At 58.9% G+C, this 50,426-nt stretch carries 53 protein-coding genes and 3 pseudogenes; 40 read left to right on the top strand and 16 right to left on the bottom strand.

Features of this window, described 5'->3' with window-relative positions:
• Positions 1 to 244 precede the first annotated feature (244 nt).
• The 3 genes from guaB (at position 245) to AAAB35_RS27365 (ending at position 2,737) form a co-directional block, all read left to right on the top strand.
• Positions 245 to 1,747 (top strand): IMP dehydrogenase, encoded by a 1,503-nt coding sequence (guaB, locus tag AAAB35_RS27355; RefSeq protein WP_340671489.1) that lies wholly within the window; start codon positions 245 to 247, stop codon positions 1,745 to 1,747.
• 17 nt (positions 1,748 to 1,764) lie between these two features.
• Positions 1,765 to 2,304 (top strand): DinB family protein, encoded by a 540-nt coding sequence (locus AAAB35_RS27360; protein WP_340671490.1) that lies wholly within the window; start codon positions 1,765 to 1,767, stop codon positions 2,302 to 2,304.
• Between the two features lie 70 nt (positions 2,305 to 2,374).
• Entirely contained in the window at positions 2,375 to 2,737 is a 363-nt protein-coding gene (locus AAAB35_RS27365; RefSeq protein WP_340671491.1) for a type II toxin-antitoxin system VapC family toxin, read from the top strand.
• A 22-nt stretch (positions 2,738 to 2,759) separates the two neighbouring features.
• Here AAAB35_RS27365 and AAAB35_RS27370 read toward each other — a convergent pair whose 3' ends face one another.
• Positions 2,760 to 3,818: an SDR family oxidoreductase gene (locus tag AAAB35_RS27370; RefSeq protein ID WP_340671492.1), complete on the bottom strand. Its 1,059-nt coding sequence runs from the start codon at positions 3,816 to 3,818 to the stop codon at positions 2,760 to 2,762.
• A 108-nt stretch (positions 3,819 to 3,926) separates the two neighbouring features.
• On the opposite strand from AAAB35_RS27370, the gene AAAB35_RS27375 reads away from it, so the two are divergent.
• Positions 3,927 to 4,844 (top strand): LysR family transcriptional regulator, encoded by a 918-nt coding sequence (locus tag AAAB35_RS27375; RefSeq protein WP_340671494.1) that lies wholly within the window; start codon positions 3,927 to 3,929, stop codon positions 4,842 to 4,844.
• A gap of 26 nt (positions 4,845 to 4,870) precedes the next feature.
• Positions 4,871 to 5,296 carry an MAPEG family protein gene (locus AAAB35_RS27380; protein ID WP_340671495.1) on the top strand — a complete coding sequence of 142 codons (426 nt, stop codon included), beginning with the start codon at positions 4,871 to 4,873 and terminating at the stop codon, positions 5,294 to 5,296.
• Here AAAB35_RS27380 and AAAB35_RS27385 read toward each other — a convergent pair.
• Positions 5,293 to 6,222 (bottom strand): LysR substrate-binding domain-containing protein, encoded by a 930-nt coding sequence (locus AAAB35_RS27385; protein WP_340671496.1) that lies wholly within the window; start codon positions 6,220 to 6,222, stop codon positions 5,293 to 5,295. The genes AAAB35_RS27380 and AAAB35_RS27385 overlap by 4 nt on opposite strands.
• A gap of 137 nt (positions 6,223 to 6,359) precedes the next feature.
• Between AAAB35_RS27385 and katA the strand changes: the two genes are divergently transcribed.
• The 5 genes from katA (at position 6,360) to guaA (ending at position 12,123) form a co-directional block, all read left to right on the top strand.
• A complete protein-coding gene (katA, locus tag AAAB35_RS27390) occupies positions 6,360 to 7,856 on the top strand; it encodes a catalase KatA (RefSeq protein WP_340671497.1) in 1,497 nt (498 codons plus the stop codon).
• A 105-nt stretch (positions 7,857 to 7,961) separates the two neighbouring features.
• A complete protein-coding gene (locus AAAB35_RS27395) occupies positions 7,962 to 9,251 on the top strand; it encodes an RsmB/NOP family class I SAM-dependent RNA methyltransferase (RefSeq protein ID WP_340671540.1) in 1,290 nt (429 codons plus the stop codon).
• A gap of 45 nt (positions 9,252 to 9,296) precedes the next feature.
• Complete coding sequence (locus AAAB35_RS27400) at positions 9,297 to 9,755, top strand: TspO/MBR family protein (protein WP_340671498.1); 459 nt, start codon at positions 9,297 to 9,299, stop codon at positions 9,753 to 9,755.
• 1 nt (position 9,756) lies between these two features.
• Positions 9,757 to 10,395 (top strand): 5'-methylthioadenosine/S-adenosylhomocysteine nucleosidase, encoded by a 639-nt coding sequence (locus AAAB35_RS27405; protein ID WP_340671541.1) that lies wholly within the window; start codon positions 9,757 to 9,759, stop codon positions 10,393 to 10,395.
• 165 nt (positions 10,396 to 10,560) lie between these two features.
• Positions 10,561 to 12,123 (top strand): glutamine-hydrolyzing GMP synthase, encoded by a 1,563-nt coding sequence (guaA, locus tag AAAB35_RS27410; protein ID WP_340671499.1) that lies wholly within the window; start codon positions 10,561 to 10,563, stop codon positions 12,121 to 12,123.
• Between the two features lie 12 nt (positions 12,124 to 12,135).
• On the opposite strand, the gene AAAB35_RS27415 is transcribed toward guaA, so the two are convergent.
• Positions 12,136 to 13,032, bottom strand: a complete 897-nt coding sequence (locus AAAB35_RS27415; RefSeq protein ID WP_340671500.1) for an SDR family oxidoreductase — start codon at positions 13,030 to 13,032, stop codon at positions 12,136 to 12,138.
• A 128-nt stretch (positions 13,033 to 13,160) separates the two neighbouring features.
• Between AAAB35_RS27415 and AAAB35_RS27420 the strand changes: the two genes are divergently transcribed.
• Genes AAAB35_RS27420 through AAAB35_RS27435 form a run of 4 tightly spaced genes read left to right on the top strand, consistent with a single transcriptional unit; the run spans position 13,161 to position 15,385 of the window.
• Positions 13,161 to 14,093 (top strand): AraC family transcriptional regulator, encoded by a 933-nt coding sequence (locus AAAB35_RS27420; RefSeq protein ID WP_340671501.1) that lies wholly within the window; start codon positions 13,161 to 13,163, stop codon positions 14,091 to 14,093.
• Between the two features lie 42 nt (positions 14,094 to 14,135).
• A complete protein-coding gene (locus AAAB35_RS27425) occupies positions 14,136 to 14,465 on the top strand; it encodes a metalloregulator ArsR/SmtB family transcription factor (RefSeq protein WP_340671502.1) in 330 nt (109 codons plus the stop codon).
• A complete protein-coding gene (locus AAAB35_RS27430; RefSeq protein WP_340671503.1) occupies positions 14,462 to 14,926 on the top strand; it encodes an SRPBCC domain-containing protein in 465 nt (154 codons plus the stop codon). The genes AAAB35_RS27425 and AAAB35_RS27430 overlap by 4 nt, the downstream gene beginning before the upstream one ends.
• A gap of 42 nt (positions 14,927 to 14,968) precedes the next feature.
• Complete coding sequence (locus tag AAAB35_RS27435; protein ID WP_340671504.1) at positions 14,969 to 15,385, top strand: GFA family protein; 417 nt, start codon at positions 14,969 to 14,971, stop codon at positions 15,383 to 15,385.
• A 9-nt stretch (positions 15,386 to 15,394) separates the two neighbouring features.
• Here the strand turns inward: AAAB35_RS27435 and AAAB35_RS27440 are convergent.
• Positions 15,395 to 16,824 (bottom strand): annotated as a pseudogene (locus AAAB35_RS27440) (MFS transporter).
• Positions 16,825 to 16,956: 132 nt separating this feature from the next.
• Here AAAB35_RS27440 and AAAB35_RS27445 point away from each other — a divergent pair.
• From AAAB35_RS27445 to AAAB35_RS27460, 4 genes and pseudogenes are all read left to right on the top strand, one after another.
• Complete coding sequence (locus tag AAAB35_RS27445; RefSeq protein ID WP_340671505.1) at positions 16,957 to 17,862, top strand: LysR family transcriptional regulator; 906 nt, start codon at positions 16,957 to 16,959, stop codon at positions 17,860 to 17,862.
• A 45-nt stretch (positions 17,863 to 17,907) separates the two neighbouring features.
• Complete coding sequence (locus AAAB35_RS27450) at positions 17,908 to 18,219, top strand: metalloregulator ArsR/SmtB family transcription factor (protein WP_340671506.1); 312 nt, start codon at positions 17,908 to 17,910, stop codon at positions 18,217 to 18,219.
• Positions 18,216 to 18,548, top strand: a complete 333-nt coding sequence (locus tag AAAB35_RS27455) for a hypothetical protein (protein ID WP_340671507.1) — start codon at positions 18,216 to 18,218, stop codon at positions 18,546 to 18,548. Before AAAB35_RS27450 ends, AAAB35_RS27455 begins: the two co-directional genes overlap by 4 nt.
• Positions 18,549 to 18,584: 36 nt before the next feature.
• Positions 18,585 to 19,199 (top strand): annotated as a pseudogene (locus tag AAAB35_RS27460) (ATP-dependent Clp protease proteolytic subunit).
• Between the two features lie 14 nt (positions 19,200 to 19,213).
• Here the strand turns inward: AAAB35_RS27460 and AAAB35_RS27465 are convergent.
• Complete coding sequence (locus AAAB35_RS27465; protein ID WP_340671508.1) at positions 19,214 to 19,642, bottom strand: GNAT family N-acetyltransferase; 429 nt, start codon at positions 19,640 to 19,642, stop codon at positions 19,214 to 19,216.
• Positions 19,643 to 19,898: 256 nt separating this feature from the next.
• On the opposite strand from AAAB35_RS27465, the gene AAAB35_RS27470 reads away from it, so the two are divergent.
• A complete protein-coding gene (locus AAAB35_RS27470) occupies positions 19,899 to 20,735 on the top strand; it encodes a bifunctional allantoicase/(S)-ureidoglycine aminohydrolase (protein WP_340671509.1) in 837 nt (278 codons plus the stop codon).
• 9 nt (positions 20,736 to 20,744) lie between these two features.
• Here the strand turns inward: AAAB35_RS27470 and AAAB35_RS27475 are convergent, their stop codons facing one another.
• The 3 genes from AAAB35_RS27475 to AAAB35_RS27485 are packed head-to-tail and all read right to left on the bottom strand — an operon-like array spanning position 20,745 to position 21,914.
• Positions 20,745 to 21,266 carry a histidine phosphatase family protein gene (locus AAAB35_RS27475; RefSeq protein ID WP_340671510.1) on the bottom strand — a complete coding sequence of 174 codons (522 nt, stop codon included), beginning with the start codon at positions 21,264 to 21,266 and terminating at the stop codon, positions 20,745 to 20,747.
• Positions 21,267 to 21,280: 14 nt separating this feature from the next.
• Complete coding sequence (locus tag AAAB35_RS27480; RefSeq protein ID WP_340671511.1) at positions 21,281 to 21,565, bottom strand: acylphosphatase; 285 nt, start codon at positions 21,563 to 21,565, stop codon at positions 21,281 to 21,283.
• 16 nt (positions 21,566 to 21,581) lie between these two features.
• On the bottom strand, positions 21,582 to 21,914 hold the full coding sequence (locus tag AAAB35_RS27485) for a hypothetical protein (protein ID WP_340671512.1): 333 nt from the start codon (positions 21,912 to 21,914) through the stop codon (positions 21,582 to 21,584).
• 149 nt (positions 21,915 to 22,063) lie between these two features.
• Between AAAB35_RS27485 and AAAB35_RS27490 the strand changes: the two genes are divergently transcribed.
• The 8 genes from AAAB35_RS27490 (at position 22,064) to AAAB35_RS27525 (ending at position 31,914) form a co-directional block, all read left to right on the top strand.
• A complete protein-coding gene (locus tag AAAB35_RS27490) occupies positions 22,064 to 22,783 on the top strand; it encodes a GntR family transcriptional regulator (RefSeq protein WP_340671513.1) in 720 nt (239 codons plus the stop codon).
• 52 nt (positions 22,784 to 22,835) lie between these two features.
• Complete coding sequence (locus AAAB35_RS27495; protein WP_340671514.1) at positions 22,836 to 23,942, top strand: mandelate racemase/muconate lactonizing enzyme family protein; 1,107 nt, start codon at positions 22,836 to 22,838, stop codon at positions 23,940 to 23,942.
• 1 nt (position 23,943) lies between these two features.
• Positions 23,944 to 25,128 (top strand): mandelate racemase/muconate lactonizing enzyme family protein, encoded by a 1,185-nt coding sequence (locus tag AAAB35_RS27500; RefSeq protein ID WP_340671515.1) that lies wholly within the window; start codon positions 23,944 to 23,946, stop codon positions 25,126 to 25,128.
• 174 nt (positions 25,129 to 25,302) lie between these two features.
• Entirely contained in the window at positions 25,303 to 26,964 is a 1,662-nt protein-coding gene (locus tag AAAB35_RS27505; protein WP_340671516.1) for an ABC transporter substrate-binding protein, read from the top strand.
• A 55-nt stretch (positions 26,965 to 27,019) separates the two neighbouring features.
• Entirely contained in the window at positions 27,020 to 27,988 is a 969-nt protein-coding gene (locus tag AAAB35_RS27510; protein ID WP_340671517.1) for an ABC transporter permease, read from the top strand.
• Positions 27,985 to 28,866 carry an ABC transporter permease gene (locus AAAB35_RS27515; protein ID WP_340671518.1) on the top strand — a complete coding sequence of 294 codons (882 nt, stop codon included), beginning with the start codon at positions 27,985 to 27,987 and terminating at the stop codon, positions 28,864 to 28,866. Before AAAB35_RS27510 ends, AAAB35_RS27515 begins: the two co-directional genes overlap by 4 nt.
• Positions 28,859 to 30,889, top strand: coding sequence for an ABC transporter ATP-binding protein (locus AAAB35_RS27520; protein WP_340671519.1), 2,031 nt, complete (start codon positions 28,859 to 28,861; stop codon positions 30,887 to 30,889). The genes AAAB35_RS27515 and AAAB35_RS27520 overlap by 8 nt, the downstream gene beginning before the upstream one ends.
• Positions 30,886 to 31,914 (top strand): Ldh family oxidoreductase, encoded by a 1,029-nt coding sequence (locus AAAB35_RS27525; protein WP_340671520.1) that lies wholly within the window; start codon positions 30,886 to 30,888, stop codon positions 31,912 to 31,914. The genes AAAB35_RS27520 and AAAB35_RS27525 overlap by 4 nt, the downstream gene beginning before the upstream one ends.
• A 6-nt stretch (positions 31,915 to 31,920) precedes the next feature.
• Here AAAB35_RS27525 and AAAB35_RS27530 read toward each other — a convergent pair whose 3' ends face one another.
• On the bottom strand, positions 31,921 to 32,400 hold the full coding sequence (locus tag AAAB35_RS27530; RefSeq protein WP_340671521.1) for an SRPBCC family protein: 480 nt from the start codon (positions 32,398 to 32,400) through the stop codon (positions 31,921 to 31,923).
• On the bottom strand, positions 32,397 to 32,756 hold the full coding sequence (locus AAAB35_RS27535) for a metalloregulator ArsR/SmtB family transcription factor (RefSeq protein ID WP_340671522.1): 360 nt from the start codon (positions 32,754 to 32,756) through the stop codon (positions 32,397 to 32,399). Before AAAB35_RS27535 ends, AAAB35_RS27530 begins: the two co-directional genes overlap by 4 nt.
• A 137-nt stretch (positions 32,757 to 32,893) precedes the next feature.
• Between AAAB35_RS27535 and AAAB35_RS27540 the strand changes: the two genes are divergently transcribed.
• Positions 32,894 to 34,060: a YbfB/YjiJ family MFS transporter gene (locus AAAB35_RS27540; RefSeq protein WP_340671523.1), complete on the top strand. Its 1,167-nt coding sequence runs from the start codon at positions 32,894 to 32,896 to the stop codon at positions 34,058 to 34,060.
• Between the two features lie 2 nt (positions 34,061 to 34,062).
• On the opposite strand, the gene AAAB35_RS27545 is transcribed toward AAAB35_RS27540, so the two are convergent.
• Entirely contained in the window at positions 34,063 to 34,476 is a 414-nt protein-coding gene (locus tag AAAB35_RS27545) for an ACT domain-containing protein (RefSeq protein ID WP_340671542.1), read from the bottom strand.
• A 169-nt stretch (positions 34,477 to 34,645) separates the two neighbouring features.
• Between AAAB35_RS27545 and sbmA (AAAB35_RS27550) the strand changes: the two are divergent.
• Positions 34,646 to 35,900, top strand: a pseudogene (sbmA, locus tag AAAB35_RS27550) (peptide antibiotic transporter SbmA).
• A 182-nt stretch (positions 35,901 to 36,082) separates the two neighbouring features.
• Positions 36,083 to 37,336 carry a peptide antibiotic transporter SbmA gene (gene sbmA, locus AAAB35_RS27555; protein WP_340671524.1) on the top strand — a complete coding sequence of 418 codons (1,254 nt, stop codon included), beginning with the start codon at positions 36,083 to 36,085 and terminating at the stop codon, positions 37,334 to 37,336.
• Positions 37,337 to 37,359: 23 nt separating this feature from the next.
• Here sbmA (AAAB35_RS27555) and AAAB35_RS27560 read toward each other — a convergent pair whose 3' ends face one another.
• Entirely contained in the window at positions 37,360 to 38,406 is a 1,047-nt protein-coding gene (locus tag AAAB35_RS27560) for a polysaccharide deacetylase (RefSeq protein WP_340671525.1), read from the bottom strand.
• Positions 38,407 to 38,554: 148 nt separating this feature from the next.
• Between AAAB35_RS27560 and AAAB35_RS27565 the strand changes: the two genes are divergently transcribed.
• The 9 genes from AAAB35_RS27565 (at position 38,555) to AAAB35_RS27605 (ending at position 46,127) form a co-directional block, all read left to right on the top strand.
• On the top strand, positions 38,555 to 39,139 hold the full coding sequence (locus AAAB35_RS27565; RefSeq protein WP_340671526.1) for an NnrU family protein: 585 nt from the start codon (positions 38,555 to 38,557) through the stop codon (positions 39,137 to 39,139).
• A gap of 144 nt (positions 39,140 to 39,283) precedes the next feature.
• On the top strand, positions 39,284 to 39,964 hold the full coding sequence (locus tag AAAB35_RS27570) for a tetratricopeptide repeat protein (RefSeq protein WP_340671527.1): 681 nt from the start codon (positions 39,284 to 39,286) through the stop codon (positions 39,962 to 39,964).
• A gap of 16 nt (positions 39,965 to 39,980) precedes the next feature.
• Positions 39,981 to 41,450: a ribosome biogenesis GTPase Der gene (gene der / locus AAAB35_RS27575; RefSeq protein ID WP_340671528.1), complete on the top strand. Its 1,470-nt coding sequence runs from the start codon at positions 39,981 to 39,983 to the stop codon at positions 41,448 to 41,450.
• A 190-nt stretch (positions 41,451 to 41,640) separates the two neighbouring features.
• A complete protein-coding gene (locus AAAB35_RS27580; protein ID WP_340671529.1) occupies positions 41,641 to 42,765 on the top strand; it encodes a cell wall hydrolase in 1,125 nt (374 codons plus the stop codon).
• Between the two features lie 592 nt (positions 42,766 to 43,357).
• Positions 43,358 to 43,774: an AtpZ/AtpI family protein gene (locus AAAB35_RS27585; RefSeq protein WP_340671530.1), complete on the top strand. Its 417-nt coding sequence runs from the start codon at positions 43,358 to 43,360 to the stop codon at positions 43,772 to 43,774.
• Between the two features lie 60 nt (positions 43,775 to 43,834).
• Positions 43,835 to 44,587: a F0F1 ATP synthase subunit A gene (locus AAAB35_RS27590; RefSeq protein WP_340671531.1), complete on the top strand. Its 753-nt coding sequence runs from the start codon at positions 43,835 to 43,837 to the stop codon at positions 44,585 to 44,587.
• A 69-nt stretch (positions 44,588 to 44,656) separates the two neighbouring features.
• Positions 44,657 to 44,884, top strand: coding sequence for a F0F1 ATP synthase subunit C (locus AAAB35_RS27595; protein WP_008125314.1), 228 nt, complete (start codon positions 44,657 to 44,659; stop codon positions 44,882 to 44,884).
• A 107-nt stretch (positions 44,885 to 44,991) separates the two neighbouring features.
• Positions 44,992 to 45,630, top strand: coding sequence for a F0F1 ATP synthase subunit B (locus AAAB35_RS27600; protein WP_340671533.1), 639 nt, complete (start codon positions 44,992 to 44,994; stop codon positions 45,628 to 45,630).
• Positions 45,631 to 45,641: 11 nt separating this feature from the next.
• Positions 45,642 to 46,127, top strand: a complete 486-nt coding sequence (locus AAAB35_RS27605) for a F0F1 ATP synthase subunit B (RefSeq protein WP_340671534.1) — start codon at positions 45,642 to 45,644, stop codon at positions 46,125 to 46,127.
• Positions 46,128 to 46,256: 129 nt separating this feature from the next.
• Here AAAB35_RS27605 and AAAB35_RS27610 read toward each other — a convergent pair whose 3' ends face one another.
• Positions 46,257 to 46,916, bottom strand: coding sequence for a ribonuclease HII (locus AAAB35_RS27610; RefSeq protein ID WP_340671535.1), 660 nt, complete (start codon positions 46,914 to 46,916; stop codon positions 46,257 to 46,259).
• Positions 46,917 to 47,032: 116 nt separating this feature from the next.
• Positions 47,033 to 48,184, bottom strand: coding sequence for a PA0069 family radical SAM protein (locus AAAB35_RS27615; RefSeq protein ID WP_340671536.1), 1,152 nt, complete (start codon positions 48,182 to 48,184; stop codon positions 47,033 to 47,035).
• A gap of 162 nt (positions 48,185 to 48,346) precedes the next feature.
• Here AAAB35_RS27615 and AAAB35_RS27620 point away from each other — a divergent pair, with 162 nt between their 5' ends.
• Positions 48,347 to 48,856, top strand: coding sequence for a glycosyl transferase family 2 (locus tag AAAB35_RS27620; protein ID WP_340671537.1), 510 nt, complete (start codon positions 48,347 to 48,349; stop codon positions 48,854 to 48,856).
• A gap of 18 nt (positions 48,857 to 48,874) precedes the next feature.
• Here the strand turns inward: AAAB35_RS27620 and moaB are convergent, their stop codons facing one another.
• Positions 48,875 to 49,426 carry a molybdenum cofactor biosynthesis protein B gene (moaB, locus tag AAAB35_RS27625; protein WP_340671538.1) on the bottom strand — a complete coding sequence of 184 codons (552 nt, stop codon included), beginning with the start codon at positions 49,424 to 49,426 and terminating at the stop codon, positions 48,875 to 48,877.
• A 2-nt stretch (positions 49,427 to 49,428) separates the two neighbouring features.
• The gene (locus AAAB35_RS27630; protein ID WP_340671539.1) at positions 49,429 to 50,313 is read right to left on the bottom strand and encodes a 4-(cytidine 5'-diphospho)-2-C-methyl-D-erythritol kinase; all 885 of its coding nucleotides are present in this window, start codon (positions 50,311 to 50,313) and stop codon (positions 49,429 to 49,431) included.
• Positions 50,314 to 50,426: the final 113 nt, after the last annotated feature.

The following is a 50,426-nucleotide window of genomic DNA, read 5'->3' on the forward strand; positions in this document are numbered from 1 at the left end:
TGGACCGCCGGCCGGGCATTGCGCCCGGCGGCGTGGATTTGCCTCAATATCGTGCGCCCGCAGCGCCACGATGGACCACCTGTAGATCCGATGGCGATAAGTTGATCGTATTGGAATTGCGTTTGAGCCTTTTCAAACGGACATATCCGTGTTACCAGCCCGTGCCAATTCATCTGAACTGAACTTGATTGGCGCTCCATCATCGTGGTGCGCCCTTTAGTCTTTTACCGCAAGGAATTGGTCCATGGCAAAAATCGTTGAATCCGCAACAGGCGCATTGGCACTGACATTTGACGATGTCCTGCTGCAACCCGGTCATTCGGAAGTCATGCCCGGTCAGACCGACATTCGCACGCGTATCGCGCCGGATATCGAGCTAAACCTTCCGTTGCTTTCTGCTGCCATGGACACGGTAACCGAGTCGCGGCTCGCCATCGCCATGGCTCAGGCGGGCGGCATGGGTGTCATCCATCGCAACCTGTCGCCGGAACTGCAGGCGGAAGAAGTTCGCCAGGTCAAGAAGTTCGAATCGGGCATGGTGGTCAATCCTGTTACGATCGGCCCCGATGCCACGCTTGCCGACGCCCAGGCGCTCATGCGATCTCACGGCATTTCCGGGATTCCGGTCGTGGAGAGTGCGGGCGACGGCAGCCGCAAGCCCGGTCGCCTCGTTGGCATTCTTACCAATCGCGATGTGCGCTTTGCGTCGAACCCGGCGCAAAAGATCCACGAACTTATGACCCGCGACAACCTCATCACCGTGCGTGAAAACGTTCAGCAGGACGAGGCAAAGCGGCTATTGCACCAGCACCGCATCGAAAAACTGCTGGTGGTGGACGATCGCGGACATTGCGTCGGACTGGTAACGGTCAAGGATATCGAAAAGTCGCAGCTCAATCCGAACGCGGCAAAGGATGCCCAAGGCCGCCTTCGCGTTGCAGCAGCGTCGAGCGTAGGCGAGGATGGCTTTGAACGGGCCGAACGGCTGATCGCCGCCGGCGTGGACGTCCTCGTCATCGATACGGCGCACGGGCATTCGCAGCGGGTACTCGATGCAGTCACCCGTGCCAAGAAAATGTCGAATGCGGTGCGCATCATCGCTGGCAACGTGGCGACCGCAGCGGGAACGCAAGCTCTGATCGATGCAGGCGCCGATGCGGTCAAGGTCGGCATCGGACCGGGCTCGATCTGCACCACCCGCATCGTTGCTGGCGTCGGCGTGCCGCAGCTTTCGGCCATCATGTCGGCCGTCGAGGCCGCGCACAAGGCGGGCGTTCCGGTCATCGCCGACGGCGGCATCAAATATTCCGGTGATTTCGCCAAGGCGTTGGCCGCTGGCGCAGCGGCAGCCATGGCCGGGTCAGCTCTGGCCGGGACGGAAGAGAGCCCTGGCGAGGTCTATCTCTACCAGGGGCGCTCCTTCAAGGCCTATCGCGGCATGGGCTCTGTTGGCGCAATGGCCCGCGGTTCGGCCGATCGCTACTTCCAGGCAGAAGTGCGCGATGAGCTCAAGCTGGTGCCCGAAGGCATCGAAGGACAGGTCGCCTACAAGGGTCCCGTTGCAGGTGTCCTGCACCAATTGGCAGGAGGCCTGCGTGCATCCATGGGTTATGTGGGTGCCAAGAACTTGGAAGAATTCCGCGAAAAGGCTACATTCGTTCGCATCACCAATGCTGGTCTGCGCGAAAGCCATACCCATGATGTTACAATCACACGCGAAAGCCCGAACTATCCGGGCGGGAACTGATAGCTGAGCGGAAGGCGATGTCCGACAGCGCCCTCCGCGACCACTTCTCGGCCATGGCGCGCAATAGCGCATGGTCCAATCATCGCTTGCTTACCGCTTGCGCAGAATTGACGGATGAAGAATTTGCGCGGGAGCGCACCAGCTTCTTTCCTTCTATCCAACTCACCTTGAATCACAACCTGATCGTCGACCACATCTACATGGCCGATATGATCGGCAAGGGCAGGCAGAATGTGGGGCTTGAAGGGGATTTGCCGTTCCCGAAGGCGCGTGATCTCAAGCGCGCCCAGGAGGAATTCGACATAAGCCTGATCGAATTTTGCGATGGCATGACCCCAGAAGACCTCGACCGCATCATTTCGATCACGTGGCGTGCGGGAGACACCTCGCAGGAGCCGATCCATCTGGTGCTGTCACATCTGTTCGTTCACCAGATCCATCATCGCGGCCAGGCCCACGCGATGCTTGCGGGGACGCGCGTGCCGCCGCCGCAGCTTGATGAATTTTTCCTCAATTACGACATTCCTCGCCGCAAGGGGGAACCGTTTACTCACTAGGCGACAAAATCCGTTGCGATTTGGCGGTATATTTACTGTTCTATATTCATGATATCCTCGGGAGGATATAATGCCGGTTTATATCAAGGATTATGAGGAGCTTGCCCGTCGCTACCAGGTGGCAATCAAAGACCGAGGCTGTGCGCCGGGCCTTGCAACATGCGCTGGATGGATCAATGTAGCGCGGATTCTCGGGATTCCACTCCCTGCTGCGACAGCCGCGGTCCTCGACTTTCTGGCTTTGATGGAAATCGAACTGGTACAAATCCCTCCGCAAGCTGCTTTCCTTGCAATCGAAGCCTTCGACCGCTTCGGCAAGAATCGTCATCCAGCCGATCTCAATTTCGGAGATTGTTTCGCCTATGCTTGCGCGCGCCATTATGGTGTACCGATGCTTTTACAAAGGCAACGACTTTACGCAGACCGACATTGAAGCCGCCTGACCTGGCTTGGCTTCATGGAATAATCCTTCGCTCGCGAAGATCACGGAACACGCGCATGAACATTTCCTCCGTATCGACAAATTCATGGAAGCCGGCACGCCGCAATTTCGTCCCGTCGGCAAAGAAGTCATAGTTCCAGCCAAAGACGGCGTCGCCGAAACCCCACGACGACACATCCTTGTAGGGCGTGTCAGCAAGGTTGTTCTTGTCGATCATCTTTTTCCAGAGTTCTTCCTTGTTTGCCATCACGACGTCGAGCGACATGGGAAGCGGTGGCGCGACTTCGAGATCGAAGAACCTGGCTATTTTCGGCCACATCTCGCTCCAGCGGAAAAGGTCGCCATTGTTGATGTTGAAAGCCTGATTGCCGCATTGCGGATTTGTCGCGATGAAGACGGTCGCCCGCGCCAGAAGGTCGGCGTCGGTCATTTCGATGAGACTGTCATAGGCGCCGGGCTTGCCCGGGAAGCGCAGGGGAATCCGCAACTCCTTGGACATCGACGCATAAACGGCGATAACCGACGCAAGATTCATCGGGTTGCGCAGCGCGAAGCCGATAACGACGGATGGGCGAAGCGCCGACCAGGTCCAGCTTTTGCCCTTCTGCGAGGCCTCAAGGAAATCCTGCTGATCGATGTTGAATTCGGGCGGCATGTGATTGGCATCCGTCTCGCGCGCTGGCGTCTTGAACGGGCCAAGATGGGCACCGTAGACCTTGTAGCCCTGCATCAGGCTGATGTGCTCGAGACGTTGCGCCACCGGTTCGATGGCATTGACCACATTCACCAGCATGGCAAGGTTCGGTGGAACAAGTTCGGCCCATGTCGACCGGTCCTGGTAAGCTGCGTAGAAAATATGCGTCGCATCGGTCAGATGGGTGAGTTTTTGCCTTGTGTCGTCAATGTCGAGCAGATCGACGGCGATGTGGCTGACTTTGCCTTGCGCTACGCCGCCGCGCCGCGAAAGCCCCACAATGTCCCAGTCACCAAGTTCAACAAGATGCGCGATGAGATTGCCACCAATGATTCCGTTTGCGCCAACGACAACCGCCTTTTTCCATTTCAATGCCATATCTGCCGCCTCCTTGAACCGCATAGGAGGCAGATTTAATTTATCTATTTCCATTTATGTAGGTCGGAATTATTGATATTATTTATAAGTAGGACTTTGAGGCAAGCCATGGACCGCTTTGCGGCGATGAAGACATTTGTTCGGGTCGCCGAGCGCGGCACCCTGTCTGCGGCGGCGCGAGAACTTGGTCTCACTCAGCCGGCCGTAAGCCAGCAGGTTGCGACACTGGAGCGACACCTGAACGCGCGGTTGCTTCATCGATCAACGCGAAGACTCGCTTTGACCGAAGCCGGCGAGGCCTACTATCGACAGGCGCGCGCGATCCTTCAGTCGGTCGAGGAAGCGGAGGAGAGTGCGGGCGCAACCGCAAGCGGGCTGCGCGGCAGTCTGCGACTGCATGGTCCGGTTGGCTTTGGCCAGATGCACCTTACCCCAGCCGTTATCGAGTTCCAGCGCCTGCATCCCGAACTCGTCACTGAACTCGTCCTGGATGACCGAATCGCCGATGTCATTGCCGAGGGTGTCGATATTGCCATTCGCCTTGGCGACCTGAAATCCTCCGGGCTGATCGCGCGCAAACTTGCCACCTTCGAGCGCATCCTTGTGGCTTCGCCCGGCTATCTTGCCGACTGCGGCGCGCCGCAAGCTCCAGATGACCTTCTCCAGCATCGACATGTTCGCTTTGTCTGGGCGCCGCAGGGCGAGGCGGTCCCGCTGACCGGACCGAACGGGCCAATCATGGTGCCAGTTCGCTCGACCTTCCTCGCCAATAATGCCTTTGTGCTCAACGAGGCACTTTGTGCCGGCCTCGGCATTGGAGGCGCCCAAGTGCCGCTTGTCCAGCCTCTTCTCGATGCGGGCAGGTTGATCCGGGTTCTTCCCGACTATGCCTACGCGCCCCTCGACATCCACGCTGTCTATGCAACATCGCGCTTCGTCCCACGCAAGGTCGGCGCCTTTATCGATCATCTTTCCACGCATATGAAGGATATTGCGGGCTTGCGCTTGATCCGTAAGCTTGAATAGAACGTATGCACCGTAGGAGGGCATGAATGTCACAGACCGCAATTTTCTGGCCGATGATCGCGCTGACGTTTCTGATCTGCTGCGTCTATGCAGTGGTATTCCTGCGGCGGCGCGAGGCCGTGAGCAGCGGTCAGGCCAGGCCTTCAGACTTCAGGCTGCCGCTAAACGAGCCCGAAGCCAGTGTTACGGCGATCCGCAATCTGATCAATCTCTACGAATTGCCGGTCCTCTTCTACGTCGTCTGCCTGTCGCTATACGTGGTCAATGGCGCCAACATATTTGCCTTGATTCTCGCCTGGCTCTTCGTCGCCGCTCGCGTCGCCCATACGATCGTGCACATCACATCCAATCGGCTGCGCCTGCGCCAACCGCTCTTTGTGGTAGGATTTATCTTGAATGGAGCCCTCTGGATCTTGCTCGCGGTGCATCTCGCACTGCCGCCTGTTGCTTAAGCAGCAAAGGCGTTGAGTTCATCCGCCGAGATTGCGAGTTCCTTACTGCATTCAACGATCGTTACGGCCAGCGCTTCAAAATCGTCACGTCGCTCGCTCTGCTTGCGCCAGATGAGCCCGATCTCACGCGAAGGTTCGGGATCGGCGAAAGCCACAATCCGCACATTGTTACGTGTCGCCTCGGTGCGGACGGCGATTTCGGGGATCAGCGTCAGCCCCATGCCATGGCTGACCATCTGCAACAGCGTCGCCATGCTGGTCGCTCCGTAATTGACCAATTGCCGCCGCTTGACGTTGGTGCACACCGCAAGCGCCTGATCGCGCAGGCAATGTCCTTCCTCAAGCAGGAGCAGGCGCTCGACGGCCACATCTTGCTGGGTCATGGGTGACGTCAGGACGTCGATATCGTTGGTCGACGTCGCAACGAGAAAGCGATCGCGAAAAAGTGGCCGGGTGATGGTGCCCTCAGTATCGATCGGCACCGCGGCAATCAGTGCGTCAAGATCTCCAAGCCGCAAATCCTCGATGAGCTTGGAGGTAACCGCCTCGCGCAGTTCGATCTCAAGGTCCGGATAGGCTTCGTGCAGTGCCGGGACGAGGAGCGGCAACAGATAGGGCGCGATCGTTGGAATGATGCCGAGCCGCAGTTGGCCTTTGAGGATGCCGCGCTTTTGCGCCGCGAGTTCTTCAAGCGAGCGGATCTCATCAAGAATGGTACGAATGCGCGGCAGAAGGCGCTTGCCCATATCGGTCAAAACCACTGACCTGCGGGTCCGCTCGAACAGGGAAGCCCCGAGACGCATTTCCATTTCCGCGATCTGCGCTGAGAGTGCGGGTTGTGAAATGCGAGCCATTTCCGCCGCCTTGCGGAAGTGCAGGGTGGTCGCGAGAATTTCGAAATAACGCATCTGCCGGACGGAAAACATGATAGGCAAATCCTATCAATAATTATTCTAAATACAATTGGAAACTATAATTAGAAAGGTTCTATGGTACGCGCGGATGCGGCGAACTCCGCTCCGTGGGATTCTTTTTTCAACTTGAAGTTTTTAGGGAGAGGGCAATGGCTGATCGTCCGACATTGACAACAACTGCCGGTGCGCCGGTTTCCGACAACCAGAACAGTATAACGGCAGGCGAACGCGGCCCCGTACTGATGCAGGATTACCAGCTTCTTGAAAAGCTTTCGCATCAGAACCGCGAACGCATCCCCGAGCGCGTCGTACACGCCAAGGGCTGGGGTGCGTTCGGGACGCTGAAGATCACGGGCGACATTTCCCGTTACACCAAGGCAAAGGCGCTGCAGCCTGGCGCGGAAACCCCAATGCTTCTGCGTTTCTCAACCGTTGCCGGTGAACTCGGCGCAGCCGATGCAGAGCGCGACGTTCGCGGCTTTGCCATCAAATTCTACACCAATGAGGGCAACTGGGACCTCGTCGGCAACAACACGCCGGTGTTTTTCGTCCGCGACCCGCTGAAGTTCCCCGACTTCATTCATACGCAGAAGCGTCATCCGCGCACGAACATGCGCTCGACGACCGCCATGTGGGACTTCTGGTCGCTTTCGCCTGAAAGCCTGCATCAGGTGACGATCCTCATGTCGGATCGCGGCTTGCCCGTCGCACCGATGTACATGAACGGGTATGGTTCTCACACCTACTCGTTCTGGAATGATCAGGGCGAACGATTCTGGGTGAAGTTCCACTTCAAAACCCAGCAGGGCCACAAGTTCTACACCAATGCGGAAGCTGAAAACCTCATCGGCAAGACGCGCGAATCCTATCAGGAAGAGTTGTTCGGCGGCATTGAACGCGGCCAGTTCCCGAAATGGACCGTGCAGGTCCAGGTCATGACCGAAGCGCAAGCCGAGAAGACCTCATACAACCCGTTCGACCTGACCAAGGTCTGGCCGCACGGCGAGTTCCCGCCCATCGAGATCGGCGTCATGGAACTCAACCGCAACGCCGACAATTATTTTGCCGAGATCGAACAGGCAGCATTCTCGCCATCGAATATCGTGCCCGGCATCGGTCATTCGCCCGACAAGATGCTGCAGGCACGCGTCTTCTCCTATGCGGATGCTCATCGCTACCGCTTGGGCACGCATTATGAGGCATTGCCGGTCAATGCTCCGAAGTGCCCGGTCCATCACTACCACAAGGATGGGCAGATGAATTTCTTTGGCCAGAAGACCGGCAATGTCGATGCCTACTACGAGCCGAACAGCTTCTCGGGTGCGGTCGAGCAGCCTTCTGCAAAAGAGCCGCCGCTGCCGCTGTCGGGCGCAGCCGACCGCTACAATCATCGCATCGGCAACGACGATTATGGCCAGGTGACGGCATTGTTCAACCTGTTCGACGCCGGGCAGAAATCACGCCTTTTCTCCAACATCGCCGCAGCGATGGATGGCGTTCCGGGCGCGATCGTCGAGCGTCAGCTGGCGCATTTTAAGCGCGTGCATCCGGACTACGAGGCTGGCGTCCGCGCTGCGTTGAAGGAAGCGCACGGCTACGAGGCAAGCGCGATCTCGCAGGAAGAAAAGTCCGAAGCGGCCGAATAGTAGCCGTTCCACCGGTCTGAACATACGAGCCGGGGCTATACGCTCCGGCTTTTCTTTATTGCCGTGGCCATGTATGCGACAGGTGCAACGAGAAAAGGAATGCACATGCGACTTGGTGGACGCCTGCAGGCGGCAATCGAAGTTTTGGATGATATCGAGAACCGCAAGCGGCCGGCTTCCGATGCCCTGAAGGATTGGGGCCTTTCGCACCGCTTCGCTGGTGCCGGCGACCGCGCGGTCATCGGCAATATCGTCTATGATGCCCTGCGGCGTAAGCTGTCGCTGGCTTGGCGCATGGATAGTGATGCCGCTCGCCACATTGCCTTTGGTGTACTGCTTTCCGATGCTGAACTCGATATCGACGACATCAATTCGGCGCTTGCCGGCGACAAGTTTGCTCCAGCGCCGCTTGAAGCGGAGCGCCTTTCAATCTGGGAAGCACGCGACATGGCTTCCGCACCCGACAACGTCCGCGCCGATGTCCCGGAGTGGTGCGTGCCGCATTTCGAGGCGATTTTCGGCGACACATGGGTCGGGGAGGCGGCTGCGCTCAGCGATCGCCCGCCGGTCGATCTGCGCGTGAACACGCTGAAAGCCGACCGTGACAAGGTGCTCAAAGAATTGGCTCGGGCAGGTGCTGCCCCTGCACCCCTGCTGGAAACGGCCGTGCGCATTCCACCCTTGCGTGCCATGGGACGCCACCCCAATGTTCAGACGGAGCCTGCCTTCCAGCGCGGGCTATTCGAGGTGCAGGATTTGGGCTCGCAGATCGCGGCCAAGCTGAGCGACGCAAAGTCGGGCGAGCAGGTGCTCGATTATTGCGCTGGAGCCGGCGGCAAGACCTTGGCGCTCGCCGCCGAGATGGGCAACAAGGGCCAGATCCATGCCTATGATGCGGAGCGGGCCAGGCTCGCGCCGATCTTCGACCGGCTGAAGCGGGCAGGCGTGCGCAATGCACAGGCCCATGCCAATGTCGAAGATCTTGCTGTCCTCGAGGGCCAGATGGATCTGGTGCTTGTCGACGCGCCGTGCACCGGTTCGGGCACGTGGCGGCGCAGGCCGGATGCGAAGTGGCGCCTCAGCGACCAGCAGATGGAACGGCGCGAGGTCGAGCAGCGTGAAGTGCTTGATGCCGCCAAGGCTTATGTCAAACCGGGGGGGCGGCTCGTCTATATTACCTGTTCCTTGTTTGCTCCGGAAAATGGCAATCAGGTCGATGTCTTCCTTGCCGGCAACGATGCTTACAAGCGTGTCGATACGCAGTCCCTGTGGAATCGCGCCGTCACCGGCACCTCCGATCTGTCTCCGCTCTTCAAGCAAGGCACAACAATTCTTTCGCCGCTTGCAACCTCGACGGACGGCTTCTTCATTTCTGTTCTCAGGCGGGAAAAATAACGTTACAAAAGCGCCGAGGCACGTCCACTAGCAGAAGGTTCGAGCATGTCCCGTTCCATGGCGCTTCTAATGTTTCTCGTGTTGGTTATCGGCGGTGGGCTCGCCATAGGTTACATCACCCTTCCAGGGGAATGGTATGCGGGGCTGGCCAAGCCGTCTTTCAATCCCCCAAATTGGATATTCGCCCCGGTCTGGACCATCCTTTACATCCTGATCGCCATTGCCGGCTGGCGGGTCTGGGATTATGGCCTGACAAAGCCGCAGCAATTCTGGTGGGCGCAGCTTGTCCTGAATTTCCTTTGGTCGCCGACTTTTTTCGGCCTCCAGCAAATGGGACTGGCACTGATCGTAATTGCCCTGTTGCTCGTCGCCATCATTGGTTTCATAAAAGTGACATGGGAGCCTGACCGGTCCTCGGCACTTCTTTTCCTGCCCTATCTCGTGTGGGTAGCTTTTGCGACACTTCTCAACGCATCATTGTGGATGCTCAATGCAACAGGATGACATGTTCGCCTATCTGACGCCGATCGCCGGAAAAAAGGTTGTCTTCGTTATGGCCGTCGATGCGGAATATGGGCCGCACCTACAGCGGCTCTTTACGCCGCTGATCACGGGCGTCGGTCCTGTGGAGGCCGCTGTGAGTGTCGCCGCAACGCTAGCAAGTCTCGCGGCAAACCGTTCGCTTCCCGATCTTGTCGTATCGCTCGGTTCGGCGGGTTCGCGCACGCTCGAACAGGCCGAGATCTATCAGGTCACAAGTGTCAACTATCGCGACATGGACGCCTCGGCCCTTGGCTTCAAGAAGGGCGCCACGCCTTTCCTCGACCTGCCCGTCGTCGTTCCGCTGCCCCATCGCATTCCGGAGATCAAGGAAGCATCATTGTCGACGGGCGCCAATATTGTTTCGGGCAAGGCCTACGACGCCGTCCATGCCGACATGGTCGATATGGAGACCTTTGCCGTGCTGCGCGCCTGTCAACGCTTCGAACTGCCTCTCATTGGCCTTCGCGGCATTTCGGATGGCAAGGAGGAACTTCGTCACGTCAACGACTGGAAGGAATATCTCCACGTCATTGACGAGAAGCTGGCGCTTGCGGTCGAGGCCATGGGCGCGGCATTGGAAGACAAGCGCATCACAATTTGAGAGGCCGGTGGCCACGCTCGAGCGCTCGATCAGGTAAGGATTGAGCGACCCCACTTGAATCAGAATCGCAAGCGCTTCACCCATTCTTTCAACAACCGGAATCACTTTTTCAGTGCGGCGTGGTAACCCATTGCACCGACTCGACATTTGCTTTAAAGGCCCGCCATGAACACTCCCGTACACCCTGATACAGTCCTCATCGTCGATTTCGGCAGCCAGGTTACACAGCTGATCGCCCGCCGCGTGCGCGAGGCAGGCGTCTATTCCGAGATCGTTCCCTTCCAATCCGCCAGCGAGGCATTCCATCGCATTCGCCCGAAGGCGGTTATCCTTTCCGGCAGTCCGCATTCGACGGTTGATCTCGGCAGTCCGCGCGCGCCGCAGGACGTCTTCGACACGAACATTCCAGTTCTCGGCATCTGCTACGGCGAGCAGACGATGTGCGCCCAGCTCGGCGGGAAGGTCGAGGGTGGTCATCATCGCGAATTTGGCCGCGCCTTTCTCGACATTCAGGAGGAATGCGCGCTCTTCGAGGGCGTCTGGGCCAAGGGCACGCGTCACCAGGTTTGGATGAGCCATGGCGACCGCGTCGTCGAAATTCCCGAAGGGTTCAAGGTTGTAGGCACGTCGACCGGTGCGCCGTTTGCGGCGATTGCCGACGAGGCGCGCAAATACTATGCCGTGCAGTTCCATCCGGAAGTGGTACATACGCCGGATGGCGCCAAGCTATTGCAAAATTTCGTCCATCGCATTGCTGGCATCAAGGGCGACTGGACGATGTCCGCCTATCGCGAGCAGGCCGTCAACGCCATCCGCAAACAGATCGGTGACAAGAAGGTGATCTGTGCGCTTTCGGGCGGCGTCGATTCTTCGGTTGCCGCACTTCTGATCCACGAAGCCGTTGGCGATCAGCTGACCTGCATCCTTGTCGACCATGGTCTGATGCGCAAGAACGAGGCTGCGGATGTCGTCCAGATGTTCCGCGAGCATTACAATCTGCCGCTTATCCTCGTCGATGCCGCGGACCGCTTCATCAGCGCGCTCGAAGGCGAGGCGGATCCCGAGAAGAAGCGCAAGACGATTGGCAGGCTTTTCATCGAAGTCTTTGAGGAAGAAGCCAAAAAGCTGGGCGGTGCCGATTTCCTGGCGCAGGGTACTCTCTATCCAGACGTCATCGAAAGCGTCTCCTTCACAGGGGGACCTTCTGTGACGATCAAGTCGCACCACAATGTCGGCGGTCTGCCGGAGCGCATGAACATGAAGCTTGTGGAGCCGCTGCGCGAGCTTTTCAAGGATGAGGTGCGCGTGCTCGGCAAGGAACTCGGCCTGCCGGATCATTTCATCGGCCGCCACCCGTTTCCGGGTCCTGGCCTCGCTATCCGCTGCCCCGGCGGTATCACACGGGAGAAGCTTGAAATCCTGCGCGAGGCCGACGCCGTTTACCTCGACGAAATCCGCAAAGCCGGTCTCTACGATGTCATCTGGCAGGCATTTGCCGTCCTGCTGCCGGTCCAGACAGTTGGTGTCATGGGCGACGGCCGCACCTACGAGTTCGTCTGCGCGCTGCGCGCGGTGACCTCCGTTGATGGTATGACGGCGGATTTCTACCACTATGACATGAGCTTCCTCGGCCAGGCCGCGACCCGGATCATCAATGAAGTCAAGGGCATCAACCGCGTCGTCTATGACGTCACTTCAAAGCCGCCCGGCACGATCGAGTGGGAATAGGCGAGCGGGCTGTCACGTCGCGAAATAGCTTGGTTGATCAAGGTCCGCTAGAAGTCCTGGTTCTTTCGGCTGCCAACCGAGCGCCTTGCGCGTTTGTGCACTTGAAGTCGGATTGTCGATAGCAGCAAAATGGGTGAACCAGCCGAAGTGCTCGGCGGCTTCCTCATGTCCCAAGCTGACAACGGGCAAGTTCAGGCGGCGGCCGATCACCTCCGCAATGTCCTTGAAGGGCACGCCGTTTTCGTCACTGGCGTGGTAGCGCGCGCCAGCGACGGCCTGTTCGATCGCGAGGCGATAGAGCAGCGCTGCATCGAAGCGGTGGACCGCCGGCCAGCGGTTAAGCCCTTCGCCAATATAGGCTGAAATGCCCTTCTCACGCGCCATGCTGATCAGCATCGGAACGAATCCGTGGTCGCCATCGCCATGTACGGAGGGTGACAGACGCATGACAGATACGCGCACGCCGCGCTCAAGCACCGTGGCTGCTGCTTGTTCGGACGCAACACGCGGCGCGGCATTTATGCCTGATTGCGGCCCGTCGTATTCCGTGGCAACGCCTGATGAAGCGACAAGTGCGGTTCCCGAGGTAATGATCAAGGGACGGTCAGTCCCCGCGAGTACTTCGCCCATTGCCTCGATGGCGCGCCGGTCGGTTTCGCAGTTTTCCTTGAACTTCGAGAAGTCGTGAATGAAGCCGGTATGGACGACACCGTCGGCAGAGGCCGCTCCGCTGCGCAGGCTTTCGAGATCTTCAAGGCTGCCGCGCTTAACTCCAACGCCAGCTGCCGCAAGCGTCGCGGCGGCAGCATCCGACCGGGCAAGCCCGACGACGCGGTGTCCGGCGCCAAGCAATTCCTGGATAACCGCAGAGCCGACGAAGCCTGTGGCGCCAGTGACGAATACGCGCATTGCAACTCTCCTTGTGACTGGAGCAAAGCCGACGCGAGGGCCTGCATACACCCAGTCATAGGTGGTTGCTGGCGTACGATCTATGCTGTAATGTCCGTATTATCTTCGCGATCGTCCGGTGTGATTTCATGGACCCACTATCCGATGTTCTATCGCTTCTGAAACCACGCAATTACATGTCGGCCGGGTTTACGGCAGGCGGCAAATGGTCGATTCAGTTTGAGGATCAGCAGAAAGGCATCAAAACGGGAGCTGTCGTTTCGGGCGAATGCTTGCTCGCCGTGGAAGGCGTTGTTGATGTTGTGCGCCTCAGCGAAGGGGATTGTTTTCTCTTGCCGAGCGGTCGACCCTTCCGACTTGCCAGCGATATGGAGACGGAACCTGTTGACGCCCCTACAGTCTTTTCCAGTGCGCGCGATGGCGGCATCGTATCCTATAAGGGTGGTGGCGATTTCTTCATGATCAGCAGCCGCTTTGCGCTTGCGGAGGGCCATTCAGGCGTCCTCCTTGGCATGCTGCCACCCATTGTCCACATCCGCAGGCAATCGGAAGCCGCGGCCTTACGCTGGTCTGTCGAGCGCATGATGCAGGAGTTGAGCGAGCAGCGGGCAGGCGGGTTTCTGATCCTGCAACATCTCGCCCATATGATGCTGGTTCAGGCGCTGCGTCTGCATCTGGCAGAAGGCCATAAACGTGGCGCCGGATGGCTCTTTGCCCTTGCCGACAAACAGATGAGCGCGGCGATGAATGCCATGCACGGCGATCCGGCGCGGCGTTGGACATTATCCGCGCTTGCCGAACACGCCCGCATGTCACGGTCCACTTTCGCCCTGAGATTCAAGGAAATGGTGGGGGTATCGCCGATGGAATACCTGACGCGCTGGCGCATGTTGCTGGCAGGGGACCAATTGGCGAATACCGGCAATTCCATTTCCGTCATCGCTCCCTCCCTTGGGTACGAATCCGAGAGTGCATTCAGCACGGCCTTCAAACGGGTCATGGGCTGTTCGCCCCGCAATTATGTCCGTGGCCAAAATTCTGTTTCGCCTTCGTCGCAATAAATTAGTATTGACTAATGAATTAGCGATCACTAATTTATCCGCATGATCGAATCCGCCGCTATCACCACCGTCATGCGCACGCTCGCCGATCCTACCCGGCGCGCCGTGTTTGAGCGGATCGTTCGATCCGACGAGATTACGGTGGGCGAGCTGACGCGGGGGAGCGGCGTAACGCAGGGCGCCATATCCCAGCACTTGAAGTCATTGAAACAGGCCGGCCTCGTCGCCGAACGTCCCGAAGGGCGCAACGTCTATTACCGCGCCCAACCTGAGGGGCTCGAGCCGATCTTCGATTGGATGAGCCACTACGGCGTCTTTTGGCGTGAACGGTTCGCCACCCTCCGTAGCCTCCTGAAGGAGATTGATCCATGAACGACGCCGCATCGAAGTTGGATACCCATGACATTGTCGTCGACGAAGTCTTCCCCCATGCGCCGGAGACGATTTGGAAGACGCTGACGACCGGCGCGCTGATCGGCCGCTGGATGATGGAAGCGAAGGGCTTTTCGCCCGTAAAGGGCAATCGCTTCAGTTACCAGACCACGCCGGCGGGCGAATGGGACGGCACCATTCACTGCGAGGTCCTGGAGGCGGTGCCGAACGAGCGTCTCGCCTACGCATGGAAAGGCGGGCACGAAAGCAATGCTGGCTACGGCTCACGTCTCGATACGGTCGTTACATTCATCCTTGCACGGGTCGAAAATGGCACGCGGCTTCGCCTGGTTCATTCCGGCTTCGTCACGCCGAAGAATGATACGGCATTCAAGAGCATGAGCGAGGGCTGGAAGAAGGTTGTCCCGCGCATCGGTACTGTCGCCAGCGAAGAGAACTGAAGTTCCCGATCTGCAAATCAAATCACATCTTTGGAGGAAGACATGAGCAAGCCTTACACCGGCGGTTGCGCCTGCGGTGCGGTCCGCTATGAGATTGCGGCTGAACCGGTATTTTCGAACGACTGCCAGTGCCGCGACTGCCAGAGGCGGAGCGGCACCGGACATGGGTCGTATATGACATTTGCCGGCGCGGATCCGAAGCTCAGCGGTGAAGCCAAAACTTGGGCTATTCCCGGCGACAGCAAAAATGTAAAGTCCCATGCGTTCTGCCCGACCTGCGGATCGCCGGTCTATTTGACTTTTGCCGTCATGCCGCAACTGTTCACCATTCACGCCGCAAGTCTCGACGATCCGGGCCGATACAGCCCGCAGGTGGTGACGTATGCCATGCGCGCGCTTCCTTGGGACCATGTCGACCCAGGTCTGCCGAAATTCGAAAAGATGCCGCCCGACATGTGATCGACATAGCTAGCATGTCGGCGGGCCTGGTGTCCTCGTTGCGGTTGCGATGGCAATTGGCACGGCTATAAGCGCTGTCGCAACCGCAAACGTGACCTGCATGGCTGTCGTGACCGCCGCGGCCGGCGCCATCGTGATATCCGTCGCGGCCGATGCGCGGGTGAATATGGCGCCCATGACGGACGCGCCTGTAATAAGACCGAGATTGCGCGAAAGGCTCAGCAAGCCGGAAATCACGCCGCGCCGATCCTGAGGAACATCCTTCATCGTCGCCGTGTTGTTGGCCGCCTGGAACAGTGCGTAGCCTGGCGTGAGGATGGCGATGGCAGTGATGTATCCTGCAATGCCGAATGCTGTCGGTATCAACCACAGCGCAATGGAACCGGCTGCCATCAAGATGAGGCCGACAATAATCATTACAGGAGTGCCCAGACGGTCGACCATGCGGCCGGCCGGGATGCCGCTTAGCGCCGAGATAATTGGCCCGCTCGACATGACAACGCCGACAAGTGACGCGCTGATCCCGAGCCCGTTGGAGAGATAGAACGGCCCGACCACCAGCGTCGCCATCATCACCGTGGAGACGAGCGCGTTCATGGCGAGACTGCCGCTTAATTCTGCGTTCCACAATAGTGCCAGCCGGACGAGGGGCGACGCGGATTTTTTCTCCGCCAGTACGAAGAGGCCGCCACCAAGGAAGGCAAGCAAGAGCAGGCTGGCGTTGAGCCAGTCGAAATGACCGCGTCCGATCGTCATGGCCAGAGAATAGGTGGCGAGGGTGAACGCCAGCAGTAGCGTGCCCGGCAGGTCGAAACCGGTTTGGTTCGGCCGGTCTTTGCGGCTTTCATCCGAAATACAGCGATAGGCGAGAATGAAGTTGGCGATGCCGAGCGGCACCATCACGAGAAAGATCGCGCGCCAGGTGGCGCCGGCGATCAACACGCCGCCGAGCGAGGGGCAGAGAGCCGTGCCGATTGCCGACATCGTTCCCAGCAGGCCCATCGCGCTGCCGATCCTTGCTTTCGGAACGGTCTCGCCAACAAGCGCGATGGTGAGCGACATCAAGACTGCGGCTCCAAGGCCCTGTACCGCGCGCGCAGCAATCAGCGTCGATATTGAAGGCGCCACAGCGCAAACGACAGAGGCAAAGGTGAACAGCAGGATTCCGGCGAGGAGCACGCGCCGATGGCCGACAAGGCGCCCAGGCGTCCCGCGCTGACGATAAAAATCGTTACGGCAAGGAGATAGGCGAGGATGATCCATTGGACGTGCTGAAAGGGTGCGGAGAATGTTCGTGCCAGCGTCGGCAATGCGACGTTGGCAATGCTGACGCCGAGTGCGGAAAGCAGCATCGAAAGGGCAAGGCTGGCGAGCGCCCATCGGATGAAGGGCGATTCACCCAAGGTTTCAATGCCCGCCTTATCTCGTGCAATCGCTATCGGGTTCACCACGTTCTCCTTTATCTGTAGCACGGCCCAAATTTAACGATTCGACAAAGAGGGCGGAAGACGCAGCATTTGCACTTCATTCGTGCATTTGACGCCATGTCATGAACGTCTTAGGTTCGCAGGATGACGCCACCGGATCTCAACCTGCTTCTCACGCTTGACGTGCTCCTGGCGGAGGGGAGCGTCGCGCGCGCGGCCAAGCGTCTCAACCTCAGCCCCTCGGCGATGAGCCGGGCGCTGGCACGCCTGCGCGAGACGACGGGCGACCCGCTTCTCGTTCGCGCTGGGCGCGGTCTTGTTCCGACACCCCGCGCGCTTGAACTTCGCCAGCGGATTGGTCCGCTGGTCGAGGAGGCGACGGCCGTTCTGCGTCCAGCGGCGACACTCGATCTCAAACGGCTCGAGCGAACATTCGCGCTCCGCACCAGCGACGGCTTTGTCGAGACATTCGGGCCCCAACTCATCGCGCGCGTCGGCACAGAGGCGCCGGGCGTGCGCCTGCGTTTCGTGCAGAAGGCCGACTGGGAAAGCGGGCCGCTACGTGATGGCAGCGTCGATATGGAGACGGGCGTCGTCGGCAAGGCGACGAGTTCGGAACTGCGTGTGCAAGCCCTGTTCCGCGACCGGTTCATCGGCGTGGTGCGTAGGAGTCATCCGCTCTGCCACGGCGAAGTCACAGCAGTGCGCTATGTGGAGGGCCGACATGTCAGCGTCTCGCGGCGCGGGCTCGACAAAGGGCCGATCGATGAGGAACTGGGATCGCTCGGTCTCGAAAGAGACATCGTGGTGATTGTTGGCGGCTTTGCGACTGCGCTCGCCCTCGCTCGTGGCTCCGACCTGATCGCCACGGTACCCGAACGGCACACGGAGGCATTGCGCGTTGGAATGCACAGCTTTCCGCTTCCGATCCCCATTCCGGCGGTCACCGTTTCATTGCTCTGGCACCCGCGCCTTGATGCGGACCCGGCCCATCGCTGGTTGCGTGGCTGCGTGCGGGAGGCATGTGCTGAACGGGCTCAGCGCGAATGAAATGGCACGCTTGACATTGAGATAAGTGTTTGCTTATCTAAAACGATGGAGCAGATCGTTTTCAAAGCCCTTGCTGATCCCACGCGCCGGGCCATCTTTGAAAGGCTCGCTGCCGCACCGCAGAATGCGACCGAGTTGCGGCAGGGCTTCGGCATTACGCAGCCTGCCGTGTCGCAGCATCTCGCCGTGTTGCGGGAGGCCCGACTTCTGAAAGAGCGCCGCGAAGGGCGATTCATCCGGTATGAGGTTGAACCCGACGGCCTTTTGATCCTCGTCAATTGGCTTGCCAAATATCGCACCTATTGGCCCGACCGCGCTGCCGACCTGGCGGCCTTGCTGAAGGAGATGGACCAGTGAATGAAGCGCTCTCACCTTCCGAACCACAACTCGAGTTCACCTTCGAGTTCGACGAACGTCCGGAGAAGGTCTGGAAGGCGATCAGCGTCGAAGCCTTTCGCCGGCAATGGCTTCCCGATCAGAACGTCCTCGAAGTGCTGCATGAAGCGCATCTCGCGCAACTCGAATTACTGATCGAGGAAGCCGAGCCGCCGCACGAGCGGGGCGTCGTGACGTTCAGCGTGCGCGCCAACGGCCGTGGCGGTACCATCTTTGCGGTCGTTCACAGGCGGACCATGGTTCGGGCCGCAGCGAATGATGCCGCACCAACAATGATGCTCGCCGCCTAACACTTATTACAACAGTCGGAAATCTGGAGGTTGCGCATGCGCGACACGATGCAACTCGTCCCCATGGTGGTGGAACAGTCTTCTCGCGGAGAACGCTCATTCGATATCTATTCACGCTTGCTGCGCGAGCGTATCGTTTTCCTCAATGGCGAGGTGAACGATGCCATGTCGGCAACGATCTGCGCCCAACTGCTTTTCCTCGAAGCCGAAAACCCAAAGCAGCCTATCGCGCTCTACATCAACTCCTATGGCGGCGTCATAACCAGCGGGCTGGCGATGTACGACACCATGCAGTTCATCCGGGCGCCCGTGCACACATTGTGCATGGGGACGGCCCGATCGATGGGGTCTTTTCTACTCATGGGTGGTGAGCCGGGACACAGGGTCGCCTTGCCGAATGCCAGCCTTCATGTCCATCAGCCGCTCGGTGGTTTTTAGGGACAGGCGTCGGATATCCTTATCCATGCTGAGGAAATGCAGCAGGTGAAGCATCGCATGATCACCCTCTACGCCAAACATTGCGGGCGCACCTACGAAGAGGTGGAGAAAACCCTCGATCGCGACAAATTCATGACTGCGGAACAGGCAGTCGAGTGGGGGCTGATCGACCGCGTGCTCACCGGGCGGCCCGACGAGACGGAGGCGCGTTAGGCGGGCAGGCAAATTTAACGTTCGCGGCGGTACCAGAAGCAATGGGGCAGGGGCTCCATTCTTGCTGCCTTATAAAACGGCACGGCATCCGGTACCGAGACTAGGACAAGCGCTACCTCGGGTCCCAGCACCTCGCGCGCATGGGCAAGCAGGCCGCGACCGATCCCCATGCCTTTCAGACCCTGCATGACCGCAAGTTCGGAAACGTAACAGAACCAAGAACAGTCGGTCGCACCGCGTGCAATGCCGACCAGCCTGTTGCCCTCATTGGGAAGCCGCGCGGTAATAACGAGGTTGGCATTGTCGAGCATGCGCTGCAGCCGCTCCAGATCGCCGACTGGCCTGATGTCGCCAAGCCCGGACGAAGCCAGAACCGAATGGAATTCTTCGGCGCGCACATTAGTTTCACGTGTATAAACGACGTCGTTTTCGACACCTGTCATGGTCGATCCTCCTTGGATTGACTGAGTGCAATTTTTGACATTCTTGGCCCATGAGCAAGGTTCGACTCAGGCGTGCGAGGAGGCTGCTCACATCCGTTGGCCGTTGAACAAATCTTGACCGGCCGTAGCTCGCGTTAAACGTGCAAGCACTTTCAATTTTTTAAGGGGTATGAATCGTCCCTTGTTTGGCTATTGAGGAAGGCGTTATCTGGATTTTGAGGCCCGCCTTCAGGCGGGAGATGCAGAGGAAGTGGCAATGGCTGGACGAACCTATTCTGCTCCCCACGGGGGCGCACCCGCGCAAACGCAACTCCTGACCGATCGCGCGGTCTTTACCGAAGCCTATGCCCTGATTCCAAAAGGGGTGATGATGGACATCGTCACCAGCTATCTGCCGTTCTGGGAAGACACCCGCCTTTGGGTACTTTCGCGTCCGCTCTCGGGATTTGCGGAAACATTTTCGCAATACATCATGGAAGTCGCGCCGGGCGGCGGTAGCGACCGGCCCGAGCTCGATCCGGGAGCCGAAGGCGTGTTGTTCGTGCTCGAAGGCGAATTGAGCGTGGTTCTCGACGGCGCGAAGCACGTCATGCAGCCGGGCGGCTTTGCCTTCATTCCCCCGGCAAGCAAATGGGCTGTTCGCAATGAAAGCAGCGCTCCTGTCCGTTTCCAGTGGATCCGCAAGGCCTATGAGGTCGTTGACGGCATCGATGTGCCGGAGGCTTTCTTTGCCAATGAAGCGGACGTTGCTCCTGCTCCGATGCCGGGAACGGAGGGCAAGTGGGCGACGACGCGTTTTGTCGACCCGTTGGACCTGCGTCACGACATGCACGTGACGATTGTTACCTTTGAACCGGGCGCGGTCATTCCCTTTGCCGAGACCCATGTCATGGAACACGGTCTCTATGTGCTTGAGGGCAAAGCCGTGTATCGGCTCAACCAGGATTGGGTTGAAGTGGAAGCCGGCGATTTCATGTGGCTGCGTGCCTTCTGCCCGCAAGCCTGCTATGCCGGCGGTCCTGGCAAGTTTCGGTACCTGCTCTACAAGGATGTCAACCGCCACATGAAGCTCAGCCTGTCGCCGCGGCGCTGAGCCGGAGCCCTAGTTGGCGCCTTCAACTGACCTTGGCGTCTCGAACCGCTTGAGTACGCCGTGTTCGGCGTCAATGGCTTTCCAGCCATCGATATTGAAATCGATTACGGCAATGGCGGCCGTCGGCAACTTTTCGCGCAGTCGCGAAAGGTCAAGCTCGGGCCCCTCGGTCGTGAGCTGGCCTGCGAATACTTCGAAACCTGGATTATGGCCAACTAGCATCAAGGTGCGGATGTTGGATGGCATCTGCCTGACGATATCGAAAAGCGCACTGACTGGAGCATCGTAAAGGCGCGGCTCCGCCTTCCATGCGACCTTCGATCCGAACTCAGCGTATGCAAGTTCCCAGGTCTCCATGGCTCTGCGCGCCGTGGAGACGAGCGCGAGATCGGGAAGAAGGTTTTCTCGCGCCAGAAACGCACCCATCAGCGGAGCCGTTCGCCGGCCGCGCTTCGCCAGGGGTCGTTTATCATCTGCCACACCCGCCGGCCATTCCGATTTTGCGTGGCGAAAGAGAATGAGCCTGCGCATATAGGCCCCCGTAATTAGGACGTTATTCGGAAGTCGCCCGCCATGTCCGCCATGCCGGCGTCCTCGGTCTTTACATCAGCGACCGATGCGCCGGGCGGACCCTGCCAGAACAAATCAAGCATCGCCGAGACAGCAGCATCCGGCCCTTCAATAAGTGCCGTGACTGTTCCATCAGGTTCATTGCGAACCCAGCCGCCAAGTCCGAGCCTGCGTGCCTCCATGCGCGTCCAGACACGGAAACTCACGCCCTGCACGCGGCCTGAAATGCGAACCCGTTTCGCTCGGTGCTTGTCCTGCATCGCGCCTCCTTACCGATCATTCGGTGGCGGACCCGAAAGTTATAAGACCGACCGCGAGTATTGCAAAGATGATACCGAACGACTGAACGATTGAAAGCTTCTCGCCGAAGAAAATCAACGCGATCAGGTTGACCGCGATGAGCTGAATAACCGCTGAAAGACTGAAGGCGGAAGCCATGCCGAACTCGCGCACCAATCGCAGCATGATGAGATTGCCGACCGAATAGAGTCCGATGGTCAGGAGCAGCTTGGCATTGCTTGGTGCGAGTGCCCAGGTTTTGGCACAGGTCGCAGCGAGCAGGAACGTCAGCGTCGAGGCGGTGAGCTGGAAGAAGCCCGTCAGGGTCATGTCGATCTCCGGTCAACAAAGTCGATTTTTGTTTGGGTCAGTCCGCTGGTTAAAGGGGGCAGATCGACATGGCAAATGCTAATGCCGCTGATTCATTATTGCAATATTGTCGACAATCTGATTTTCTATTTTTGCATTGAGGAAGGGCCATGAGCGCTACAGATTTTGACCCCATCGTCGACACGACCCGCCGGGCCGAAATCGTCAGCCTGCTCAAGCGGGCGATCCTCACCGGCAAGCTCGAGCCTGGTCAGAAACTCAACGAGCTTCGCATTTCCGAACAGATGCGTGTCAGCCGTGCGCCATTGCGGGAAGCCATGCGGGAACTGGTCCAGGAAGGCATTCTGACTAGTATTCCTTACGCGGGAACCTTCGTGATCGAAGTGACGGCGAAGGACATCGAGGATTCCTATTCCCTCAACCAGGTGCTTGACGAATTTGCCATCGAAAGGACGTGGCCGAACCGTACCGAAGTATTTTTTGCCGAACTTGACCGCCGCCACGCAGCCGTCAAGCAGGCGACGCTCGAGATCGACACGAGCCGGCAGATCGAGACTGCGCTGCAATTGCATGGCCTCATCTACGAATGGGCCGATCACCCGCTGCTGCTCGACACATGGCAACGCCTCACCAGCCGCCTTCAAATGTATTTCGCTCTGCATCAGCGCGCCCGCAACGAACCGGTTCCGTCGCTCGACGTTCACGAAGACTATGTTCGCCTCCTTAAAGGCAAGGACATGAAGGCGGTGCAAAGGCACGCCCGCGAGCACATCGCTCTGGATTTTGAAGAACTCGTTTCCTTCGCGCGCGGCCTTGAAGAGCGTCAAGCCGGTAGGAAACCCGGAAGCCGCAAACGCACCGAGAATTGATTGCTGCCGGCCGGAAGCTTGGTCCACCTACAAAAACACAGGATCGCCTATCGTGCATATCAAGTCCATCAAAGCCTACAGCCTCATGCAACCCTTCGTGGATGGCCGCTACAATATGTCAAAGGGGCGCGGCGCCGACGGCTTCGATGCGGTTCTCGTGGCAATCACCTCCGACAGCGGGCTGACAGGCTGGGGCGAAATGGCGCCGCTCGGAAATTTCTATTCGGCGGCATTCGCTGCGGGCGCCAGGGCAGGGGTTCCGGAAATTGCCCCGCACTTGCTAGGCAAAGATCCACGCGGGCTTGCGCAGATCAACCGCTTGATGGACACCGTCTTCAATGGCCATCCCTACATAAAGACTGCTTTCGACATGGCTTGCTCTGACTTGACCGCCCGCGCCGCCGACGTGCCGCTGGTAACGATGCTGGGCGGCCGGGAAAGCGACATGGCCGATCTCTATAAGGTCGTCACCCACGGTTCGGTCGAATCGATGGTCGCTCTTGCCAAGCGAATCGTGGGGGAAGGGTTCCATCGCCTGCAGGTCAAGGTCGGCGGTAAGGTGCATGACGACATCGAGCGGGTAACCGCCGTCGCCGCCGCGGTGCCGAAGGGCACTGTGATCTTCTGCGATGCCAATGGCGGGTGGACTGCCTATCAGGCGCGCCAATTCGCCGATGCGACACGCGGCATCGACTATACAATGGAGCAGCCGTGCCTCGCGATAGACGATTGCCTGTCCGTCCGCCGCTCGCTGGACAAGCCAATGGTGCTCGACGAATCCGTCACCTCCCTCGAACAAATGCTCGAGATTCATCGCAAGGGCGCGGCGGACGGTCTGACTTTGAAGATCTCGCGTCTCGGCGGCGTGACCAAGACCCGTCAGATTCGCGATGTCGCCGTCGACCTCGGCTTCATGGTCACGGTGGAAGACACGGGCGGGGCTGAGGTCGATACCGCCGCCATGGCGCACCTTTCGCTGTCGACCCCGGAAGAGCGGCGCATGCATGCGATCGCCTTCCACGAATGGGTGACAATCCGCACCGCAAAGAACGCCCCCCCGGTCGTCGGCAGCCGCATGGGTGTACCCGATGGTCCTGGGCTTGGCATTGACGTCGATCCCGACCTCCTTGGCAAGCCGTTCCTCGAATTGGGCCACTGAGATGAAAATTCGCCGGATCACCGCAACGCCGATCAATTTGACACTGGAAGCGCCCTATGTCTGGGTATTCGGTGAACTCGACGGTTTTTCACCGACGATCGTGGAAGTCGAGACCGATGATGGGCTGGTTGGGCTCGGCGAAGCGCCGAGTTCCGCCGCCGCGGCCATCATCAACGACACCCTTGCGCCCCGCCTTGTCGGACGAGACCCGATCGATATTGCCGGCGCGGAGAATGTCTGCCTTCCGTTCTGGACGGGTGTTCAGAGCATAAACGACCGTACGCGCATCCTTGCCTTCGGCGCGATTGAAATGGCGCTATGGGATCTGCGAGGCAAGGCCTGGAACCAGCCGCTCTATCAATTGCTCGGCGGCGCAGTCCGTAAGGAAATACCTTTCACCGACTACTTCTCCCTGCGCGGTGACGGTGCTGCCAGAATTGGCGAGAAAACGCCCGAGGAAGTCGCCGACTATTGCGTCGAACTCAACGAGCGATACGGAACAACGTTCTTCGAGGGAAAGTTCTCGACCGAGGACCCGAAGGTCTCGCTTCGCATGCTCGAACTCATCCGCAAGAAGCTCGGCGATGAGGTGATGCTGCGAATCGATTCCAACCAAGCTTATTCACTTGCAACTGCTCGGCAACTTGTGCGAGCGTTGGAACAACTGAACGTTCGCAACTGGGAAGATCCCGTCGCGACAATCGAGGAAATGCGTGAATTGCGTCGCCATTGTTCGATACCGTTCTCCACGCACAACATCGACATTGCCCGTGCCGTAGAATTGCGGGTTCCTGACGCGATTGTCGGAAATCCGGCAACCCATGGCGGCATCGGCCGCCTCGTTCGTTTCATCGGCGCCTGCGAACACGCCAGCATCGATTTCTGGTGCTACAGCGGCGATTCCGGCGTCGGCAGCGCCGCTTATCTCCATTTGTGCGCAGCGCTCGGCTGGATAAGGGAGCCAAACCAGTCCCTGTTCCGCATGCAGACGACCGATGTGATCGAAGAAGGGCCGTTTTCACCCCAGAACAATATCGTTCCAGTGCCAGAAGGCCCGGGTCTCGGAGTTGCACTCGACCGTAGTCGCTTGGCTGCCTGCCACAAGGATTTCGCTGATAAAGGGCCCAAGAACAAGTATCACGACCCGGCGAAGCCCGGCACCTACCGGCGCTTGCCGTTGAACTGAAAAGGAGAATTCTCGCTTACTGCCTGACCCGGCGCCAAGACCGGGCAATGCGTGATCGGAGGAAAAGGCAATCTTAAGTTTGTCGGTCACGGACGATCCGGCAACTCGGCGACCAGGAGCGCTGCCTAACTCATCGTCCGGCAAAAACATGATCCAGGGGAAAGAGCAGAAGCCATGAAAAACTACAAGTTCCTCGATATGCTCCGGCGTGGCCGGACTGATCTCGAAAATCATCTTATCGATGGTCTCGTCGACGGCAGGGTAAGCCGCCGCGAATTCATTCGTCACGGCAGCCTCCTTGGCCTGTCATTGCCTTTCCTCGGCAGTGTCGGATTTGCGGCCGGCATGGGCGGCATGCCGAGCCTCGCCCGAGCGCAAGGCACGGCCGGAGCCACGATCCGAGTTGCCAGCAGTGTTCCTGCTGCCGCGATCGAGCCCGTCAGCGTCGCCGACGCCGGGGGTCTACTCATGCTGCAGCAGTGCGGCGAATTCCTTTGCCTCGACGGCCCTGATCTCGTCTTGAAGCCGATGCTGGCCGAAAGCTGGAAGCCGAACGACAAGGGCGACGTCTGGACGTTCAATCTGCGCAAGGGCGTCAAGTTCCACAGCGGCGGCGAGATGAAGGCCGACGACGTCGTGGCGAGTATCGACCGCCTTGCCGATCCGAAAAATTCGTCCAATGCGCTTTCCGTGTTTACCGGTTTCCTGCAGAAGGGCGCCACGAAGAAGGTCGACGACTACACTGTCGAGTTCCACCTCGACGCGCCCAACGGCAACTTCCCCTATATGGTGTCGTCGGACAATTACAACGCGATCATCATTCCTGCCGATTACAAGGGCGACTTCGAAAAGAACTTCAATGGCACGGGCCCCTTCAAGCTGGAGAAGTACACGCCGAAGGTTGGCGCGTCTTTCGTGCGCAACGAGGATTATTGGGGTGAAAAAGCGCTTCCGGCGCGCACGGAATTCACCTTCTTCGGCGATATCCAGCCGATGATCCTCGCGCTTCAGGGCCGGCAGGTCGACGTGATCAACCAGATGCCGGTGCTTGCCGGCGTTGCGCTGCTCAACGATCCGAATGTCGATATCCTCAGCCTGAAATCCGTAGCCCACCACCAGGTCCACATGCGCACGGACATGGATCCCTTCAAGGATCCGCGTGTGCGCCGCGCTGTCGCGCTCAGCATCGACCGCAACAAGCTGCAGAAAGGCTTGATGCGTGGTCGTGCCTCGCTCGGCAATGACAGCCCGTTTGCGCCGGTCTTCCCGTCGACGGACACGACGGTTGCTCAACGCCAGCAGGATCTGAAACAGGCGAAGGAACTGATGGAGGCCGCAGGGGCCGGCAAGGGCTTCAAGGTCACCCTCACCACTGAACGCTATCTGGAAATTCCGGAATACGCGCAGCTCATCCAGAATGCGGTCAAGGAGATCGGCATCGACCTTGAACTCAATATCCTCGATCAGGGCGCCTATTACGGCGATGCGGTGTTCGGCAAGTCGAACTGGCTCGACTCCGTCATGGGCATTACCGACTACGGCCATCGCGGCGTGCCGAATGTCTATCTGTCGGCACCTCTGAAGAGCGAGGGCACCTGGAACTCGGCCCACTTCAAGAACAAGGACTATGACACGCTCGCTGCGGGCTATATCGCTGCACTCGACCTTGAGGCGCAGAAGGAAACGGCAGGCAAGATCCAGCGGCTGCTGCTTGAAGAGACGCCGGTCATCTTCGGCTATTTCTTCGACTATCTGACGGCAACGGCGAAGGGCGTTACCGGCGTGCAGCCGACAGCGATGTCGCAGAACTATCTCGACCGCGCGTCAAAAGCCTGACGGGAGGGACGGACATCCTGCAACAGCCAGCTCCATGTGAATGGGGCTGGCTAACATGGGAGCTCAAGCCATTCTCGCCTTTCTGCTCAAGCGCATTGCCCTTTCGATCGTAACGTTGTTCCTGCTCAGTATCATGGTGTTTCTGGGAGGCCAGGTGCTGCCCGGGAATGTCGGGCGCGCCATATTGGGTCCGCTTGCCGACCAGCGCGCCGTTGATGCGCTCAATCACTCCCTCGGGCTGGACCGACCGCTTCTCGTTCAATACTGGGACTGGATTTCGCATTTCGTTCAAGGAGATATGGGTACTTCCTATATCTTCAGGGCACCGGTGGCGCCTTTCGTCATCGATGCACTCGGCAACTCGATGAAGCTTGCGCTGGTTGCCTTTATCATGGTCGTACCGCTTGGCATTCTCGGAGGCATCATCGCCGCCCTCAATGTGAATAGGCCGATCGACCGCATCATCAGCCTGGGCGGCCTGTCGGCGACCGTGTTGCCGGAGTTCGTTACCGGCATCATTTTTATTCTGATTTTCGGCGTTTGGCTGAATTGGCTACCGATCGCGGCGGTCTGGCCACCTGGTTCGGGCATCTTGACCCAAATCTATTATCTACTTCTGCCGGCGCTCCCGCTGTTCCTGGTGCTTTTCGGTTATATCGCGCGAATGGCAAGGTCGGGCATGGTCGAGGCGCTCGATTCCGACTACACGCGAACGGCCGTACTGAAAGGCCTGCCGTGGCGCACCGTCATCTGGCGCCATGTCCTGCGCAATGCGTTGTTGCCGACCATAACTGTGATCGCCACCCAGACCGGCTACCTTATTGGTGGCCTTGTCGTGGTTGAGACCCTGTTTCGCTATCAGGGCATCGGCTCCCTTATCTTCACTGCGGCACGCGGCAAGGATTTTCCGGTTCTCGAGGCCGGAATTCTGACGATAGGCATCGTCTATGCGGTTGCAACGTTGATCGCGGACCTTCTCTACTCTGTCCTCAACCCACGCATCCGACTGGGGACCGATCAATGACGGCGACAGACATCAAGCAACCCGATTTGCCAGCATCTGCTTCGAGGCGTAGTCCGGCCATGGAGGTCGTGGCAGCGCTCGGTCGCTCCGGTTCTTTCCTCCCAGGCCTTGTCATCGTGCTCTTCTGGGTCGCATGTGCGCTGTTCGGCGAATATTTTACCCCACACGATCCGCTTGCCGACGATATCATCAACGCGCTCATGCCGCCTTCAGCCGATAATTGGTTCGGAACCGACCAGCTTGGGCGGGATGTATTCTCGCGGGTCATCGTCGGGTCGCGCGATATTCTGACCGTCGCGCCGCTAGCCACGCTCCTCGCGACAATCGCCGGGACGACACTCGGCCTCTTTACCGGGTACTTTCGCGGGCTCGTCGATGATGTCATCAGTCGCATACTCGAAGCCTTCATGGCCATCCCCGTCGTGATCGTCGCATTGCTCGCCATCGTCGCGCTTGGAACATCGAAGACCACCGTGATCATCGTCATTGGCTTGAGCTTTGCACCGATCATCGCCCGCACCGTTCGCTCGGCCGTGCTCTCGGAACGAGAACTCGACTATGTCGCCGCGGCGCAATTGCGCCGGGAGAGCGCGCTTCACACGATGTTTGTGGAGATACTTCCCAATGTTATCCCCCCGATCTTGGTCGAAACCACGGTGCGGCTCGGCTATGCGATCTTCGCGGTTGCGACGCTGAGCTTCATGGGCTTCGGCATTCAACCGCCATCGCCGGACTGGGGTCTGAGCATTTCCAGCAACTATGGGATGATCGGTGGCGGATTCTGGTGGACGGTATTGTTCGACGCACTCGCCATCGCCTCGCTGGTGATCGGCGTCAATCTCGTGGCCGACGGCGTGCAGGTGGCCCTCAATGACTGAACCAATCACCGCCAACGCCCTCGAACTGCACCACCTCTCCGTTGCCTACCGGGTCGGCGGACGCAATCGCGCAGTGTTGCGCGATCTGAGCCTGACCATTCGCCCGGGCGAGGCTTATGGACTTGTCGGCGAGTCCGGCTGCGGAAAGTCGACGGTCGCCCTTTCCGTCGTGCGCTACCTTCCGCGGAATGGCGTCATCACCGCTGGCGAGATCTCGCTCGCAGGCGAGAATGTCATGAAGCTCGACAATGAATCGCTCCGCCGAATGCGGGCCGAACGCGTGTCGATGGTCTATCAGGATCCTGGCAAGGCCCTCAACCCGTCAATCCGCATCGGACGTCAGCTAACCGAGATATTCGAGTTGCGCGGCATTTCCGGTCAGGGCGCCATTGATCAGGCAATCGCCATGCTCAACCGGGTCCGCATCTCCGATCCGGTGAGGGTAATGCAACGCTACCCCCATCAGCTATCCGGCGGCATGCAGCAGCGCGTCGGCATCGCCATGGCGCTTGCCAACGATCCGACGATGCTGATCCTGGATGAACCGACGACCGGGCTCGACGCCACCGTCGAAGCGGAAGTCCTCGATCTTATCGCCAAGCTCAGGCAAGAGCTCTCGGCGTCCATTTTGTTCATCAGCCACAACCTCGCGGTCGTCTCGCGCATGTGCGATCGCGTCGGTGTCCTTTACGCCGGCATGCTGGTCGAGGAGGGTACGACCGAGGAGGTTTTCAACAATCCGCGCCATCCCTACACGGTCGCACTTTTGCGCTGCCTGCCGCGGGGCGGCCAGCGCAAGGACCAGATAAGGCTGGATACGATTCCGGGGTTTCTCCCGGCGCCCGGCGCGAAGATAACCGGCTGCCCCTTTGCCGATCGTTGCGCCCTTGCTGACAGCCGCTGTCACAATGAGTTGCCGCCACTCCACGACCTCGGGGATCGCCTTTCCCGCTGCCACTACCACGAGAGGGCGCAGGATCTTCCGCGCACGACCCCCGGAAATATCGCTGCCGCGGCGGTAGTGACTGCCCGAGAACCTGTCTTGCGGATTGAGAGCCTCAACAAGACCTACGCAGCCCATGGTCAGGCTTTGCGGGCTGTCAACGACGTTTCCCTTGATCTCATGCCCGGCCAGACCCTTGGCCTTGTCGGCGAGTCGGGTAGCGGAAAGACCACGTTTGCCCGTCTCCTTCTCGGTCTTGTTCCGGCCGACGAGGGGGGAACGATGCGACTCGATGGCAAGCCCCTCGCGCCGAAACTTGAAAGCCGCAGCGCCGACCAGGTCAAGGCGATGCAAATCGTCTTCCAGAACCCGGATTCGGCGCTCAATCGCTCACACTCGATCCGGCATATTATGGGACGCGCGTTGCGGACGCTGGCGGGTTTGAAGGGCGCGGCGCAGCAAAAGCGCCTTGTAGAGCTTGTCCGCTCTGTTCGCCTGACGGAGCGGCATCTGAGCGTGAAGCCGCGCCAGCTATCTGGGGGATTGAAGCAGCGTGTAGCGATCGCCCGCGCCTTTGCCGGAGATCCGCGCATCGTCGTCTGCGATGAGCCGACCTCGGCGCTCGACGTGTCGGTGCAGGCAGCGATCCTCAATCTCCTTGCCGATCTCCAGACCAAGGAACATGTGAGCTATATCTTCATCTCGCACGATCTCGCCGTCGTGCGCTATTTGTCGGACCAGATCGCCGTGCTCTATCTCGGACGGATCATGGAGATCGGACCTTCTGAACGGGTATTCTCCGGCCCTCACCACCCATACACGGAAGCGCTGCTGTCGGCCGTGCCGAAGCTCGACGAGGCCGAACAAAGCCGTGTCCGCCTCGACGGTGAAATTCCAAGCGCGGTCAATCCACCGTCAGGTTGCGTGTTCCATACCCGCTGCCCGCGCAAGATCGGGGCGATCTGCGAAGAGCAGGAGCCGCCGCTCTTCGACTCCGAGCCCGAACACAAGATCCGCTGCCACATCCCATTCGAGGAACTGGCACGCCTGCAAAAGAAGCAAGAGGTAGTGACCGCATGAGCGACGAGAGGGTGATGACCTATGACGAAATCGAGACCCTCGCGGCACGTGCCCTGATCGCCTCGGACGTCGCGCCGGAAAATGCGGCAGCGGTGGCGAAGTCGATCGCGGCTGCGGAGCGGGACGGCCAAGCGATCGTCGGCCTCTCCTACCTCCCGACCTATTGCGATCACGCCGCCTGCAAAAAAGTGGACGGGCATGCGCAACCGCGCCTTGAGAAGCTGTCGAGCGTTGCGCTCCGCGTCGACGCCGGCACGGGCTTCGCCCATCCGGCCATAGCGCTCGGCCTTCCGGCCCTCGTGGAGGCGGCCCGGCAATCGGGGATCGCTGCGCTGTCCGTCGGCAATTCCTATGCTTGCGGCTCACTTGGCTATTTCGTCGAGGACCTCGCGGTACAGGGTCTTGTTGCGATGATGACCGCCAATGCTTCACCGTCGATTGCACCGTTCGGCGGCAAGACGCCATTCTTCGGCACCAACCCGCTCGCCTTTGCCGTTCCGCGCGCGGCACAGGCGCCGCTGGTCATCGACCAGTCGTCCAGCGTCGTCGCCAAGGTCGCCGTGATCGACGCCTATAATCGCGGGGTCCCGTTGCCCGATGGATGGGCCATCGATACGGATGGCGTGCCGACCAATGATGCTGCCGCCGCCGTGGAGGGAAGTCTCCTGCCGATCGGCGGTTACAAGGGATTTGGGCTTGCTTTGATGGTCGACATTCTTGCTGCCGGCTTGGGCGGCTCGCACTGGTCCTACGAGGCCTCGTCCTTTGGCGATTGCGAGGGCGGTCCGCCCCGGACCGGTCAGTTCATCATTGCCATCGATCCGGGCCTGTTCGCCGGTCCCGGCTTTACTGGCCGGCTCGAGGAAATGCTGGCGGCCGTCAAGGAAACGCCGGTGGTGCGACTGCCAGGTGATCGGCGGCTTGAAACGCGGCGAAGGCATGCGAATGGCGTCCCCCTGCAAGCCGCCGTGGTAGAGACCGTCGAGCGCTACGCGCGCGACGGCTCTCCGATGCTCGGGAAGTAGACAGGCTTACATTTCGCTCTTGATATAGGCGACGAGTTGGTCAAGCACAGTACCCCAGCCGTCGTGGAAGCCCATATCCTCGTGCTGCTTCCTGCTTGCTTCATCGCGATGGATCGCAACGGCTCTATAGCGCGTGCCGTTTCCCTCCGATTCCAACGTCAGATATGCAGTGAAAAAGGGTTTCTCCGATGGGCGATAGCCGGGGAGGAGCGCATCGGTCCACACCAGCTTCTCGTTCGGAATAACCTCGAGATAGCATCCGACGTTCGGGAAAGACTGGCCTTCCGGTGACAGCATGGTCGTGCGGAAGACGCCGCCCGGACGAAGGTCGATCTCGCAGTCGGTCGTCTGCCATGGCTTGGGCGTGAACCATTTGACGATGTGTTCAGGCGTTGTCCAGGCCTTCCAGACCAGTTCGCGCGGCACATCGACCACCCGTTCGAGAACAAGATCGAGTTTCGGATTCACCGCTGGTGATTGCGTCATTTATCGTTCTCCTTGAGTTGGATGAGATATTCGTCAAGCTGATCGAGGCGGCGCTCCCAAAGTGACCGCTGCTTCGCCAGCCAATCTTCGATCAATTGCAGTGGCTCGGGTTCGAGCCGGTACGTGCGAATGCGGCCGGTCTTGGCCGAACGCACCAGACCGCAACCCTCCAGCACCTTGAGATGCTCGACAAAGGAGGGCAGGGCCATGTCGAACGGCGCGGCAAGTTCGCTGACAGATGCCGGGCTGCTCCCGAGACGTTCGAGAACGCGCCGCCGCGTCGGGTCTGAAAGGGCGCGAAAGACACCGTCGATCGGCACGATTGCCTGTGTAGTGTTAAGCGTCGTTCCGATCATCGTTGCACCTCCGTTCCCGGATATCACTTAGGATAATTCCTAAGTATTGGCAAGCCACTTTGATCGATCACTGCGAATTACGTAACGATCAAATTTATTGGCTTGTCAGCAAACGGCGCAGCGATATGGTCCGGCGCATGCGATCAAAGACCTCATCCTCCATCCGGCTTGCGCTTGGCGGGCTCGTGGCAATGGCTGTCGGCATGGGCATCGGCCGCTTCATCTTCACGCCGATCCTTCCCGGCATGATGAGCGACCTCGGGCTGTCGCCGGGCGACGCTGGCGTCATCGCCTCGGCCAATTACGTTGGGTATCTCCTCGGCGCGGTCGTGGCTGGCTTCAGCTGGTGGTCCGGCCTGGAGCGGCCGCTCGTCTACGTCGCGCTCGGGCTGAGTGCCGCGCTCTGCTTCGCCATGAGCATCAGCGATGGCGTGCTCGTATTTTCGCTTGTCAGGTTCTTCGCAGGCATGGCCAGTGCCTTCATGCTGGTGTTCACAGCGACGATCGTCTTCAGCCATCTCGCGGCCGCCAATCGCCAGGACCTGCAGGCCCTCCATTTTGGCGGCGTCGGCACCGGCATTGCCATTTCATCGCTGCTTGTCGCGTTCAGTTCGGCAAATGGCTATGGCTGGCGTGAGGATTGGATCGGCGCTGCAATCCTCTCGATCCTGGGTTTGCTTGCGGTGCTCGCGCTCATTCGGACTGGACCGCTGCGCGGCGGTTCCACCGTTATTGAACCCCCCCTTGTCTGGACGCCAGCATTCATCAAGGTCAATATCGCTTACGGCATATTCGGCTTCGGCTACATCATCACCGCAACGTTCATTATCGCGATCGTGCGCTCCAGCCAGGGCGGACCTTGGATGGAGGCGCTGGTCTGGCTCTTGACCGGCATCGCCGGAGCGATCTCGGTTTGGCTGTGGACGCCGCTTCTCCATCGCACTGGGCCGTTCATCGCCCTTGCCATCGGATGCGCCGTACAGGCGATCGGCGTTGCGGCGAGCGTCGTCTTGCCCGCACCATGGGGGCCGATTCTGGGCGGGCTCCTGCTTGGATTGACCTTCATCGTCATCACGGCCTTCGGCTTCCAGGCCGGGCGCGTGCTTCTCCCGGATTCACCGCGCAAAGTGATGGCGGTCATGACCGCGGCGTTCGGCGTCGGCCAGATTATCGGGCCGCTTGTTGGCGGCTACCTTGCGAATGTCACCGGCGACTATATTTTTGCGACCTTGGCTGCTGCCGCCAGCCTGATCGTTGCCGCGTTCTTTGCCTATTCGGCAAGGCGCGGCAAAAGCGGGCGCTAGTTTTAAGTCGATCCCTTTGCGTCGTCCGCCAATTGCCTGAGCAGGGCCATGGCTTCCTCGGCGCGATCTGCAGGGATAAATAGGTGGTCGTGATAGAATGCCGAGACGGGATTGACGCCCATGCCGGCCTTGGCGAGGCGTGTGGTGATCGCCGCAAGAAATCCGACGGCTTCCAGTGAAGAATGTATGTCGAGCGTTATCATCCGTGAGCGGAATGTGCCGGTAAGTCCGGTTCGCATTGCCGCGCTCTCGTCGAGGATGATGGTCAAGCCTTCTGCCTCGCGGAATCTCATCACCGGATCAAGATCAGGCGGAACAGGGTCTCCCGCGGCGAACGTGACAAAAACGTAAGTTCCTTCGAGCAGGCGCGGGCGCATCGTCGCAAGAAGCTCGCCAAGGTCTGTTTCATCGGCCACCATCTCATCATTCCCCGTTGAGCGCTCATTGCAACCAGCGAGCTGGGTCAAAGTATATTTCTGTCTTGCGTATAAAGGGCGATCAGTGCACTAGATTTGCAACGAATATTATCTAACTAACTGATTTTGCAACCATAAATTGCCAAAGATTGTATAAGGAACGCGCCGCGTGTTTGTATCGTTTTTTCCAAAACCCAAGCTGTTTTTCATCTCCGCAGCGCTTTGGTCGCTCGCCGCCGTCCTTTTCTGGACCTTCCGCGGGGAACAATTGGGAGCGTCCTTTGGGATCCCTCCTGCAGACCCCAATGCTCCTCCCGTGCTCGGCGCTGCGATTTTCATCACCAGGCCCTACCTTTGGCTTTACATATACTTCGCCACGGCCGTCGCAATCTTCGCGGCGTTCTGGATGTGGTATTCCCCGCATCGATGGCAGATGTGGTCGGTACTCGGCTCCGCTTTGATCCTGTTTATCACCTATTTCGATGTCCAACTGAACCTTGCGTTGAATGATTGGCGCGGACCATTCTTTAATCTCTTTCAGAAAGCGATCACAACACCAGGTTCGGTGCCGGCATCAGACCTTTATTGGATGCAATGGCTGTTCGCTACGATCGGTATCGCGAACGTGGGTCTCTTTGTCGGATCGAGCTATTTTATAAGCCACTACGTATTCCCTTGGCGCACTGCCATGAACGAATATTATACGGCGCATTGGTCGCAACTGCGGCACATCGAAGGTGCATCGCAGCGTGTTCAGGAAGATGCGATGCGCTTTTCGAGGACGGTTGAGGACCTAGGCGTCAATTTCGTTCAAGCCGCAATGACGCTGATCGCATTCCTTACCTTTGCTCGCTGAACTCTCGCATCAAATTACGGAACTTCCGATTATCGAACCAATACCGTACTCCCTGGCGGTTCTTGCAGTGGGCTGGTCGCTCTTCGGTACCGCACTTCTGGCCCTCGTTGGAATTAAGCTGCCTGGGCTTGAGTTTAAGAACCAACGGGTCGAGGCCGCCTATCGCAAGGAATTGGTATTCGGCGAGGATGATAGTTCCCGTGCGCAGCCCATCGCACTGGCCGAATTGTTCGGAAACGTCCGGCACAACTATTTCCGCCTATTCTTTCACTATGGCTATTTCAACATTGCACGCAGTCTATACGGTCAGGCCGATGCGATCTTCATAAACGCAATGCTCATTCCGACGATTGTTGCGGGTAAAATCACACTTGGTTTGTGGCAGCAGATTTTGACGGCGTTCGGCGAGGTCGGCGGTTCGTTTCAGTATCTTTATAAATCGTGGCCGACCATTGTGGAATTGATTTCGATCCAAAAGCGTTTGCGAGCGTTCGAGGCGACGTTGGCTGGAGACCCTCTTCCCGAGATTGATCAGGCCTACCTAGCGACGCAGACGGAAAACGTCTGACCTGCTCGGCGGGGCGGGCGATTATCATACGCCCGCGTCGAACCGATAAATCGCGCATGCCCCCACTGAAACCATTACAGCAATTTAATCACCGTTGAGCACTCTTTGACCAATTCGTGCTGTTAAGTGCAATTCAGAACAACTATGAATTGCACAACTTTTCACACGAGGAACGTGTCACTGTGTTCGTTTCATTCTTTCCCAAGCCGAAGCTCTTCTTCATTTCGGCAGTGCTTTGGTCGCTGTTGGCTGTCCTTTTCTGGTTCACGATCGGCGAACAGCTTGGCGCCCGGTTCGGCTTGCCTCCGGCAGCGCCCGATGCGCCGCCGATCATCGGCATTGCCAGCTTCTGGTCGACGCCCTTCATCTGGTTTTATCTCTACTTTGCCGTGGTCGTTGCCATTTTTGCTGCCTTCTGGGCCTGGTATTCGCCGCACCGCTGGCAGCGCTGGTCCGTGCTCGGTTCGGCTTTCATTCTTTTCGTCACTTATTTCCAGGTTCAGGTCAGCGTCGCTGTCAACAACTGGTATGGGCCATTTTACAATCTCATCCAGACGGCAGTGTCCAAATCGGCGCCGGTGACCTATGAGCAGTTCTACGAGGGCGTAAGCCAATTCCTCGGAGTAGCGCTCGTCGGAGTTACCGTCAGCGTGCTTCTGGCATTCTTCGTCAGCCATTACATCTTCCGCTGGCGCACCGCGATGAACGAATTCTATATGTCGCATTGGGGCCAGTTGCGCCACATCGAAGGCGCGTCGCAGCGCGTGCAGGAAGACACGATGCGTTTTGCCGAAACAATGGAAGGGCTTGGTGTTAGGCTGATCGATTCGTTCATGACGTTGATTGCCTTCGTCCCGGTGCTGATTGCACTCTCAGCCAATATCACCGAATTGCCGGTCGTCGGCGAAGTGCCGCATCCGCTGGTCTTCGCGGCCGTGTTCTGGTCGATCTTCGGAACGGTGGTGCTCGCCGGCGTCGGCGTAAAATTGCCGGGACTCCAGTTCCGCAACCAGCGCGTCGAAGCAGCCTACCGCAAGGAACTCGTTTACGGCGAAGATCATGACGATCGCGCGCAGCCGCCGGTAGTGAAGGAGCTTTTCTTCAACGTCCGCCGCAATTATTTCCGGCTATATTTCCACTATATGTACTTCAACGTCGCCCGCTATCTTTACCTGCAGACCGACAATATCTTCTCGCTGATCGTTCTGATCCCTTCGATTGTCGCGGGCAAGATCACGCTTGGCACGATGAACCAAATCAGCGGCGCCTTCGGGCAGGTGACATCGTCGTTCCAGTATCTCGTCAATTCGTGGACGACCATCGTCGAGCTGATCTCGATCTATAAGCGCCTGCGTGCCTTCGAGGCGCTGATCTATGACGAGCCGCTGCCATCTATCGATGAGCACTATCTGCGTACGCAGACCGAGGACGCTTGAGCGATCAGAACAAAAGGGGCGGCTCAGATGCCGCCCTTCGCCGCCGGCTGCGGCAGTTCCGCGCGAACAACCGGTGTCGCGACACCGCCCGTTTCCTTCAGGTATTGGCTGTAGGTTGTGCACCGGACGTCGGATTTGATGCAGACCTCTTCGGTAAAACGCTCGAGCGCGCGCCAATAGGCATCGCCGTTCATCAGGGTGAAATGTAGCCCGATCTGAAAAGGGATGCGCTGGCCCTGAAATTGACGATCGAAGGCGCGCTTGAAGGCGTCGTAGGTGCGTCCTTCGAAGACGTTCAACTGGTCTGGCCGTTCAACAGCACCCGAATGCCGAACGTAAAGATTGTAGTCCATGGCGATCACGGGGCGATTCTGTGGACCTTCGCTGATAGTCGGCAGCCCAAACTGGTAGATGCCGCCTGAATACACCGGAAGGGCCGGCCCCCGCGAGACACCGCTGCCGTCAAAAGCGTAGCCTTGCTCGCGAAGCGCCGATATCAGGGCAGGGCCTTCGGATAGATAAGGCGCGCGAAAGCCACGGATCTCATCCGTAACAAAATGTTTCCAGCCTTCCGGCTCCGGATCACGCCCGTATTTGGCCCAGGCATCCGACAGCACGCGCTTGTAGGTCGTGAGTTCACGTTGCCAGTCAGCCTTCGTCCAGTTCTTTCCATCGAAATGGCCGCAAGCGTGGCTTGCGATTTCATTGCCCTCGTTGCGCGCCCGCCAGATATTGGCGAGCCGCTTCGCGATGTCCTCTTTCGAAGTCGCGAAACCGATATTCGAACGGCCAGCTGCCTGGTCGGGTGCCCGGTAGGATTGCCGATCCGCTTGATTGATCAGGAACACACAGGAAAGAAAATAAGTGAACTTCGCATTGCTGCGCTCGGCGAGCGCGCGGCTCCGGTCCCAAAGCTCATTGCTGCCGGAATTGTCGAAGGAAATCAGCACATATTGCGGTGCCTTGGGCGTCGTATCCTTGGTATCGCGCGTGTCGGCGCCGCCATCTGCCAAAGCTGGCATCGATAGCAACAGTGTCATGGATGCGGCGGCGAGGATGGTCGAACGCATGATGTAGGGTACGAAGCTCCGGGAAGGAAAACACGTCGCTACAGGGCAATTGTGGCGATGATCGGACGCGGCGATCCACCGCAAGCTATCAGCTTGGAACTATTCCAATGCCGCTATAGTCTGCAGGCATCTTTCGGGGAGGGCGGCCATGCTGGTACTGATTCTTGGGATCATCGTTTTTCTTGGAGTTCATTCGGTTCGGATTTTCGCGCCGGAATGGCGTCTCGCCAAGTTGCAGCAATGGGGCGAGAACAAGTGGAAGGGCTTCTACTCCGTAGTCTCCCTCGCAGGCTTCTTTCTCCTCGTCTGGGGATACGGCCTCGCCCGTCCTGACGCTCCGATTCTCTACGAACCTCCAGTTTTCATGAAGCACATCGCCGGCCTGTTGATGCTGTTTGCGGCGATCTTCCTCGGCGTCTTCATTGCGAAGCCGGGCAGGATGAAACCGGCGCTCAAGCACCCGATGCTCATCGCCATCAAGACGTGGGCGCTGGCGCATCTCCTCGCCAATGGCGACCTTGCCTCGCTTATCCTGTTCCTGTCCTTTCTCGCCTGGGCCGTGGCTGATCGGATCGCCATCAAGCGCCAGGAGCGTGCCGGCCTTGCGCCCGCCCCAGCCATCGTGGCGGGACCGGTGTCCAATGATATTATCGCGGTTGTCATCGGTGTGGTACTTTACGGCCTGTTCGTGTGGAAATTGCACGCGCTGTTGATCGGGGTGCAGCCGATGTAATCGGCCGCGACGACCTAATTTTCGTTTGCCACTTACATCCTTTGAGTTTTCCGACTAAAAGCGCCTGAACTCCATGCGCGGGCGGCTCGGCTGCACCGCGTTTTTAACAATTGTTCTTTGGCGCAAGCCGAACCAAGAGGCACTATGACTGACGACGGCTTTTTCCGCGAAGTGAATGAGGAACTGCGTTCCGACAAGGTGAAGGCTTTCTGGAAACGCCACGGCTCGCTGCTGATCGGCGGTGTTGTGGCGATCGTCGTCGGCACTGCGGCCTTTTCCTTTTATGAATACTGGACCGAGAAACAGGCTTCGCAATCGGGCGACAAGTTTCTTGCCGCACTCAACCTGGTTCGCGACGGCAAGAACGACGAAGCCCTGAAGACTCTCGATGAACTGGAAAAGGATGGCTATGGTGCCTATCCGGTGCTCGCGCGCATGCGCGCCGCCGGCGTCCTTGCCCAGAAGGGTGACAATGCCGGCGCGGTCGTCGCTTTCGACAAGGTTTCCGCCGATACTTCGGTGCCGCAGGCTGTTCGCGATCTGGCCAAGCTGCGCGCGGCGTTTATCCTGGTCGACACGGGGTCCTATGAGGACGTTGCAACCCGCGTAGAGTCCCTGTCGTCCGATGCCAGCCCAATGCGTCACTCGGCCCGCGAAGCACTGGGACTTGCCGCGTGGAAGGCTGGCCGCGGCGCCGATTCCGCCAAGCTGTTCCAGCAGATTTCCGACGATAAGACCGCTCCGGCCAATGTTCGCCAGTTTGCCGATACGATGCTCGACATGCTGCGCAGCACCGGTGCGGCGCCAGTTGCCAAGGCCGGCTGAAACAGGAACCGAACCGATGAGTTTCACTCTTGCGATTGTGGGGCGCCCGAACGTCGGCAAGTCCACGCTGTTCAACCGCCTTGTCGGTCGCAAGCTTGCGCTCGTCGACGATTTGCCCGGCGTAACCCGCGATCGGCGCATTCACGCGGCCAAGCTTTATGACCTGAATTTCGATGTGATCGACACAGCGGGCCTGGAAGAAGTGCCGAGCGAATCGCTCGAAGGCCGTATGCGCGCCCAGACCGAAGCGGCTATCGGCGAGGCTGACATTATTCTCTTCCTCGTCGATGCAAAAGCGGGCGTCACACCTTCCGACGTTACCTTTGCCGATCTCGTCCGCCGCTCGGGCAAGCCTGTTGTTCTCGTTGCCAACAAGGCGGAAGCGCGTGGGGCGGAGGCTGGCATGTACGATGCCTGGCAGCTTGGCCTTGGAGAACCTTGCCCTGTCTCGGCCGAACACGGCCAGGGTTTCCCCGATCTGCGCGACGCCATCATCGAGGCGATGGGCGAGGAACGCGTGTTTCCTGATGAGCACGCCGATGAAAACGCCGATGATACGGTTGCGGTGACCATTCCGGCGGCGCCCGGTCCATCCGCGGATCTCGTCGGGGATGACATCGACGATCCCGACGCCGAGGATGTACCCGCCTACGATTCGTCAAAGCCCCTGCGCATCGCCATCGTCGGCCGTCCAAATGCCGGCAAATCGACACTCGTCAATACGATGCTCGGTGAAGACCGTCTGCTGACGGGACCTGAAGCTGGCATTACCCGCGATTCCATCTCGGTCGATTGGGAATGGAACGGCCGCAAGATCAAGCTCTTCGACACCGCCGGGCTGCGTCGCAAATCCCGCGTGCAAGGCAAGCTCGAAAAGCTGTCGGTTGGCGACGCCCTGCGCGCGACCCGCTTTGCCGAGGTCGTCATCATCGTGCTCGATGCGACGATCCCCTTCGAAAAGCAGGATCTGCAGATCGCCGATCTGATCATTCGCGAGGGCCGCGCACCTGTCATCGCCTTTAACAAGTGGGATCTCGTCGAGAACCGCCAGATGGTGCTGGCCGATCTGCGTGAAAAGACGGAGCGCCTGCTGCCGCAGATACGCGGCATTCGAGCCGTGCCGATCTCCGGCGAGCGCAACCAGGGGATCGACAAGCTGATGACGGCCGTCGCCACGACTGACGAGATCTGGAACCGGCGCATTTCCACTGGCCGCCTCAATCGTTGGCTCGAAGGGGTAACGACCCATCATCCGCCACCCGCCGTTGCCGGACGCCGCCTCAAGATCAAGTACATCACCCAGGTCAAGACCCGCCCGCCGGGATTCGTCATCTCGTGCTCCCGCCCGGAAGCGTTTCCGACATCCTATGTCCGCTATCTGTCGAACGGACTTCGCGAGACGTTCGACATGCCGGGCGTTCCAATCCGCGTGGTGTTGCGCGCGTCCGACAATCCATTCGCCGGACGCGCCAAGAAGAAACGCTGACGTGTCGCTGCTCGCTTGCCGCGCATCAATTTCGCTAAAGTTCCGCGAGCGCCGTTAACCCTCCATCAAGGTTAATGCTTCATTTTTTAGCTCGGACTGTTTCGGTTTGAGTGGGGTTATCGGCGTGCGTTTCTCGAAGTATTTGCGGGCATTGCGTTCCCTGCGAGCGAATCGGACAAACAGGAACTACGTGGGCCCCTTGCTCATCGGCGCGGCGCTCTACCTCTTCTCCCCGACAGTTACTGCCTACCAGGACATGACGAGCCTTCTTTCAGGCTCAGAATCGGGACAGGGGCGCTGGAGTTCCTATCTTGAGAAATCGCCGGCGGGTTCGATCCAGAAGGCAAATATGTCGTTCGTTGACGAGAAGGCGATTACCGCCTCAGTGCCTGCGAGCGGCGTCGAGGCGCCCGGCATTGGGCCCATCGCCATCAAGGGCACGCAGAAGTCACGCGGCGCCACCCCGGATGAGGAGCGCATAAACCGCGCCGAAAAGCAGGGGCGCATCGTCTCAGTTAGCAAGAAGGCGCCGCCGAAAGCGTTCAACGCCGGTTCGATTCTTCAGCGTCAAAGCATGCTGGTCCGCCCAGCCAAAGACATTGAAGTTGCGATGGCTTTCACGAAGCCGAAGATTGCCGGCAAGGAATTCGAGATAGCGCTCGCATTCCACAACCGTGCACTGCAAAAGCCCGCTTCGGACATACCGCCGATGTTGGCGAGCCTCATGAACAACGACCAGCCCGACGTCCTGGCGCTCGGCTATGCTCCTGCCACGCCGGATTATTCCAAGACGTCGCCATTCGATTCAATCTTGAACGAGCCGAAGTCTCCGGGACGCTTTGTCCCACAGCTCGGCGCCGGCGACCACTACTGGCTGGCAACGCCCTTGCCGCCGGTCGTATTCACGAAAGAAGAACAAAAATGCCTGGCGACAGGCATTTATTTTGAGGCGCGCAGCGAAAGCATCAAGGGGCAGGCGGCCGTCGCACAGGTCATCCTCAACCGCGTGCGCAACCCAGCCTACCCGAAGACGATCTGCGGCGTCGTCTACCAGAACGATGACTGGATAAATCGCTGCCAGTTCTCGTTCGCCTGCGAGGGCCGCAAACTCCGCGTCACCGAGCCTAGGGAATGGAAGGTGGCGCAACAGGTGGCCCAAGCTGTGTCTTCCGGGCAGATCTTCCTTCCCGAAGTCGGATCGGCGACGCACTACCACGCGGTTTATGTTCGCCCCAACTGGGCGCGCACCATGAAGCGCGTCAACAAGATCGGCCAGCACATCTTCTATCGCACCTTTGGTGGCGGCTGGATCTAGTCCGACTTTCGTCGCCTTGGAATCGGAATGAGAACTGTTACATTGTCCTTGGAGTGGGGAACGAGTTATCGCCCGTCCCCCGTTGCTGATTAGTTGAATCGAATCCGGAGCTCGACTTGCCAGCCGTTCCGGGTCTTTTCATAATCAGGGTGATGCTAAGTGGCTTGAAACACATGCTTCACCTTCAAGTTCGAGGGCAAGGCCTATGCCCTGGTCGAAGCGGCCCATCCCCTTCGATACGCCGGCTGGCTCGGCATACCTGCTTTCACCCTCAAACCACCCGATCGCATTTATCTAGTATCCGGAGGTCTCCGCAAGAAACGCAGGGTTGCGAATAGCGATCGTACAAGGCGCATTCGGTTGATCCGCGGCGTGAGCGGGCGGTCTACAGGCACTGATCGGCAAGGATTCGAACCCGAATTTTCGCCAAAGAGGTGAGACATAAAGTCATATTTGCCTAACGTATTGAATTTTACTGCGAAAATTACCCTTGAGAGTCACTGTCCAGCGCCTTGACTAGCGCGGATCGGGACAATATGTTGCGCGCGACTTCGAAGCGGGGGTGAAGCCCTGCATTCAGCGTGTAAAGGACATGCCATTGGCCACCGGGAAAGAACCCGATAAGTCAGGTCCTGTCGGTGACACGCCGGGTGCTGGACGCAGACTGACTTCGGATGAACTGGAGAGTCGCAGTCGCTCTCTGGCCGCAAAACTTGCTGCCAGGGGCGTAGGATTGAAGCCCAGTTCGCAAGACAAGGGGACGGAAACCGCCTCCGGTGTCGCGCAGGCCGTGAAATTGTCGAGCGAGTTCATCGCCGGCGTTTTGGCTGGTGCGGGGTTGGGCTGGTTAGCTGACCGATTTTTGGGTACTTCACCTTGGGGGCTGATCGTGCTGCTCCTCCTTGGTTTTTGTGCTGGAACGCTGAACATCCTGCGCTCGACGGGACGTGTGGCGGAAAATCGTGATCCGGAACTCGGCAAGAGTTCCGACGTCAAGAAACCGGAATAAGGCTTCGGCCAAGGTCGCAAGACTGGACCCGCAAGTATAGACATTACAGACGAGGTTAGAGTGTCAAACGATCCGATTCATCAATTCCATATCAACAAGTGGATTCCTATTGATGTGGGTGGAATCGACCTCTCCTTTACCAATTCGTCGGCCTTCATGGTCGCAACGGTTGGTGTCGCCTCGGCATTTCTTTATCTGACGTCCTCCAATCGCGGCCTTATCCCGACGCGCCTGCAGTCGGTTTCAGAGATGGCCTATGAGTTCGTCGCCTCGACCCTGCGTGATTCGGCAGGAAGCGCGGGGATGAAGTTCTTCCCGTTCGTCTTCTCGCTCTTCATGTTCGTGCTCGTCGCTAACATGCTCGGCATGTTCCCGTATTTCTTCACGGTTACGAGCCAGATCATCGTCACGTTCTGCCTGGCGATCCTCGTCATTGGCACCGTGCTGGCCTATGGTTTCGCCAAGCATGGCTTCAAGTTCCTCGGTGTCTTCGTGCCGTCCGGCGTGCCTAAGCTCCTGCTTCTGCTCGTGGTGCCGATTGAAATCATTTCGTTCCTTTCCCGTCCGATCAGCCTTTCAGTTCGTCTCTTCGCCAACATGCTTGCTGGCCACATCACGCTGAAAGTCTTTGCCGGCTTTGTTGCTTCCATGAGCGCCCTCGGCGCGCTGGGCATCGGCGGCTCCATCCTGCCGCTCGCCATGACGGTAGCGCTGACGGGTCTCGAATTCCTGGTGGCTTTCCTACAGGCCTACGTCTTCACCGTGCTTACCTGCATGTATCTGAACGACGCAGTCCATCCTGGCGGTCACTGAGAAAACTTCACCGGCGGTTTCCGCCAAATGCAAATCTATCAATGAGAATTCTATCCAAAGGAGTTTAATATGGATCCGGTAGCAGCAAAGTACATCGGTGCAGGTCTCGCTTGTTTTGGCATGGCCGGTACGGCCCTCGGCCTCGGCAACATCTTCGGCAGCTATCTCTCCGGTGCACTGCGCAACCCGTCGGCAGCTGACGGCCAGTTCGGCCGCCTGGTATTCGGCTTTGCCGTTACCGAAGCTTTGGGCATCTTCTCGCTGCTCATCGCTCTTCTGCTTCTCTTCGCTGTCTAATTGAAGACAGCGCTTGTTACTGGCTGCGCTCCGCGCGGCCAGTAAACTTATATGCAGCAATACGACTTTGCTGATTTGGGAAACGCCCGAACCCAAGGGGACAACACATGTTTGTGTCTTCGGCGCACGCCGCATCCACAACGGAAACAATCGTCGCTCAGACCGACACGCATGGTGCTGCCGAAACGGTCGCTCCAGGTACGCCTGATGCTCATGCAACCGAGACCCATACCGAAACCGGCGTGGCGCATGAGAAGACTGTCTTCCCGCCCTTTGATACGACCCATTTTGCCTCTCAGGTTCTGTGGCTCGCACTGACGTTCGCAGTATTCTATCTCTTCCTTTCGCGTGTGATCCTGCCGCGTATCGGCGGTATCATCGAGACACGCCGCGATCGTATCGCGACCGATCTCGACCAGGCCGCCCGCATGAAACAGGACTCGGACGAGGCGCTCGCCGCATACGAACAGGAACTCGCCGACGCCAAGAAGAAGGCAGGTTCGATCGCCCAGACCGCGCAGGACGAAGCCACGGCCAAGTCCGATTCGGAAATGGCAAAGATCACCGCCGAGCTCGAGAAGAAGCTCAGCGAAGCCGAAGCCAGCATTGCCTCGATCAAGGATAAGGCAATGAAGGAAGTCGGTACCATTGCCGAGGACACCGCGACCGAGATCGTCAAGAAGATCGTCGGTGGCAGCGTCGACAAGGCGAGCGTCTCCGCCGCTGTCAAAGCTGTTCGGGGCTGAGGAGAACGATAATGGAATTGGACGCAACATTTTACGCCCTCGTCGGCCTCATCATCTTCCTGGCGCTGATCGCTTATCTCAAGGTGCCGGGCGTTGTGGGCAAATCGCTCGATGCCCGCGCTGACCGCATTCGCGACGAGCTTGAAGAAGCGCGCCGCCTACGCGAGGAAGCCCAGTCGCTGCTTGCCGATTATCAGCGCAAGCGCAAGGAAGCAGAGAAGGAGGCAGCGGAGATCGTTGCTATCGCGCAGCGCGAAGCCCACGGCCTGCTTGAGGAAGCCAAGAAGAAGAGCGAGGAGTATATCGCCCGTCGTCACAAGCTTGCCGAGCAGAAGATTGCCCAGGCCCAGGTTGAAGCTGTCAACGAGGTGCGCGCCACCGCAGTCGATGTTGCAGTCGCCGCCGCGGGCCGTATTCTTGCGGACAAGGTTGACGCCAAGGCCTCGGCTGAGCTTTTCAAGTCTTCGCTGACCGAGGTGAAGTCTCGCCTCAACTGAAGTCGCAAAATCCTGATGAGAAGCCGCCTTCGGGCGGCTTTTTTATGCCGCTTCGGAATCATGCAAAAACGGTGTGATATCGGCCACGCCGATTGATTGCCGATCTCAACATGAGGCCCGATCGTCTGCCTAGACCTGGCGGTCCTTGAGCGGCGAGAAGCTGAAGCGGTGCAAGCCAACGACGGGTCCATGGGCCTCCATGGCGTTGCGATGATATTCGGTCGCGTAGCCGACGTGCGATTCGAGGCCGTAGAGCGGCATGTACTTGCCTGTCTGGGTCATCATGCGATCGCGAGTAACCTTGGCAAGGATCGAAGCAGCAGCGATCGATACGGATCGCTGGTCGCCGCGGATCAAGGCGGTAGCAGGGCAGGGCAGGCCGGGCGCTACATCGCGGCCATCGATCAGCGCGTGGCCGGGTTGAATGGCGAGGCCGCACACCGCGCGGCGCATCGCTTCAAGCGCAGCCTTCAGAATGTCAGTGGAATCGATCGCGGGCGCCGAGACGCTGGAAACGGCACAGGCAAGCGCCGTGCTCGTAATCATCTCGAATAGCTCTTCGCGCCGCTGGGCAGTCAGCCGCTTCGAATCATCGAGGCCGTCCGGAATTTTTTTGGGGTTGAGGATTACAGCGGCGGCGACCACGGGGCCGGCGAGCGGGCCGCGCCCCGCTTCATCGATGCCGACAATATACTGGACACCGCTGCGCATGAGCTTGCGCTCGCTGGTAAAGTCCGGTTTGACGGGCTCCAGGGGAAGAAGCAGAGAATCAGAACGCGATCGAGCCATGTTGCGGCGAGACTCGCATTCGTTCTGATTCTCTGCAAGCCCTTAGGTAGCTGATGGGGTGGGCTACCCAAGGTCACATCAGGCCGGGATGGGGCGCAGCCTGACGGAAAGCCTTGTTAGAACAATGAAAGTTGCTCGCTTCCTGGCGTTGGGGAAAAAAGATCGGTACGCAAGCGCCGTTTGGCGAGATTCATGCCAAGCCGCTTCGCCGCAATCTCGAACCGGCGCCCGATCTGCCATGCATAAGGACCTTCGCCGCGCATCCGCTTACCCCACTCGGCATCGTAGTCCTTGCCATCGCGCATGGATCGAACCAGCGACAGGACATGCCGGTAACGATCGGGATAATTCCGCAGCAGCCATTCCTTGAAAATCGGGCTGACTTCGAGTGGCAGCCGTAGCAAGACATAGCCTGCTTCAAGCGCGCCCACCGCGCGGGCACTATCAAGAACGCGTTCGATCTCGTGATCGTTAAGGCCGGGGATGACCGGCGCAACCATGACACCGACCGGAACGCCCGCCTCGGCGAGGCTGCGCAGCGCCTGCAACCGGCGCGTCGGCGTGGATGCACGGGGCTCCATGGTCCGTGCCAGCTTGCCGTCGAGCGTCGTCACAGACAGGCACACTTTGGCCAGACCCTTTTCCGCCATGCGCGCCAGAATGTCCTGATCGCGCATGACAAGCGCTGATTTGGTGACAATCCCCACCGGATGCTGATGCGCTTCGAGCACCTGAAGAATATCGCGCATGATCCGCCATTTCTTCTCGATCGGCTGGTAAGGATCCGTGTTCGTGCCAATCGCAATGGTTTTGGCTGTGTAGCCTGGCTTGGAAAGCTCCTTGTCAAGCATTTTGGCCGCATCAGGTTTGGCAAAGAGCTTTGATTCGAAATCGAGTCCCGCCGAAAGCCCCATATAACTGTGGGTCGGCCGCGCAAAACAATAGATGCAGCCGTGCTCACAGCCGCGATAGGGATTAATCGAACGGTCGAAGCTGATATCGGGCGAATCATTACGTGTGATGATGACACGCGGCTTCTCGATCTGAACTTCCGTCTTGAACGGCGGCAGGTCCTCAATCGTTTCCCAGCCGTCGTCATAGACGTGACGGCTCTCCGCTTCGAAGCGGCCGGATGGATTCATACCAGCGCCGCGCCCGCGGCGTCGTTCCGAATCGATGCGCAAGCCGGCCTCGTCGATCAGGGCATTGGCTTGTTGTACGCGGCCTTGCCCGAAAGCAGCCTTGTCCGCTTGCACCACAATGTTCATTGGCGTTCTCCTTGGACCGAAGCGAAACGCGAGTCGCTGATCACAGTCGCAACATGAATCTATTCCTAGCAAATTAATAGAACAAAGCAAGAACAATATGCAGAGAGATGCAGCCGCAACGAGTGATGGAAATTTTCAGGATAATAGGCTAGAGCGTTGGTAATGATCTCCGTCTTGATTGAAACGCAAAATTCGTATGAACCGTTGGCCAGAACGCTTGCCGGTCTGGTAAGCGGTGCTGTCGAAGGATTGCTCAGCGATGTCGTCGTCATTGATCATGGTTCGCTTGATCAGACACATAGGGTCGCCGATCAGGCGGGCTGCATTTTCTTGCAGGATCTGACGCTGCTTGATGGTTTCAGGCGTGCCAGAAGCGAATGGTTCCTGTTTCTGGAGCCTGGTGCCCGACTGCTCGACGGATGGATCGAGCCGGTTGCCATGCACGTCGAACGCATGCAGGGACCGGCCTGTTTCACACGCTCCCATGCGCACCGCCGGCCGTTTCTAAGCCGGGTGTTCTCGCCAGGAAATCCGCTTGCCGATGGGTTGCTGATATCCAAGCGCCAATCGATGGCCCTGTTCAATCCGGGCAAGAAATCCGCGGATATCGCACGCGGCCTCGCCATGAAACGGCTGCGGGCAGAAATTATTCCTGCAGCTTTGAAGGGCTGAAGCTTGCTAGTCTAGGCTCTAACTCTTGCCGCCGCGCCGCAGATGTTCATTAAGCCTGGGCATGATCTCGACGAAATTACAGGGCATGTGCCTGTAGTCGAGTTGATGCTGAAGGATGCCATCCCACGCGTCCTTGCAGGCGCCGGGCGAGCCCGGGAGCACGAATACGAAAGTGGCATTGACGACGCCACCGGTTGCACGCGACTGGACCGTTGAGGTGCCGATCTTATCGTACGATATGCGGTGAAAGACTTCAGAAAAACCGTCCATGCGTTTTTCGAAGATGGGTTCGAGAGCTTCCGGCGTAACGTCGCGGCCGGTAAAGCCCGTGCCGCCGGTCGTAATGATGACGTCGATATCAGGATCCTCTGACCAGGAAAGCACCTTGTTGCGGATTTTCTCGCGGTCGTCCGTCACGATCGCGCGCTCCGCCAGCGTGTGCCCCGCGCCAAGCAGGCGCTCCGCCAGCGTGCTACCGGACTTGTCGTCTTCGAGCTTGCGCGTATCCGAGACAGTGAGGACCGCGATCTTGACCGGAACGAATGGTCTTGTTTCGTCAATACGCGCCAAGATCAGTTTCCTTCCATGGCACTATGCGTTGCGACGACGAACCAACCAGGATGCTGCCGGCGAACGCTTGCCGCCGCAGCTTGGGCTTCGTCGTCGCTGTCATAGATGGCAAAGCAAGTACCGCCGGATCCCGACATGCGCACCAGCCTTGGTGATGTTTGTGTGAGCACCGTGACCGTATGGTCAATCTCGGGCGTCAGCGCCCGCGTCGCCTCGAAAAGGTGATTGTGCGTCGCGCGGAGGTAGGCGCAGACATCATCCACGGACTGCATGGCGGTCAGAGCCGGCAATGGCGGGTTGTCGCGCTTGTTTAGGTTTGCAAAAACCTGCGGCGTCGAGATTGACGCTCCGCAATTGGCAAGCACCAGCGGCAAATGTGGAAATGCGGCGATCCGTTCGATTTCGTCGCCGACGCCGCGCGCAACCAGCGGCTGTGCGTGCAGACACATCGGAATGTCGGCTCCGAGCGGCAAACCGATTGCAGCCAATCGGTCGACGTCAACATCGAGGGCCCATAGCCTTGCAAGTGCATTTAATACTGCCGCCGCATCACTTGAACCGCCGCCAATGCCCGAAGCGACGGGAAGATGTTTTTCCAGATGAATGGAAACCGGCGTTACCCGATCAGGAAACGCAGCGCGAAGGGCATCGCGTGCTCGAAGGGCCAGATTGGTTGCATTGCTCGGCAGCCCGTCTCCGAACCGGCCGGACATGGAGAAATTGTCTTTTGCCGCACGTTTAACGCTGATTCTGTCACCGAAATCAGCAAAGACGACAAGACTTTCGAGAGTGTGGTAGCCGTCGTTCCGCCTGCCGGTCACGTGCAGTGCCAGGTTGATCTTGGCCGAAGCCGTCAGAATGATCGGTCGATCGAGACTGTCGAGCATCGCAATCAATCTCTGCGCAGTCGGTATTCGCCGGTCTCCGGATCCTGCACAAGGGTTCCTTGCGCATGGTTTTGTACTTCCTTCTCCGCTTCGCGGACACGCTTCGAAACGCG

Origin of the sequence: Phyllobacterium sp. (assembly GCF_037994425.1) — a bacterium.
GTDB lineage: Bacteria > Pseudomonadota > Alphaproteobacteria > Rhizobiales > Rhizobiaceae > Phyllobacterium.

Coding starts and splice junctions, on each gene's coding strand:
- AAAB35_RS27540 (WP_340671523.1), top strand. CDS start 32,894: ATGCGATCAAAGACCTCATCCTCCATCCGGCTTGCGCTTGGCGGGCTC.
- AAAB35_RS27615 (WP_340671536.1), bottom strand. CDS start 48,184: ATGAACATTGTGGTGCAAGCGGACAAGGCTGCTTTCGGGCAAGGCCGC.
- guaA (WP_340671499.1), top strand. CDS start 10,561: ATGAACACTCCCGTACACCCTGATACAGTCCTCATCGTCGATTTCGGC.
- AAAB35_RS27380 (WP_340671495.1), top strand. CDS start 4,871: ATGTCACAGACCGCAATTTTCTGGCCGATGATCGCGCTGACGTTTCTG.
- AAAB35_RS27490 (WP_340671513.1), top strand. CDS start 22,064: ATGAGCGCTACAGATTTTGACCCCATCGTCGACACGACCCGCCGGGCC.
- AAAB35_RS27630 (WP_340671539.1), bottom strand. CDS start 50,313: ATGCTCGACAGTCTCGATCGACCGATCATTCTGACGGCTTCGGCCAAG.
- AAAB35_RS27465 (WP_340671508.1), bottom strand. CDS start 19,642: ATGACAGGTGTCGAAAACGACGTCGTTTATACACGTGAAACTAATGTG.
- AAAB35_RS27365 (WP_340671491.1), top strand. CDS start 2,375: ATGCCGGTTTATATCAAGGATTATGAGGAGCTTGCCCGTCGCTACCAG.
- guaB (WP_340671489.1), top strand. CDS start 245: ATGGCAAAAATCGTTGAATCCGCAACAGGCGCATTGGCACTGACATTT.
- AAAB35_RS27430 (WP_340671503.1), top strand. CDS start 14,462: ATGAACGACGCCGCATCGAAGTTGGATACCCATGACATTGTCGTCGAC.
- AAAB35_RS27610 (WP_340671535.1), bottom strand. CDS start 46,916: ATGGCTCGATCGCGTTCTGATTCTCTGCTTCTTCCCCTGGAGCCCGTC.
- AAAB35_RS27450 (WP_340671506.1), top strand. CDS start 17,908: ATGGAGCAGATCGTTTTCAAAGCCCTTGCTGATCCCACGCGCCGGGCC.
- AAAB35_RS27415 (WP_340671500.1), bottom strand. CDS start 13,032: ATGCGCGTATTCGTCACTGGCGCCACAGGCTTCGTCGGCTCTGCGGTT.
- AAAB35_RS27510 (WP_340671517.1), top strand. CDS start 27,020: ATGGGAGCTCAAGCCATTCTCGCCTTTCTGCTCAAGCGCATTGCCCTT.
- AAAB35_RS27425 (WP_340671502.1), top strand. CDS start 14,136: ATGATCGAATCCGCCGCTATCACCACCGTCATGCGCACGCTCGCCGAT.
- AAAB35_RS27405 (WP_340671541.1), top strand. CDS start 9,757: ATGTTCGCCTATCTGACGCCGATCGCCGGAAAAAAGGTTGTCTTCGTT.
- AAAB35_RS27605 (WP_340671534.1), top strand. CDS start 45,642: ATGGAATTGGACGCAACATTTTACGCCCTCGTCGGCCTCATCATCTTC.
- AAAB35_RS27530 (WP_340671521.1), bottom strand. CDS start 32,400: ATGACGCAATCACCAGCGGTGAATCCGAAACTCGATCTTGTTCTCGAA.
- AAAB35_RS27535 (WP_340671522.1), bottom strand. CDS start 32,756: ATGATCGGAACGACGCTTAACACTACACAGGCAATCGTGCCGATCGAC.
- der (WP_340671528.1), top strand. CDS start 39,981: ATGAGTTTCACTCTTGCGATTGTGGGGCGCCCGAACGTCGGCAAGTCC.
- AAAB35_RS27475 (WP_340671510.1), bottom strand. CDS start 21,266: ATGCGCAGGCTCATTCTCTTTCGCCACGCAAAATCGGAATGGCCGGCG.
- AAAB35_RS27525 (WP_340671520.1), top strand. CDS start 30,886: ATGAGCGACGAGAGGGTGATGACCTATGACGAAATCGAGACCCTCGCG.
- AAAB35_RS27395 (WP_340671540.1), top strand. CDS start 7,962: ATGCGACTTGGTGGACGCCTGCAGGCGGCAATCGAAGTTTTGGATGAT.
- AAAB35_RS27385 (WP_340671496.1), bottom strand. CDS start 6,222: ATGTTTTCCGTCCGGCAGATGCGTTATTTCGAAATTCTCGCGACCACC.
- AAAB35_RS27370 (WP_340671492.1), bottom strand. CDS start 3,818: ATGGCATTGAAATGGAAAAAGGCGGTTGTCGTTGGCGCAAACGGAATC.
- AAAB35_RS27485 (WP_340671512.1), bottom strand. CDS start 21,914: ATGACCCTGACGGGCTTCTTCCAGCTCACCGCCTCGACGCTGACGTTC.
- AAAB35_RS27505 (WP_340671516.1), top strand. CDS start 25,303: ATGAAAAACTACAAGTTCCTCGATATGCTCCGGCGTGGCCGGACTGAT.
- AAAB35_RS27515 (WP_340671518.1), top strand. CDS start 27,985: ATGACGGCGACAGACATCAAGCAACCCGATTTGCCAGCATCTGCTTCG.
- AAAB35_RS27480 (WP_340671511.1), bottom strand. CDS start 21,565: ATGCAGGACAAGCACCGAGCGAAACGGGTTCGCATTTCAGGCCGCGTG.
- AAAB35_RS27620 (WP_340671537.1), top strand. CDS start 48,347: ATGATCTCCGTCTTGATTGAAACGCAAAATTCGTATGAACCGTTGGCC.
- AAAB35_RS27570 (WP_340671527.1), top strand. CDS start 39,284: ATGACTGACGACGGCTTTTTCCGCGAAGTGAATGAGGAACTGCGTTCC.
- AAAB35_RS27375 (WP_340671494.1), top strand. CDS start 3,927: ATGGACCGCTTTGCGGCGATGAAGACATTTGTTCGGGTCGCCGAGCGC.
- AAAB35_RS27560 (WP_340671525.1), bottom strand. CDS start 38,406: ATGCGTTCGACCATCCTCGCCGCCGCATCCATGACACTGTTGCTATCG.
- AAAB35_RS27420 (WP_340671501.1), top strand. CDS start 13,161: ATGGACCCACTATCCGATGTTCTATCGCTTCTGAAACCACGCAATTAC.
- AAAB35_RS27445 (WP_340671505.1), top strand. CDS start 16,957: ATGACGCCACCGGATCTCAACCTGCTTCTCACGCTTGACGTGCTCCTG.
- AAAB35_RS27500 (WP_340671515.1), top strand. CDS start 23,944: ATGAAAATTCGCCGGATCACCGCAACGCCGATCAATTTGACACTGGAA.
- AAAB35_RS27520 (WP_340671519.1), top strand. CDS start 28,859: ATGACTGAACCAATCACCGCCAACGCCCTCGAACTGCACCACCTCTCC.
- AAAB35_RS27585 (WP_340671530.1), top strand. CDS start 43,358: ATGCCATTGGCCACCGGGAAAGAACCCGATAAGTCAGGTCCTGTCGGT.
- AAAB35_RS27400 (WP_340671498.1), top strand. CDS start 9,297: ATGTCCCGTTCCATGGCGCTTCTAATGTTTCTCGTGTTGGTTATCGGC.
- AAAB35_RS27600 (WP_340671533.1), top strand. CDS start 44,992: ATGTTTGTGTCTTCGGCGCACGCCGCATCCACAACGGAAACAATCGTC.
- katA (WP_340671497.1), top strand. CDS start 6,360: ATGGCTGATCGTCCGACATTGACAACAACTGCCGGTGCGCCGGTTTCC.
- AAAB35_RS27595 (WP_008125314.1), top strand. CDS start 44,657: ATGGATCCGGTAGCAGCAAAGTACATCGGTGCAGGTCTCGCTTGTTTT.
- AAAB35_RS27435 (WP_340671504.1), top strand. CDS start 14,969: ATGAGCAAGCCTTACACCGGCGGTTGCGCCTGCGGTGCGGTCCGCTAT.
- AAAB35_RS27565 (WP_340671526.1), top strand. CDS start 38,555: ATGCTGGTACTGATTCTTGGGATCATCGTTTTTCTTGGAGTTCATTCG.
- AAAB35_RS27360 (WP_340671490.1), top strand. CDS start 1,765: ATGTCCGACAGCGCCCTCCGCGACCACTTCTCGGCCATGGCGCGCAAT.
- AAAB35_RS27470 (WP_340671509.1), top strand. CDS start 19,899: ATGGCTGGACGAACCTATTCTGCTCCCCACGGGGGCGCACCCGCGCAA.